We start from the raw sequence: 44,883 nt of genomic DNA, 5'->3' as shown, positions 1-44,883 counted from the left end.
CCCACTCCTCATTATACCCACCCCCACCCCCCCCCCGCGGGCGCCGGCCCGCCCCCCCCCCCCCCCCCCCCCCCCACCTCTGTTCCCTCAGCGAGTGCCGACCGCCGCGCGGACGGCCCGGCGGGCCAGCTGGCAGTCGTCGTGCAGCCGCCGCAGCAGCAGGCGCTGTTCCTCGCCGGACGGCGCGGCGCCCGGGTGGGCCGCGGCCGGGGCCGTGTCGTGCATCGAACGCTGCACGGCCGTCTCGTAGGTGCGGATCTCGCGGGTCAGGACCAGCATCAGGTTCACCAGGAAGGCGTCCCGCGAGGCCGGGCCCGCCGACTGGGCGATCTGGCTGATCTGACGGCGCGCCACCGGTGCGTCACCCAGCGCCGACCACAGCGTCGCCAGGTCGTAGCCCGGCAGATACCAGCCCGCGTGCTCCCAGTCCACCAGCACTGGACCGGCCGGTGAGAGAAGGATGTTCGACAGGAGGGCATCGCCGTGGCAGAACTGACCCATGCCCTGCCGGCCCGCGGTGGCCGCGATGCCGTGCAGCAGCTTCTGCAGGTCGCCGAGGTCGCGGTCGGTCAGCAGACCCAGCTCGTGGTAGCGGGAGATACGGGCCGCGTAGTCGAGCGGCGCGTCGAACGTCCCTGCCGGCGGCCGCCAGGCGTTCAGCCGGCAGATCGCGCCGAGTGCCGCCCTGATGTCCGCCCGCGGCGGGGCCTCGGTGGGATGCCGCTGCAGTGCCGCCACGCGCCCCGGCATCCGCTCGATCACCAGTGTGCAGTTGTCCGGGTCCGCCGCGATCAGTCTCGGCACGCGCACCGGGGGGCGCTGCCGGACGAACGTGCGGTACGCGGCTATTTCGTGCCGGATCCGCTCCGCCCACACGGGGGAGTGGTCCAGTAAACACTTGGCGACGGCCGTACTGCGTCCTGTCGTACCGACCAGGAGCACCGAGCGTCCACTGCGGCGCAGCACCTGGACCGGCGCGAACTCCGGGCAGATGCGGTGCACCGACGAGATCGCCGTGCGCAGTTGCGCGCCCTGGGGGCCGGACAAGTCGAGTCTTCCGCTGAGCGGTTGCGTGCCGAGCCCCGCGGGGCGCCGGGTCAGACCCGCGCCGAGCGCGGGCGCCGCCGACCGCGCGGGATCGAGGTAGGGGCCGCCGCCGCCCGGGCGGGGGTGCAGCGACCGGGGCGGGGCGGACACGGAGGACGATGCTGCGTACATGGGCGAAACAGATCCCTTCGTGTGCCGGACGTCAAAGCGCTGCCCCGACCGGTCCTTTCGGGTGCACCCTGGGGAATGTCCCTCGGCGACCGGGTCGGGGTGGCGCTTTCCTACCCGACACCCATGGCCCACTGGCACACCATGTGGCGAACCCTGGCGAAACCCTGGCGAATAGTCCCCCGGCAACTTTCCCGGGGCTACTGTCAACTCAGCCGAGAACCTGGGGGCTTGACGTGAGCGGACAACCCAACACCCGTCTCTCGGATCTGTTCGGCCTGGCCGGCTGGTCCAAGGGTGAACTCGCGAGGCTGGTCAACCGGCAGGCGGCGGCCATGGGCCACCCCCAGCTGTCGACCGACACCTCCCGGGTGCGGCGGTGGATCGACATGGGAGAGATCCCGCGCGATCCGGTGCCGCGGGTGCTGGCGGCTCTGTTCACCGAGCGTCTCGGCCGTGTCGTGACCATCGAGGACCTCGGTCTGGTCCGGCACGGGCGTACAGGGAAACGGCCCGGCGGCGGGAGTGTGGAACATCCCGACGGTGTGCCGTGGGCGCCCGGACGGACTGCTGCGGTCCTCACCGAATTCACGGGAATGGACCTCATGCTCAACCGACGCGGCTTGGTGAGCGCAGGTGTCGCGCTCACGACGGGATCCGCACTCAGCAGCGCCATGTACGAATGGCTGCACACCGACCCGACCCTCTCCGCCGACGCTCCCGTCATCGACCACCCCCTCCTCCACCATGGCGAACCCGCCGGCTTCGACCGCTACGAGGCCGCCCCCATCGGAGCGGAGGAGGTCGACGAACTGGAACGCTCGGTCGAAGTGTTCCGGGCCTGGGACGCGGCCCGCGGGGGCGGCCTGCAACGCAAGGCCGTCGTGGGCCAGCTCAACGAGGTCGGTGGCATCCTCGCCTACCATCACCCCTCTCATCTCCAGCGCCGTCTGTGGGGGGTCGCGGCCAACCTCGCCGTCCTCGCGGGCTGGATGTCGCACGACGTCGGCCTGGAGCCCACGGCCCAGAAGTACTTCGTCATCGCCGCGCATGCCGCGCGGGAGGGCGGCGACCGGCCACGGGCCGGCGAGGCGCTCTCCCGCGCGGCCCGTCAGATGGTGCACCTCGGCCGGCCCGACGAGGCCCTCGACCTGATGAAGCTCGCCCAGTCCGGCGCCGGCGACAACGTACTGCCGCGCACCCGGGCGATGTTCCACACCATCGAGGCCTGGGCGCAGGCGTCCATGGGCAAGGGTCAGGCCATGCGCCGCACCCTCGGTCGGGCGGAGGACCTCTTCGTCGCCGACAAGGGCGACGTCACCCCGCCGCCCTGGATGCAGACCTTCAAGGACGAGGACCTGTACGGCATGCAGGCCCTGGCCTACCGCACGCTGGCCGAGTTCGAGCCGCAGGCGGCCGTGCACGCCCAGTACTACGCGGAGAAGGCCCTGGCGCTGCGCGTCGACGGGCGGGAGCGGTCGAAGATCTTCGACCATCTGTCCATGGCCTCCGCCTGCTTCATCGCCGACGACCCCGAACAGGCGGACCGGTTCGCGCGGTTGGCGCTGGTGTCGATGGGGTCGAACTCCTCACGGCGCACCTGGGACCGGCTGAGCCAGATGTACCGGCTCACCGCGCAGTACGCCAACTACCCCGGGATCAGCGAGCTCCGCGAGGAGATCAGGCTGGCGCTGCCGAAGCAGAAGGGAGGCAGGGGCGGCAACAGCGCCCAGGCGTGAGCGAGTTGGCGTGAAACACGAACCTGTTGTCACCGGGTGACGCGGGCGACGAGTGCACAGGCGTCGTCCTCGCGCGCGGTCCCACCGCACTCCTCCACGATCAGCCGTACGCAGTCGTGTGCGGTGCGCGTCCCGTCCAGGCGGGGGGCGAGGTCGAGGAGACGGGGGGCGGGGGCCAGTCCGTCGGTGTGCAGCACGAGCAGATCGCCTTCTTCGAGGGTCGCCTCGGCCTGCCCGTAGGCGGCGCGCGAGGTGGCTCCGAGGAGGACGCCCTGCGGCGAGGTGAGCCGGCGCCCCGTCCCGTCGCGGAACAGCAGCGGGGCGGGGTGTCCGGCCTGGGCCCACATCAGGGTGCGGGTGTCCGGCCGGTAGCGGCAGCAGACGGCGCTGCCCAGGGCCGGCTGGTCGGTGGCGTCCAGTAACTGGTTGAGCCAGGACATCAGTTGGGCCGGCTCGGTGCCCGCCATGGCCATGCCGCGCAGGGCGCCGAGCAGCATCGCCGTGTTCGAGGCGACGGCCGGGCCGTGTCCGGTGAGATCGCCGACGCCGAGCAGCGTCTGGCCGTCGGAGAGTTCGAGCGCGTCGTACCAGTCGCCGCCGATGAGCGAGGTCGTCGCGGCGGGCACGTAGTGGGCGGCGATGTCGAGGGAGCGGGGGCCCTGGCTCGGGAGGCGCAGGGAGTCACGCCACGGTGGCAGCACGGCCTCCTGCAGTTCGACCGCGAGCCGATGCTCGGTCTGGGCGCGGTGTCGCTGCTGCTGGAGCGACTCACGGCTCTCGCGCACCGCCCGCTGGCTGCGGCGCAGTTCGCTGACGTCCCTCAGAACGGCCCACATCGAGGCGGTGGCGCCCTCGCCGTCGAGCACGGGTTCGCCCATCATGTGCACGGTCCGGACCTCGCCGCCCGGCCGGACGACGCGGAACTCCCCGTCGATGGGCCTGGCGTCGACCAGACAGTCCGTGACCATCGCGGTGAGTTTGGGCCGGTCCTCATCGAGGACGAGCGAGGGCAGTTCGTCGAGGGTGAGCGGGGGAGCGGTGAGGTCGCGGCCGAGGATCCGGTAGAGCTCCTCGGACCAGACGGCGTCGTCCGTCAGCAGGTTCCACTCGGCGCTGCCGACCCGGCTGAGCAGCGCCGCGCGCCGGGAGACCGCCGGTGCGGCGGATCCGGGCTCGGCGGCCGGCACCGGCGGCGGGCCGTCCCGCAGCTGGGCCAGGTGCGCGTCCAGGTCGTTGAGTTGGTGCAGCGCCAGGTCGTAGAGCGCGCGCTGCCAGCGCCCCTGCGGGTCCGTCGCGTCGCCCTGTGTGTCCTGCCGTACGGCGTCCATGTCGCCCTTGAGCCGTCGTGTCTGCGTGATCAGCGCGTCGACCGAGCCACGCCCTGGCGGCTGGGCGGCTGAGCGGTCCGCAGAGACATGGGACGGCATGAAGCACTCCGATGCGGAAACGGTACGACGAAAGCTGGCACAGGGGCCGTTACGACTGTGGCACAGCCCGCGACGGCGTGTAAGGGATTTGGCAACACACGATTCGGTGGTGCTTCTGGCATATGCCAGAGTCTTCGCGGTGGGGTGGGGGAATGCGGTTGGCGCCTCGTGCGGAGGGGTCAAGTCGTAGGTGACGTACGTGACTTGAGGGACAGGTGAGGGGGTCGGAATGGCTGTCGGGTACATGTTCGACGGCCTGATGTTCCAGGGTGTGGCACCTGTGATGCAGGTCACAGGAATTGGAGACCGCTTTCCCGTAATGCGAAGGGCCTCTGCGAGGTCGTACATGCATGGACATCACTCTTGAACAACCCGTCCGCGCCCGCTTGATCACCGCGGAGGATCAGGAGCTGCCCGTGCCCGCCACGCTCCGCTACGACTCCACCGACCCGTTTGCGGTGCACGTCGACTTCCCGTCGGAGGTGTCGCTGGCGGGCGAGGCGGTCACCTGGACCTTCGGCCGGGCTCTGCTGGAGCAGGGCGTGAGCGGTCCGGCGGGCAGCGGTGATGTGCACATCTGGCCCTGCGGGCGGGCCCGTACGGTGATGGAGTTCCACTCCCCGCTCGGACTGGCCCTGCTCCAGTTCGACACCGGCGCCCTGCGCCGGTTCCTGCTGCGCAGTTACGCCGTGGTCGCGGCAGGCCAGGAGGACGTCGACGCCGCGGTGGACCAGGGCCTGCAGGCCCTGCTCGGCAACGTCTGAGTCCCGCCCGGTGTCAGCGACCGCCCCCGGCGTACAGGCCGGGGCGCGGGGCGAGTTCGACGGGGACGCGCGCGCCGACCTCCAGCGCCCGGACCCCGGCCTCGGCGACGACGGAGGCCGCGTAGCCGTCCCAGGCTGTCGGCCCCGTGACCCGGCCCCGCCGGGTGGCGTCGACCCATGCCTGCACCTCGCGGTCGTAGGCGTCCGCGAACCGCACGAGGTAGTCCTGGGGCACGTCCGCACCGGCGGCGCCCCGCGTGGTGACGAGCATCCCGTTCTCGTCGCCGACGCGCGCGCTGCCCGCCTCGCACACGGCCTCGCAGCGCACCTGGTACCCGAAGCCGCAGTTGACGAAGACCTCCACGTCGACCAGCGCGCCCTGCGCGGTCTCGAAGACCACGAACTGGGGGTCGAGCAGGCCCCGCGGGGCACCGGACGAAGGCCGCGGGCGCAGCACGGCGACCGAGGTCAGCTCCTGTCCGAGCAGCCAGCGGGCCGCGTCGATCTCGTGCGACACCGAGCTGTCGATCAGCATCGCGCTGGTGAAGTCGGGCGGCGAGGAGACATTGCGGTGGACGCAGTGCAGCATCAGCGGCCGCCCGAGCCGGCCCTCGTCCAGCAGGGCCTTGAGCCTGCGGTACTCGGCGTCGTAGCGCCGCATGAACCCGATCTGCGCCAGCCGCCGCCCCAGCCCGGCCTCCGCCTCCAGCACCCGCAGCGCCCCGGCGGAATCCGGCACCATCGGCTTCTCGCACAGCACCGGAAGCCCGCGGGCGAAGGCCTCGAGCAGTGCCTCCTCGTGCGCGGGACCCGGCGAGGCGATCAGCACGGCCTCCACTCCGGGAGCGTCGAGCGCGGCCGCCGCCTCCGTGTGGACCGTCGCCCCCTCGATCCCGGTCGTGGCCTCCTTCGCCCGTGAGGCGTCGGGATCGGCCACGGCGGCGACCCTCGCTCCGCTCACCACCCGATCGAGGCGGCGTATGTGGTCGGCGCCCATGTGCCCGGCACCCAGTACGGCCACGCCCAGCAGGTCACCCACGAACGCTCTCCCTCCCGGTCGACGATCACGCCGTAGCGTACGCGGGGGAGGGGAGCGGTTCAGTAGCGCAGTACGGCCGCGATCCCGGCGGCGTCGCCCAGCGCGCCGTCCGGTACGAAGCGCACGTCGGCGCCCGTCTCCAGGCACTGTTCGACGATCTCGTCCACGATGTCCTCGCGGGCGTCCAGGTCGCCGCTCTCGGCCGGGACCAGATGGGCGCCGTCGTCGCGCACCGTCACCTGGTAGTTCTCCTCGACGGCCAGCAGCCGGACCCGGCCCTCCCGGGCGTTCTGCCAGAGCTCGTCGACGCCGGCCGCGAACATGCGGTGGCCGCGGGCCGAGTCGAGCACCCTGGCCAGCGCCGCGGTGTCCCGGCGCGCCTCCGCGTCGTGCAGCGGACGCACCGCCTGCCAGACGGCGTCGGGCGTGCCGTGGGACAGTCCGCCGTGCGGGACGTGCACCGCGTCCCGGGTGACTCCGCCCACCTCGTCGATGCAGGACAGCGCCGCCTGCTCGCCGGTGACGTACAACGGCCGTGGCTCCTCGCGCAGCAGCCTGCCCACGGCGGTGTCGGCTTCGCGCAGGAAGTGACGGGTGTCCTCGTCGCGGAAGGTGCTGGGCAGGTCGCCGATCCGCTCCTGGCGCTCCGCGTCGAAGTTCTCCCGGTTCCTGATGAGCGGGAAGCCGCCGGTGTGCTCCTCGGTGACCCGGTCGGCGCCGCCGTTCCACAGCGTCACGCGGTCGGCGGAGACCGACAGGACCCAGAACGGTCGTTCGGCGGCCTGCGCGGAGACGAGGTTGCGGGTCAGGAAGGTGTCGGAGAGCACGACGCGCTCGGGGACGGCGCGGGCCAGGGACCACACCTGGTGCTCGCCCGGCGCGGCGTAGATGACCAGGCCGTCCTCGGTGTGCGCCAGGTCGACCTCGGCGAGGGCCCGGTCGAGCTGGTCGGCGACGTCGGCGCGCCGCTCCCGGGTGACCGCCGGGTCGGTCTCCAGCTGCTTCTTCGCCTCGGCCACGACATTGCGCAACCGGACCCGGTCCTGGGTGTTCTCGGGTTCCCGGCGGTGGGTCGGCGTCAGCACGGACACCGCGGGATAGGGCCGCGGGCGGCGCAGTTCGGAGAGGGTCGCGGGGCTGAGTGCGTTCTCCATAACAGCACGATAGGTCCGAATCGTCCGTCGGGCATTTCCCGGTTTCCCCACAGGACCGGTGGCGGACGACCGTGACGGCGGGCCCGGCGGCCCGTTACCGTACGCGTCAGTAACCGGGATCGCACCGCAGGAGGCACTCATGCCGCAGCTCGAGGTCGACGGCGCAGCACTGACGTACGACGACGAGGGCCCGCGCGACGGCGACGGCGTGCCCCTGGTGTTCGTGCACGGCTGGACGGCGAACCGGCACCGCTGGGACCACCAGGTGGCGCACTTCGCCCGGAAGCGCCGGGTGATCCGCTTCGACCTGCGCGGCCACGGCGAGAGCAGCGGGGCGGGCGTGAAGACCGTCGCGGAACTGGCGAAGGACCTCCTGGCTCTCCTCGACCACCTGGAGATCGAGCGCTTCGTGCTCGTCGGCCACTCGATGGGCGGGATGATCTCGCAGACCGTCGCGCTCTCCCACCCCCGGCGCGTGGAGCGCATGGTGCTGGTGAACTCCATCGGCCGCATGACGTACAGCAGGGGCCGCGGCCTGCTGATGGGGGCCTCCACCCTCGTCCCCTTCAAACTGTTCGTCGCCGCCAACATCCAGCGCGCCTTCGCCCCCGGCTACCCCCGCGACGAGATCCGCGCATACGTCAAGGCCTCCGCGGACACCCCGCGCGAGGTCGTCATGACGCTGTACGGCGCCATGCGGGCCTTCGACGTCCTGGACCGGGTCGGGGAGATCCAGGCCCCCACGCTGATGATCCACGGCTACCACGACATCCAGCTCCCGGTGCGGCAGATGCTACGGATGGCCAAGGCCTATCCGGACGCCGTCGTCCGCATCCTCGACGCCGGTCATGAACTCCCCGTCGAGAAGCCGGCCGAACTGACCGCGGCGATCGACGCCTTCGTGAGCGTCGAGCCCGCATAGTCGTCGGCGCGACCGGAAGTCGTTGCCGGCGCTACCGGAAGCTGTCCGGGTCGGCCGCCTTCCAGTCCGCCGCCCACGACTGCGGGGGCCCGGCGAGCAGTTCTCCCGGCGCGAGCCACTCGTACAACTCCGCGTACGAGCGCGCCGTGCCGGGGCCCGCTCGCCGGACCAGGTGGGCGGGGGTGAGGCCGCCCGGCTCGCGAACCCCCATCGCCGCCATGACCGAGACGGCCTCGCGCACCGTCTCCCGCTGATAGCGCCGGACCTGCTCGGCCTGGGCGGCCACGTTCAAGGACCGCGCCCGCAGCGGGTCCTGCGTGGCGACGCCGGCTGGACAGGCGCCGGTGTGGCAGCGCCCGGCCCGGACGCAGCCGACGGCGAGCATCATCGCGCGGGCCGCGTTGGTGTAGTCGGCGCCCTGGACCAGGCGCCTGACGATGTCGCAGCCGGTGGCCACCCGGCCGCTCGCCCCGATCCGGACCCGGTCCCGCAGCCCGACGCCGACCAGCGCGTTGTGCACGGTGATCAAGCCCTCGGTGAGCGGCATGCCGAGGCGTCCCGCGAATCCCGTCGGCGCGGCCCCCGTGCCGCCTTCCGACCCGTCCACCACCACGAAGTCGGGGGCCACCCCCTCCGCCACCATCGCCCTGCACACCGCGAGGAACTCCCGCCGCGCCCCCACGCACAGCTTGAACCCGATCGGCTTGCCGCCCGCCGACTCCCGCAGCCGGGCCAGGAACAGCACCAGTTCCCGAGGCGTCGAGAACACCCGGTGGCAGGGCGGCGACACCACCGGCTCGCCCACCGGCGCCTTCCGCTCCCGAGCGATCTCGGCGCTCACCTTCACCCCCGGCAGCACCCCGCCGCCGCCCGGCGCCGCCCCCTGGGACAGCTTCAGCGACACGCACTTCACCTCGGGCAGCGCCGCCTTGTCCGCGAACTCCCGTACGTCGAAACCCCCGTCGGCGCCGCGACAGCCGAAGTACCCCGTCCCGATCTCCCAGACGAGGTCGCCGCCGCCGCGCAGGTGGTACTCCGACAGCCCGCCCTCCCCGGTGTCCTGCGCGAAACGGCCCAGTGCCGCACCCCGGTTGAGGGCGAGGACCGCGTGCGACGACAGCGCCCCGAAACTCATCGCGGACACGTTGAGCAGCGCCATGTCGTACGGCTGGGCGCAGTCGGGCCCGCCCACCCGCACCACCGGCGCCTCCTCGGGCGCCTCGACCGGCCACAGCGACGGCACCAGGAACTCCCGCCCGTCCGGCCGGGCCCCGCCCGGTGGCGCCTGCTCTCCCCGACGGCGCAGCCGCCCGACCAGCGGGTGGTTGCGCAGCACGGTGCGGCGCCGTTGCAGCAGGTCCCGGCCGCCCAGGCAGGTCAGCGCCAGCGCAGGCCCGGCCGCGAGCCACCAGCGGACGGACAGGGTGGCGGCGGCGAGCGTCGTCCCGGCGGCGACCAGGGCGACGAGCAGCAGCGGCAGGAAACGGCGCACTCAGTCGTCGTCCTCGTCGGGCCCGCAGGAGCTGCCGTCGGGCGGCAGGGAGCCGTACAGCAGGAAGTCGTCGACCTTGCGGTGCACGCATTTGGACGAGCCGTAACCGGTGTGGCCCTCGCCCTTGTTGTCGAGCACCACGGCCGACGACCCGAGCCGCTGCGCGGTCTCCACGGTCCATCGGTACGGCGTCGCGGGGTCGCCGCGCGTGCCGACCAGGAGCATCTTCGGGGTGCTGAGGTCCTTCACCTTCTCGCGGATGAAGTCGGTGCCCTTGGGGCGGCCGTAGCACATCAGGACCTCGGTGAGGCGGTACTGCCCGAACACCGGTGACGCGTCCTCGTAGGCGGCGCGCAGCCGTCCGAGGTCCTCGGTGAACTGCTCGGCGGTGGCCCGGTCCGGGTCGTCCGCGCAGTTGATCGCCATCAGCGCCGCCGGCAGGTTGTCGAGGGGGACGTCGTCCTCGTCGACGAGCGCCCCGGGCGAGGGCGCGACGCTGCTGCCCGGAGCCCGGAGCTGGTCGGGCAGCCGGAGCGGGACGGGCAGCGGCAGCGGGAAGGCGAAACCGCCGGTCACGAACCCCATGACCCCGCTGGCGTCCCCGTTCTCGACGAGCTGGGCCAGCGCCCGCTCCAGCAGCGGCCACAGCTGCTTGCTGTACAGCCCCTGCCCGAGAGCGCCGACCAGGTCCTGGCCGGAGAAGTCGTCGCCGAAGTCCGTCGGCACCGGATCCTCGTCGAGTGAGCGCACGAGCCGGAGGACCTCCTCGCGGGCCAGCCGCGCATCCTGCCCGAACGGGCAGGCGATGTCCTTCACGCACCAGCCGACGAAGTCGTCCAGGGCCACCTGCTGCCCCCGGGCGCCCGCGATCCCCTGCTCCGTCAGCGGTTCGGTCAGCGTGTCGACGCCGTCGAGGACGAACCGGCCCACCCGGTCGGGGAACCGGGCGGCGTACACCGAGCCGAGCCGGGTGCCGTACGAGAAGCCGAGGTAGTTGAGCTTCTTGTCGCCGAGCGCCCGGCGCAGCACGTCCAGGTCCTGCGCCGCGACGACGGTGCCGATGTGCGGCAGCACCGGACCGGAGTGTTTCGCGCAGTCGGCGGCGGTCTGTTTCAACCGGGCGAGGAGGGCTCGTGGATCGGCGGGTGCCGAGTCCTCGTCCAGGGAGTTCAGCGCGCTGTCCTGGCCGTCCCCGCAGCTCACGGGGGAGGAGCGGCCGACGCCCCGGGGGTCGAAGGTGACCACGTCGTAGCCGTCGGTCAGATCCATGAAATCCTTGCCGCTGTAGGCGAGTTCGGGGACGCCCGCGCCGCCGGGGCCGCCGAAGTTGAGCACCACCGAGCCGCGCTTCTTGCCCGTGGCCCGGTAACGGGCGAGCGCGAGGTCGAGCGCGCCGGCCCTGGGGCGGGCGTAGTCGAGGGGGACGGTCAGCTTGGCGCACTGCAGGTCGTTCGGCATGCCGTCGCCCTCGCACGCCGACCAGGTGACCTTCTGGCCGTAGAACCGGGCCAGGTCGGGTCGGTCGTCGCCGTCGTCGCTCCGGCTCGCGGTGGCCGTCGGCAGGCCCGCGCCCAGCAGGGTCAGTGCGGCGGTTGCGGCGAGCGCGCAGTGTCGCAGCCCGGGCCGCCTCGGCAGCTTGGCCAGCATCAGTGCCTCCAGGGACGCCCGCAGCGGTCCGGGAACGGCGCCCTCGATCACGATAAGCGGCCCGAGGACGACGCGCCTGTGGGCGACCGCCCCCCGCCTGGGAGCCGCGTCGGCACCCCTATGGCGTTCCTACGGCGGCCCGTGCGGCGGTTTGTCATTAGTTCGACAAAGATGGCACCCAATGGGGTGAAAGAGTGTTTAGGCATAACCCGGATGGTTCGGCGCCGTTCTACCGGGTGCGGGCGAGTGCCCGCGATTTCATGTCTGGAAGGCAGGGACCCCATGAGACGGGTTACCCGAACCGGTGTGTTGGCCGTCGCCGCAGTCTCCGGCGCGATGGCTGTGACGCTGCCCGCACTCGCCGACTCCACGGCGAACGGCTCCATGGCCGGCTCGCCCGGGCTGATCTCCGGCAACGGTGTGCAGTTGCCGGTGAACCTCCCGGTGAACCTGTGCGGGAACACGGTGAACGTGGTGGGCGTGCTGAACCCCGCAGCGGGCAACACCTGCGGAAACAAGGGCGAGGCCGCCGCTTCCGGCGCGTCCGGCGCGTCCTCGGACGGCGGCGCCACCGCCAACGGCGGCACGAAGGACTCCCCGGGCGTCGTCTCCGGCAACGGGGTCCAGTTGCCGGTCCACCTCCCGGTGAACGCAAGCGGCAACAGCGTGAACGTCGTCGGCATCGCGAACCCGGGGTTCGGTAACGAGTCCGTCAACGCCTCCAGCGAGGAACCTGCGCAGCCCGTCGAGCCCGACGGGCCCGGGTCGCAGCCGCCGATCCGGCACAACCCGCCCTCCGAGCCCCAGCATCCGGGCCCGAGGCACAGCCCCGTCCCGCGGACCCCCGCCCTCGCCCCCCGAGCCGCGGTGCCCGAGGCCGTGTCCTCGCTGGCCCGCACCGGAGCCGACGCCACTTTGCCCGCCCTGGCCGGCAGTACGGCGATGGTGCTCGGCGGAGCGGCCCTCTACCGGAGGTTCCGCCCGCGCAGGGAACGCTGAGCGCCCCCCGCACCGGCAGGTCCGCAGGCCCCGGCCGAGCAGGGGGCCTGCGGCCGCGCCCCACCGCCCCGTCCGCACCACGGCGTCCAATTCCGTTGTCAGGGGCGCGCCGGGATGTTGGAGTGGGCGTATGGATCATGCCGCGGTACTTGCCCTGTACGACCGGGAGATGCGCGAAGGCGCGCGCCCCGAGACCTCCGACGCCCGCGTCGAACGGGCCGGGGGCGTGGTCCGGCACATCGGCGGCGAGGGCGGCTGGAGCGGGGTCCTCTGGTCGGACCTGGACTCCGCCGGCGCCGACGCGGCGATCGCGGAACAGATCGCCCACTTCACCGGGCTCGGCCACGAGTTCGAGTGGAAGCTGTACGAGCACGACCGTCCGGCCGACCTCGGGCGACGCCTCACGGCGGCCGGATTCTCGGCCGATCCCACGGAGACCTTGATGATCGGCGAGACGAGCGGCCAACTCGTCGACGTCGAACCGCCCGAGGGCGTCCGCATCGAACCCGTGACCGACCGGGCAGGCGTCGAGCTCATGGTCGAGGCGAACGAGCAGGCCTTCGGCCGCGACGGCTCCTGGCTGCGAGACCTCATGCGCGCCCGCCTCGCCGCCGAGCCGGACGCGATCGTCGCCCTCCTCGCCATGGCCGGGGACGTGCCGGTGAGCTCGGCGCGGATGGAACTCATCCCCGGCACGAGCTTCGCGGGCCTCTGGGGCGGCGGCACCGTCGAGGCCTGGCGGGGCCGCGGCATCTACCGTGCGCTGATCGCCCACCGTGCCCGCGTCGCCGCCGACCGCGGCTACCGCTACCTCCAGGTCGACGCCTCCGACCAGAGCCGCCCCATCCTCCAGCGCCTCGGCTTCGCGCCACTGAGCACGACGACGCCCTACGTGTACGCGCGGTAGGCCGGTGGGGCGGTAGGGAAGCCGGGTGGTCGAGGTACAGGAAATCCCGGTGAGATCGATCTTGCTCGGCTCTCCTACCGGTTGTCTCCGTTCCGGGCCTGCGCGAGCAACTGGGCTACCACGTCGTCGGAGCCGCGTTTGACCTGGCCGGCCAGGTCATCCAGCACGGTGTCTCCATCGAGGACCCGCGCGGTGAGCTGTTCCATCAGTGCCGGGTCGGCGCCACCGCCAGGCCCTGCACTGCGGGCGCGGACCGAGCTGCGGGGGCCGATGACTTGTGCATTGTCGGATCCGACGGCTCCTTCGGCCTCGGCGAGCGCCCGGTACAGGGAGGCGACCGAGGGCCGCTTGCCCGCGTTCTTGCCCCTCCTGGTGGTGAGCTTCTTCGCGATGTCAGGGACGTCCGGATCGGCTTGGCCGCCGCGGCGGCCCGCACCGCCTCGACCGGTGGGCCCGGCTTCCCCGGCCGCCCGGGCCCCCGGTCCTCAAGCACGGGGAGGTCGAGTTCCTCGCGGAGCGCGGGGAGGGACTCAGAATCGTCTCGCACAACGCCCCGGTATCGAGAGGGCTTCTGCGAGTCGCGACCTGCGCAGACGTGACCGGCTCTGGGGCGCTCGCGGATCTCTCGCAACCGGTCATTCACGAGAAGGCGCTGCGGTGGTCGCCGAGGCAGGCGAGGCCGTCCAGGATCCGCTGCAGTCCGAAAGCGAAGGCGTGGTCGGGGTTGTACATGCCTTGATGGGCCTCACCCGCGGCGCTTCCGATCCGCACTGCGAGGGGGAACCGGGCGGGATCGAAGACCTTGGCCAGCAGGGGTTCGTTGGCGGCCCACCACTGCTGGTCGGACATCGCGCTGTCGCGGGCGGCGGCCTGGGTGTCGAGGGCCGCGCGGGCGACGGAGCGGACGAGGTCGAGGATGAGGGTGAGGGCCGCGTCCCTCTCCACGTCGTCGAGGCCTGAGCCCTCGAACGCGGCCAGCTCGTGTTCGTACTTGGTCATGAGGCCGGGCCCCAGCGGTGGGCGCGCCGTGGACATGGTCGCCACCCAGGGGTGGCGGCCGTAAAGGTCGCGGTTCTCCTGCGCGACGGCCTCCACCCTGCTGCGCCACGAGGCCGCCGGGCGGGTGCTGCGCGGCATCCCTAGGTACACGGCGTCCAGCATGAGGTCGAGCAATTCCGCCTTGCCCGGGACGTAGGTGTAGAGCGTCATCGGCGTGACCCCCAGTCGACGGGCGATGCCGCGCATGGTCAGGGCTTCCAGGCTGTCGGAGTCGGCGAGCTCGACGGCGACCCGAACGACGGCGTCGACCGACAGGCCCTGCCGGGGGCCGCGGCGGGTCTGCTCGGTTCTGGGCTCGCGCCACAGCAGTTCCAGGATGTGCGCCGGGTCGCTCGTGCCCCCGTGTTCTTTGGCCATGGCCTCATTCTTCCTGTTACAGCCCTCCGCCCCTCCATGACTATCTCTATATGCAGTATAATGTACATCGTATAGAGATACTCTCGTGCGAAGGACGGACCATGAACATCACCTCCACCGCCGTCTCCCTGACCGTTGACGACGTCCCCTCCTCGGCCGCATTCCTGGCCAAGCACTTCGGCTTCCGCGAGGCCGTGGCCGCCGAGGGCTTCGCCTCGCTGGTCCGCGAGGACGCGGCCGACGTGATCTTTCTGCGGCGCGGCATTGAGATCCTGCCCGAAGGCTTCCGGGACCAGCGCGCCGCAGGCGTGATCATCGCCTTCACGGTGGACGATCTGGACGCCGAGTACCACCGACTGGAAAGCGAGGGCGCCCCCATCACCATGCCGCTGCGTGAGGAACCCTGGGGTGAGCGCCTCTTCCAGGTCACCGACCCCAACGGCGTCATCATCCAGCTCGTCGCCTGGGCCGCCCCCGAGCGCGCGTGACAACCACGGGTCGGCCGCTGGCGACCTGAGTCGGACATTCGTCGTTGGTTCGGTCCGAGTCGTCCGGGTCCGAAGATTCCGCCGTTGTCGGTGACCGATGCCCAGTGGGCCGTGCTGGAGGGCTGGGTGCGTCGCCGAACGACGGCCCATGATCGTTCTCACCGGGATTTCCTGTGCTTTGCTTCAACCACTCACACCCGCAAGCGGCAGGGCGGTAGGGAAGCAGCAGGGCCGACGCCGCTGGAGACGCGGTACAGGTGTGGCCTCCGTCGGCGTCGCCCCTTCTGTCAGCGCCGCGCCTTCGCCCGGTCCAGTGCCGCCACGCCGAACGCGGCGAGGCCGATCTGGATGAGCCACTCGATCCAGTCGACGCCCTTGGTGTCGTCCACGCCGAGCCCCGTGGCGAGCGCCGAACCGATCAGCGCGGCCACGATGCCGACGGCGATCGTCCACAGCACGCCGATGCGTTGGCGGCCCGGGACGACGAGTCGTCCCAGTACGCCGATGATGATGCCGATGAAGATGGCACTGATGATGCCGTCGATCTCCATCTCCGCCCCTCCGCTTCTGAGTGGGACCCCGATGCAGTGCTTGTGCCCGCTGCACGGTGGGGCAGTCCGTTCCGCTTGGCGGTGCTCGGAGCGAAGCCCTTGAGCGTTGACGTTTTTTGCTCGCGTCATTGCCCGGCTTTGATGTTCACCGCTCAGTCATGCCATGTACCTTTCAATCGTTCCACGCGTGTAGAACCCTTCGATGCGGGGTCTACGCGCGCAGATTTGGCGCCCGCACCCGCCTCGTGTCCCCCCATCCCCACGGAGGTTCGCCGGATGCTCGGATCACAGAGATCCCGCCGCAACGTCACCGCCTTCCTGGCCGGCCTCGGGCTGCTCGTCACCGGAGCCGCCCTTCAGCTCGGCACCAGCGCCACGCCCGCCGCGGCGGCCACCCCCCACCGCATCCTGTTCGACGACGGCCACGCGGAGGAGGCGGGCAACGCCGACTGGATCATCTCGACCAGCAAGCCCGACCCGCTCTCCCAGGACCCCTCCCCGTCCTCGGAGACCGACTGGACCGGCGCGCTGTCGTCGTGGGGCGTCGCCCTGCAGAAGACCGGCGACTACAGCCTGAGGACCGCCACGAGCGCCCTCACCTACGGCGGCTCGTCGGCCAACGACCTGTCGAACTTCGACACCCTGGTCCTGCCGGAGCCCAACACGCTGTTCACCGCCGCCGAGAAGACGGCGATCATGAACTTCGTGAAGAACGGCGGCGGTCTGTTCATGATCTCCGACCACACCGGCGCCGACCGCAACAGCGACGGTGAGGACGCTGTCGAGATCCTCAACGACCTGATGACCAACAACAGCGTCGACTCCACCGACCCGTTCGGCTTCTCCATCGACTCCCTCTCCATCAGCTCCGGCTATCCGGCCGCGATCAGCGACAGCACCGACCCCGTCCTGCACGGTTCCTTCGGCACCGTCACCAAGAGCCTGATCGCCTCCGGCACCACGGCCACCCTCAAGCCCGCCGACAACTCCTCGGTCAAGGGCCTGCTGTACCGCAGCGGCTACTCCGGGAACACCGGCGCCTTCTTCGCCACCAGCACCTTCGGCAGCGGCCCCGTCGCCTTCTGGGGCGACAGCTCGCCCATCGACGACGGCACCGGTCAGTCCGGCAACACCCTCTACGACGGCTGGAACGACACCGGCGCCACCAACGCCGCCCTCGCGCTGAACGCCACCGAGTGGCTCTCCGGCGCGAGCGGAGGCGGGGGCGGAGGCGGGGGCATCGACTGCGCCGACACCCAGTTGCTCGGCAACACCGGCTTCGAGTCCGGCGCCACCACCTGGAGCGCCACCGGCGGCGTCATCACCAACTCCACCGGCGAGACCGCCCGTACGGGTTCGTACTACGCCTGGCTGGGCGGCAACGGCACCGCCGGGACCGAGACCCTCGCCCAGTCGGCGGCCATCCCGTCCGGCTGCTCGGCGACTCTCGGTTTCTACCTGCACATCGACACCGCGGAGACCACCGCCAGCACCGCCTACGACACGCTGCAGGTGCAGGTCCTCAACAGCTCCGGCACGGTCCTGGGCACCCTGGCCACGTACTCCAACCTCAACGCGGCCGCCGGCTACACCCAGCGCAGCTTCAGCCTGAGCGCCTACGCAGGGCAGACGGTCACGCTCAGGTTCACCGGCACGGAGGGCTCCAAGCTCCAGACGTCGTTCGTCATCGACGACACCGCGCTCAACGTCACCTGACCTCGTCACCCGGCGTCACGCCGGTCCGGGCGCCCCGCAGGAGTCCTGCGGGGCGCCCGCGTGTCGTCGCCCGAGGGACGGTCGGGGGCGGGCGATTGACATGCAGGTAATTGCCTGCATAACGTGGAGTGTGCGATCAGGAGAGGACCCGGGAACGGACCCGGGCATGGGCAAGGTCTTCAAGGCGCTGGCCGACGACACGCGCAGGCGGCTTCTGGACCGGCTGCGCGAACACAGCGGCCAGACGCTCGGTGAGCTGTGCGAGCACATCGACATGACCCGCCAGTCCGTGACGCAGCACCTGGCCGTCCTGGAGGCCGCCCAGCTGGTCGCCACGGTGCGGCGGGGGCGGGAGAAGCTGCACTACCTCAATCCGGTCCCGCTCCACGAGATCCAGGAGCGGTGGATCGACAGGTTCGAGCGCCCGCGGCTGCGCGTGCTCTCCGACGTCAGACGACGAGCCGAGGAAGCCATGACCGACAAGCCCACCTTCGTCTATGTCACCTACATCGCCAGCACCCCGGAGAAGGTCTGGGACGCGCTCACCGACGCCGACCTGACCGCGGCCTACTGGGGGCACAGCAACGTCTCGGACTGGCGGCCGGGCTCCCGCTGGGAACACCGGCGCACGGACGGCACCGGGATCGCGGACGTCGTCGGCACGGTCGTCGAGAGCGAGCGTCCGACGCGGCTGGTCACCACCTGGGCCTCGCCCGACGAGGAGGGGCGAGCGGACCGGCACTCGCGGGTCACCTTCGACATCCGGCCGCACGCGGACATCGTCCGCCTCACCGTCACCCACGAGGACCTCAACGACGAGGGTGAGCTCGCCGCCGTCTCGGGCGGCTGGCCGGCGGTGCTGTCCAACCTCAAGTCGCTCCTGGAGACCGGCAGGACGCTGCCGCAGGAGCCGTGGTCGGTGCCCGCCCACTGAACGGCGAACGCGGCCAGGCCGGCCCGCGGGTGCGGGCCGGCCTGGCCGCCTTCCTGGTCGTGGGGTTCAGGGTGGTGGGCTCTACGGCTTCGGGGCGCTCCTCGCTGCCGTGAAGGCGCACATCGCCCCCAGGATCACTGCCAGAGCGCCGATGATGATGTTGTTCACTGCGACACCGGCGTCCGGGCTGTCGCCGACGACCCACGGTGCGATGATCATCCACACGCCCAGCGCGCACATGGCCCAGCTCAGGCCGTACATGCGGGCGGGAGCCGCGGTGAACCCGAGGGCCAGCAGGCCGATCGCGATGCCGACGATCAGGTTGTGGGTCACGAGTGCCGGCTGGCTGGCGGTGTAGTGGAGTATCCACGGGGATACGGCGCAGTACAGACCGAGCAGGAACACCGGTCCGTCGACGAGCGCCACATCACGGCCACCGAGCATCCGGTCGTAGCGTGCCTGCATCTCGGATACGTCGGGGTGGGTCGATATGTCACTTCTGCCGGGCGAGACGTTGGCCATGACTCGTCTCCTTTGACTTGGCTGGCCTGACCGCGTCTGGTGCGGTGTGCGGTAAGCGCCGCGCAAGTTCATTCTGCCCTTATTTGGCCCTTATGTGTAGTGGTCGGAGGCGTCAGCCCAGTTTCTTGAGCAGTTCGACGGCGAGCGGGGCGGAGGAGGCCGGGTTCTGGCCGGTGACCAGGTTGCGGTCCACGACCACCTTGGGCGCCCACGGCTCGCCGACCTCGACGTCCACACCCGCCTCGGTCAGCCGGTCCTGGAGCAGCCATTTGGCCTTCTCGCCGAAACCGGCCTGGATCTCCTCGGCGTTGGTGAAGGCGGCGATCCGGTAGCCCGCGAAGGCGTTGGCGCCGTCCTCCCGCACGGCGGCCAGGAGCGCGGCCGGGGCGTGGCAGACGACGCCCAGGGGCCTGCCCGACGCGAGCGCGTCGATCAGGAGGCGGCCGGAGACCGCGTCGACGGCCAGGTCCTCCATCGGGCCGTGACCGCCGGGGTAGAAGACGGCCGCGTAGTCGCCGAGATCCACGTCCTCCAGGGGAATCGGCTGCCGCAGCTCGGTCATGGCGGCGAGCGTGGCGGCGATCCGGTCGGCGCCCTCCTGCCCGCCGTTGACCTCGGCGGCGAGGCTGCCCTTGTCCACCGTGGGGACGACACCGCCGGGTGTGGCGACGACGATCTCGTGCCCGGCCGCGCGGAACGCCTCGTAGGGCGCGACGGCCTCCTCGGCCCAGAAGCCGGTGGGGTGCTCGGTGCCGTCGGCGAGCGTCCAGTGGTCGGCGCCGGTCATCACGAAGAGGATCTTGGCCATGGGGGTGCTCCCGGTGTGTGAGGGGTGGGGCGTACGGGTGTTGTACGAAGTACCGCGTCTTCGAACCTAAGCCCTCCCGAGCCCGCGCGATGCACGGGGTCGGGTCGGGCCACTTCATCGGTGCGCCGGATGTACCGAGATCCGCGAGACGGCAATGGGCGCGCTTCAGGGACTCCGGGGCTTCGCACATGATCGCGCCGATCCGGGGCAGGCGCACCTCCGACGACAGGTGTCCATCGGATGGAGGTGTCTGCCGCTATGCGCGCGAAGGTGTTGGAGCGGTTTCCAGCGGGAGCTCCGCGCGGATCGTGGCCGGCGGAGGAGTACGCGGCGCGTCGGAGGGCGGAGGGGGAGCCCGCGACCGTGGTCATGGACCTGAAGTCGGACGCGTTCCTCGTCGTGGTCCCGGCATCCGAGGAGGACTGACCGGGCCGGGGCAGGATCCCGTCCGGACCCCGGACCCCGGACCCCGGCCCCCGGACGCCGACAGCATCTTCCGGGCGCCGCTCCCGTCCGGCCCCCGGCGCCCGGCCCCGCACCGTCCCACTGACCCGGTGCTGCTCGCCCGCCGCCGTGCGCGGTCGGTCCACCGCGGCCGACACCCCGATGGTGTGCGGCAGTAGGTCCCGGCCCGAGGCGCTCATCGTGGCGCCAGTTCGCCTGCGCTCCGGCAACTCCGGCCCGAGTTCGCGCTTCAGATGCCGTTTCAATGGTTCGCGATGCGAGACCGGTTGGGTTTTCCTTGACCGCCGTCGCCGACGGCTGCCACGATCGATCGCATGACGATGCGACTGGACCTCACGCGGCGACGCCATGTCGACCTCGCGCGGGTCTCCAGCGCCTCCTGTTGCGCCGCGTCCTGATCCCTTCCCCACGATCCGCCGCGCTCTTCGCTTTCCCCGCCTGAATTCACCGCGCCGGCGCTCCGTCGCGTCTCAACGTCCCCCGGCCCTGCGCACCCCTTGAATTCGGCGTGCCCGAAAACATTCCGCACCGTCACCGGTGAGATCGCCGCCGTGCCGCGGCCTGCTCCAGGACCTTTTGATCGGAGACCCCACATGTCCCTCGTCTTCCACTGGTTCCTCCCCACCAACGGCGACAGCCGCCATGTGGTCGGCGGCGGCCACGGCACCCCCGCCACCGCCTCCGGACGGGACCGGCCGCCGACGGTCGCCTATCTGAGCCAGATCGCTCGCGCCGCGGAGGACCTCGGCTTCGTGGGCGCGCTCACCCCGACCGGAGCCTGGTGCGAGGACGCGTGGCTGACGACCGCCATGGTCAGCCGGCACACCGAGCGGCTGAAGTTCCTGGTCGCGTTCCGGCCCGGCTTCGTCTCACCGACGCTCGCCGCCCAGATGGCGTCCACCTTCCAGCGGCAGACCGGCGGACGGCTCCTGCTCAACGTGGTCACCGGCGGCGAGAGCCACGAGCAGCGGGCCTACGGCGACTTCCTGGACAAGGACGACCGCTATCGCCGTACCGGTGAATTCCTGGAGATCGTAAGGGAGCTGTGGGAGGGCGAGACCGTCGACCTGAAGGGCGAGCACCTCCGGGTGGAGGACGCGAAGCTGGCGCGGGTGCCGGACCCGGTGCCCGAGGTGTACTTCGGGGGGTCCTCGCCGATCGCCGGTGAGGTGGCCGCGCAGCACGTCGACGTCTACCTCACCTGGGGCGAGCCGCCGGCGCAGGTCGCCGAGAAGATCGCCTGGATCCGGGGGCTCGCTGCGAAGCGGGGGCGGACCCTACGGTTCGGGATCCGGCTGCACGTCATCACCCGCGACACCTCGCAGGAGGCCTGGGCGGAGGCGGACCGGCTGCTCGCCGGGTTCGACGCGGAGACCGTGCGGTCCGTCCAGGCCGGGTTGGCGCGCAGTGAGTCCGAGGGGCAGCAGCGGATGCTCGCGATGCACGGCGGGGGCCGGGACGGGCTGGAGATCCATCCCAACCTGTGGGCCGGGATCGGGCTGGTACGGGGTGGCGCGGGGACCGCGCTGGTGGGGAGCCACGAGGAGGTGGCCGAGCGGATCAAGGAGTATGCGGCGCTGGGGATTTCGGAGTTCGTGCTGTCCGGGTATCCGCACCTTGAGGAGGCCTACTGGTTCGGGGAGGGAGTGCTGCCGCGGCTCGCTGCACTGGGCCTGTGGCGGCACCCCGCTCGCTCCTAGAGGCCGACGGCCAGGGCGTTCAGGTGTGCCCGCCGTGACTCCTGGGTCTGGGCCTGCACCAGGAGGAACAGCGATTCCCTTGCCAGGCGTTGGGCCTTGTGCGTCAGGAGCATGGAGCGGCCGCCGCCCGTCACCACCGCCGCGGTGGTCGCCGCCTGCATCACCTTGTAGGCCATTGTCCTCAGGGCCAGGCGTTCCGTCAGGTGTTCGTGGGGTGCCGCGTCGTCGGCCAGGGCGTAGGCGCGGCGGCGCACGTCCGTGAGGCGGGCGCGCAGCGGGGGCGCCGTGTCCTCGTCCAGGAGGGTCAGGGCCGCCTCCGCGATGCCGAAGACCGCGGGGTTGGCGTTCACCGTCTTGAGACGGTCCGTCGCCGTCCAGCGCTCGTGCGGGGTGCGCAGGGCCACCGCCTCCTCCGGGAGCCAGAGGCCCTCCAGCTCCAGGGAGACCGTGCGGGCCGCGGTGAGGGCGGCCAGGCGCATCGGGGCCGACGCCCGCAGACCCGGCTGCTCCCGCGCCCGCGTGAAGGCGAACAGGGCCTCGTCGGTGTCGGTGACCCCGGCGAGGAGCATCACGTCGTTCAGGCCCCATCCCGTGTACCAGGGGACGGTGCCGTCGAACCGCCAGCCGCCCCGCTCCCGGGTGACCCGGACGGGAACGCGCGGGTAGGCCCGCAGGTGCGCGTATGCCACCCCGGACAGCAGTTCACCGCTCGCCAGCCGGCCCAGCAGGCGCTCGCGCAGCGGACCCGCGCTTCTGGCCAGGGTGAGCACCGGAGTGTGGTGCTGCGTTTGCACGAACCACGTCGAACAGCACGCGCCGGACAGGATCTCCGCCGTCTCGCGCACGACCGCGCCGGGTGCCGCGGCCCCGCCGTACTCCGTCGGCGCGTTCAGTCCGAGCAGACCCGAGCCCCTGATCTCCGTCAGATGGCCGACCGGTACCGCCCCCTGGTCGACCTGTTCCGCGTGCGGCGCGAGGAGGTCGTCGGCGAGGCTGCGGGCGCGGGCGACGAGGGGGTGCGGTGCGGTCATGGGGAAGATTCTTTCCCGTTTCGCGGTGTGGGGTGTCGATCCGGGGGACCGCCGTTCGTGTAGGAGGTGAGAGAACGGCACGAAGCCAAGGAGGACGTCATGCAGTACTACCTGCTCAGCGTGGTCCAGCCGACCGGCGGTCAGCCGCCCGCCCCCGACGAGATGGCCGAGATCGTGCGCCGCGTGGAGGCCCACAACGACGAACTGCGGGCCGCCGGGGCCTGGGTCTTCGCCGGTGGTCTGCACGGACCGGAGACGGCCACCGTGCTGCGCCCCAAGGACGGCGACGTGCTCGTCACCGACGGGCCGTACGCCGAGGGAAAGGAGTACCTGGGGGGCCTGTCCGTGATCCGGGCCGCCGACCTGGACGAGGCCCTGGAATGGGGCCGGAAGGCCGCCCTGGCCATCACCCTCCCCGTCGAGGTCCGCCCGTTCGTGGACACGCACTGAAGCCGGACCCGCCGTGATGAGCGATCCCGTCGACGTCGAGGCCGTATTCCGCGCGGAGTACGGTCGCGCCGTCGCCGTCCTCGTCCGTTTCCTCGGCGACATCGACCTCGCCGAGGAAGCGGTCCAGGACGCCTTCACCACGGCCGTGGTGCGCTGGCCGCAGACCGGTGTGCCGCCGAGCCCGGCCGGCTGGATCATCACCACCGCCCGCAACCGGGCCGTCGACCGGCTGCGCCGTGAGTCCACCCGGGACGCCCGACACACCGAGGCCGCCCTGCTGTACGCCGCCGATCCGCCCGTGGAGGAGGGCCCCGTGCGCGACGACCGGCTCCGCCTGATCTTCACCTGCTGCCACCCCGCGCTCGCCGCGCAGGCGCAGGTCGCCCTCACCCTGCGCCTCCTCGGCGGACTCGACACCGCGCAGATCGCCCGCGCCTTCCTCGTCCCCGAGCCGACCATGGCCCAGCGCCTGGTTCGCGCCAAGGCGAAGATCCGGGACGCGCGGATCCCGTACCGCGTGCCGCGCGACGCCGATCTGCCCGACCGTCTCCAGGGGGTGCTCGCCGTCGTCTACCTGATCTTCAACCAGGGGTACGAGGGTGACGACGGCCTGTGTGCGGAAGCCGTACGGCTTGGGCGGCTCCTCGTCGCGTTGATGCCGGACGAGCCCGAGGCCGTCGGCCTGCTGGCGCTGATGCTGCTCGTCGAGTCCCGCCGGACGGCACGCGAGGACGCCGACGGCACGCTCGTACCGCTGCCCGAGCAGGACCGCGGGCGGTGGGACCGGGAGCTGATCGCCGAGGGGCAGTCGCTCGTCCGCCGATGCCTGCGCCGCAACCGTCCCGGGCCGTATCAGATCCAGGCCGCCGTCCAGGCCGTCCACAGCGACGCGCCGACCGCCGACGCCACCGACTGGCGGCAGATCCTGCACCTGTACGACCAGCTCATGCAACTCGCCCCGAGCCCGGTCGTGGCCCTGAACCGGGCGGTCGCCGTGGCCGAGACGGAGGGACCGCGCCGGGCCCTCGAGCTCGTCGACGCGCTGGACCTCGACGGCTACCACGTCTGGCACGCCGTCCGCGCCGACCTGCTACGCCGCCTCGGCCGCCGCACCGAGGCCGCCCAGGCCTACGAGGCGGCCCTCGCGCTGAGCGAGAGCCCGGCGGAACGCGCCTTCCTCGACCGGCGCGGACACGAACTCGGGGCCGGTGGACGGGCCGAGTGAGAGTGGTCGCCGCCTCGGGAATGTATTTTGGTACATGAATGGTTGGCATATACACCGAGCTGACCGCTCGCCCCGAGAACCCAGGGCCGCAAGGCCCGCGCACCCCAGCGAGGCACCGTGACCACCGCCGCCACCCCCGAACAGCCCGCCGACGTCGTCGCCCGACTGCGCCGCACGTTCCGCACCGGCCGCACCAAGCCCCTCGCCTGGCGCACCGACCAGCTGCGCCGGCTGCGCGCGCTGCTCACGGAGCAGGGCGCCGACCTGGCCGCCGCCCTCCACGCCGACCTGGGCAAGAGCTCCACCGAGGCCTACCGCACCGAGATCGACTTCACGGTCCGGGAGATCGACCACACCCTCGATCACCTCCAGGAGTGGCTGCGCCCCGAGTCCGCCCCCGTCCCGGCCCACCTCGGAGCCGACGCCACCGCCTGGACCCAGTACGACCCGCTCGGCGTCGTCCTCGTCATCGCGCCCTGGAACTACCCCGCCCAGCTGCTGCTCGCGCCGCTGGTCGGCGCCCTCGCCGCCGGCAACGCGGTGGTCGTCAAGCCCAGCGAGCTGGCGCCCGCCACCTCCGCCGCCCTGGCCCGACTGCTGCCGGCCCACCTCGACACCGACGCCGTCGCCGTCGTCGAGGGCGGCGTCCCGGAGACCACCGCCCTGCTGGCCGAGCGCTTCGACCACATCTTCTACACCGGCAACGGCGCCGTGGGCCGTATCGTCCTGCGCGCCGCCGCCGAGCACCTCACCCCGGTCACCCTCGAACTCGGCGGCAAGTCCCCGGCGTTCGTCGACCGGGACGCCGATCTCCCCGTCGTCGCCGACCGGTTGGCCCGCGGGAAGTTCCTCAATGCGGGGCAGACCTGCGTCGCCCCCGACTACGTCCTCACCGACCCGGAGACGGCGGCCGCCCTCGAACCCCTGCTGACGCGCGCGGTCGAGGCGGCCTACGGGACCGACCCGCAGACCTCCGCCGAGTACGGCCGCATCATCAACGAACGCCACTTCGACCGGCTCGCCGGCCTGCTCGGCTCCGGCCGCGTCGTCGTCGGCGGCGGCAACGACCGTACGGACAAGTACATCGCGCCGACCGTGCTCGCCGACGTCGACCCCAAGTCGCCGGTCATGCGCGAGGAGATCTTCGGCCCGATCCTGCCGATCGTGACCGTCGACGGTCTGGACGAGGCGATCGCCTTCATCAACGACCGCGACAAGCCCCTCGCCCTGTACGTCTTCACCGGCTCCGACGACACCCGCGGCCGCATCGCCGCCGAAACCTCCTCCGGCGGCCTCGGCTACGGGCTGCCCCTCGCTCATCTCACCGTCTCCGACCTGCCGTTCGGCGGCGTCGGCGAGAGCGGTATGGGCAACTACCACGGGCGCTACTCCATCGAGACGTTCAGCCACCGCAAGGCGGTGCTGGACAAGCCGCTGGGCTGAGCGGGCTCACAGCGGTGGCGGGCGGCGACGACGGGCGGCAGCCCGCAGCGGACAGGAGCGGACGCGAGCGGGCGGAAGTAGCCCGCCAAGTGGCAACGGGGGAACGGGAATTAGCCCGGAACGGCACGGTCCGTAGTTCGAAACGGCCAATTCCAGCGGACTTTCGAAGCAGGCATGCACGAAACGCCTCCGCCGGACGCCGTGGAGGCAGAAGGTGTAACCGTCGCCTTCCGGGGCTCCTGAGTCCCGTACAGCCAGCGGAAGGACCGAAGGGTCCGTGAACGACCAGTTCGAACAGTTCGCCCGCGACGTGGCGATGTCCCTGCTCGCCCTCCGGGTCTTCGGACCCGGCGTCGTCACCCTCGCGCGCCGGTTCGTCGCCGCTCTCGTGCGGGTCGGCGTCCGTGAGATGGACCACCGGCTCCCGGGGGGAGATCGGTGACCCAGGAGGAGCTGCGCCCCGCGGGAAACCCACGGGCGCCGGAGAAGCTGCCGTTGGACTTCACCGCCTTCCACCAGATGCACCGCCCCCTCTACGTCCGCGAGGCCGAGCGCTCGCTGCGCTGCCGCGCCGACGCCGAGGAGGCCGTGGACGAGGCATTCGTCCAACTCGCCCGGGAGTGGCCGCAGATACTGCGCGCCGAGAACCCCGCCGCCTACGCCTGGCGGGTGATGAAGAACCGCATCATCGACCACGCACGGGCCCGTGGCAGGCGCGCCACGCTCATGGACACCGCCGTCTTCGAGACGGTCACCCTGCAGGGCGCCGAGGACGCCTTCGAGGTGATCGAGCAGAACCTGCGGATGTTCCACGCGATCTCCACCCTCCCCGAGCGCCAGCGGGACGTCATCCGGCTGCGCTACTGCGAGGGCTACAGCACCGCCGACGTCGCCTTCCACCTGGGCATCACCGAGGCCGGGGTGCGCTCCAGCGAACGGTATGCCAAACGCCGGCTCCGGGAGATCTACACATCGTGCGCCGAGGAGGAGGCGGAGCGGTCATGACCTTCGACACCGCGAGCGACATCGACACCCTGCTGTCCAGAGCGCGCCTCGTGCCCACGGCGCCCTACAGCCGCGCGGACATCGAGGCCGCCGAGGCCCGCATAGCCGCCCGGGTCGCGGCCGGCGGCGCCGACGGACCTGTGGCGGGGGACTGCCCACAGCGCGCCGTGGCGGGCCGCCGTCCCCCGCGGGCCCACCCCGCGGCCCGGGACCTCAAAGCGCTGTGCGAGGCGCTGCTGACCCGCCCCGGCGCCCTGCAGGGCCTCGGCAACTTCCTCGGCAGCGCCCTCCCCGAGCCCTCCGGGGCGCGCATCCTCGGCAGCCTCCTGTACCTGGCCGGCTGCGAGGACAGCGCCCGCTTCTGGTGGCAGTACGGCGCCGGCGCCTCCGACACCGTCTCCTCGTACTGCCTCTACCTCCACCACCGGTCGATGGGGGAGGACGAGGAAGCCGACTGGTGGCTGCGGCACACCGAGATCACCCCCGCCACGCTGAGCAGGGAGGCCACCGAACGGGAGATCGCCACGGCGCTGCATGTGCTCAGCGGACTGCGGCGCGGCCGTCGCGGACTGCCCAGGGCCCTGCGCGCCCTGGTCGAGTACGTGCCGGCCGTGGTCGGCTTCGTCGACGACGACCTCGAACTCCCCCTCCCCGACGGCGATCTGGCCGAGATCGTGGAGGAGGCCGTCGCTCATGGCACGCCGCCCGCCAAGGAGCGCCGGCGCGCCAGGTCGGGCGCACTGCCCGAACGCCGGGGGCCCGCCGTGCACACCGTGTCCTCGGCCACCCCCCGCACGTCCCGGCGTTGGAGCCGTGACGTCCAGGAGGCGCTGCGCCGGTGCGAGGAGACCGTGGCCTGTTGAGAGGAGACCGTGGCCTGTTGAGGGGCCGCTGCAGGCACCGGGGCGTGTCCGTGGTGCGTGCGGGGCTCCCCGACCGACCACCGCAACGGTCCCCGCGCAGGCTGCCGGCGTCCGGCACCCCGGCCACCTGCCCGTCAACCGCGCCGGCTTCGGAGCGACGCGGCTGACGGGCAGCGCCGCCTGCTGCCCCGGTACGCCCGGCGATCGAGCTCGGCGTTCATTGCACCGACACCGCCGCCTGCTGCTTCTCCGTCCTGCGCGGGCCGCGCGACCCGCATCCGACCCGTACCGGATGCGGCCGGGGCGGCGCCGGCTCCTCGCGGCGGGCCTGCACCGCCACCAGCACCGGAGGCGACTGGCGCGAAGTAAGTTTTACGTATAACCTCTCCCGTCAATCGCCCCTCCCACAAGCCTCCCGTACCTCCCCGAAAGGCCCCGATGAGTCGTATCGCCCTGGTCACCCTCGTCGTCGACGACTACGACGAGGCGATCCGCTTCTACAGCGAGGCGCTCGGCTTCCGGCTCGTCGAGGACGAGCCGCGCCCCGACGGCTCGCGCTGGGTCGTCGTACGGCCGGGTGCCGGCCAGGACGGCACCGGGCTGCTGCTCGCCCGGGCCAAGGGCGACGCCCAGCGCGCCCGGATCGGCGACCAGAGCGGCGGCCGCGTCGGGTTCTTCCTGCACACCGACGACTTCGCCGACGACCACGCCCGGATGCTCGCCGCCGGCGTGACCTTCCTGGAGGAACCACGCCACGAGCCGTACGGCTCCGTCGCCGTCTTCGAGGACCTGTACGGAAACCGCTGGGACCTGCTCCAGCCCGCCACCACCGCCTGAGAACCACCTGCCGAGGAACACGCTCATGACCGCGCCCCACATCGACACCGACACCCTGCGCCGGCTCCCCAAGGCCGTACTGCACGACCACCTCGACGGCGGCCTGCGCCCCGCCACCGTCGTCGAACTCGCGCAGGAGGTCGGCCACACGCTGCCCACCACCGACCCCGACGAGCTCGCCGCCTGGTACTTCGAGGCCGCCAACTCGGGTGACCTGGTGCGCTACATAGCCACTTTCGAGCACACCCTCGCCGTCATGCAGACCCGCGAGGGCCTGCTGCGCACCGCCGAGGAGTACGTCCTCGACCTGGCCGCCGACGGTGTCGTCTACGGCGAGGTGCGGTACGCGCCCGAGCTGAACGTCAACGGCGGGCTGAGCCTCGCCGAGGTCGTGCAGACCGTCCAGGAGGGCCTCGCCGCCGGTATGGCGAAGGCTGCCGCCGCGGGCACGCCGGTCCGGGTCGGCACGCTGCTGTGCGGCATGCGGATGTTCGACCGCGTGCGCGAGGCCGCCGACCTGGCCGTCGCCTTCAGGGACGCGGGCGTCGTCGGCTTCGACATCGCCGGCGCCGAGGACGGCTTCCCGCCCGCCGACCACCTCGAGGCCTTCGAGCACCTGCGCCGCAGATGCGTCCCCTTCACCATCCACGCCGGCGAGGCCCACGGCCTGCCCAGCATCCACCAGGCCCTCCAGGTGTGCGGCGCCCAGCGCATCGGGCACGGGGTGCGCATCACCGACGACATCGTCGACGGCAAGCTCGGCCGCCTCGCCGGATGGGTGCGCGACCGCCGGGTCGCCCTGGAGATGTGCCCGACGTCCAACCTGCAGACCGGGGCGGCGACCTCCATCGCCGAGCACCCGATCACCGCGCTGAAGGACCTCGGCTTCCGCGTCACCCTCAACACCGACAACCGTCTGGTCTCGGGCACGACGATGACCCGTGAGATGGCGCTGCTCGTCGAGGAGGCGGGCTGGGGCGTCGAGGACCTGCGCACGGTGACGGTGAACGCCCTCAAGAGCGCGTTCATCCCGTTCGACGAGCGCAAGGCCCTCATCGAGGACGTCGTCCTTCCGGGTTACGCGTCCGCGCTCTGAAGCAGCCCGCGCAGATAGGCGGCCTGGCCGACGTGCTCCAGATCGTCGGCCAGGACGCTGACCAGCCGGACGCCCAGCGTGACCGGCGGATCCCAGCGCTCGTCCACGATGCGCTCCAGGTCCGCCGCCGTCAGCGCGCGCAGCGCCGTCAGGCTCTGCTCGTGCACGGCGTCGTAGTACCCCGTCAGCAGGTCACCGTCGGGAACCCGTACCTTCGCGACCTTCGCGGCGCTGTGCCCGTACCCGATGTCCTGGCGCGGCAGGTCGAGGCCGAACCGTTTCTCCCAGTCCTGGGTCAGCCACACCTGGTCGAGCTCGAAGGCGTCGGCGAGATGGTCGTCCTGGACCCGTGTGAGGTGCCAGATAAGCCAGGCGATCGAGTTGGCGTCGGGGGAGGGCCGGGTGTTGAGGACGCCGGGGTCCAGGCCGTCCACAGCGGCATGGACTTCTTCCTGGACGCGGTTGTACCCGTCGATGAGGATGTCCTTGGCATGCATGCATCCACCATCTCGCAGCCCGCGCTCACCCGCCGCCCGTTTCCAGCAGTGCCATGAGCGCCCGGGCCGCCGGACTGGTCGCCTGCCGGGGCGGCAACAGCGCGACCGTCTCGTACACCGCCTCGCCCGTGCCCTTGAGGGGCAGTGCGGTGAGCGCCTCGCGCTTGTGCCGGAAGTGGCGCGGTACGACGGCGACGCCGAGGTTCTCGTCCACCAGGTCCAGCAGACTGTGCACGTCGTTGACCTCCAGGGCGACCGTGCGCCGCACTCCCGCCTTGGTGAACGCGGCGTCGGTGGCGCGCCGCGGGCCCCAGTCCGGGTGGAAGTCGACGAACACCTCGCCGGCGACGTCCTGCGGCAGCAGCGCCGCCGACGCCGCGGCGAACCGGTGGTCGGGATGGCACAGCACATACATCGGCTCGGTCGCCAGCGGCACGCAGCGCAGCTGGTCGGTGTCCGTCTGGGTGCGGTAGGCGAAGGCCAGGTCGAGCCGGCCGGCCGCCACCTCCTCGCCCAGCGCGCCCGAGCCGCTCTGCCGCAGCCGGATCTCCACGTCCGGGTGCTGCCGCCGGAACGCCGCCAGCAGCCCCGCCACATGCACCCCGGCGATGCACTGCTCGGTGCCCACGGAGAGGGGGCCGCGGACCACGCCCTGCACGGCGGCCACGGCCTCGTGGGCCGCCCGCACCTGCGCCAGGATCCGCTCCGCCTCGGCCAGCAGCGCCCGGCCCGCCTCCGTCAGCGTCACCCGCCGCGTGGTCCGTACGAACAGCGGGGCGCGCAGCTCCCGCTCCAGGGCGCGGATCGACGCCGACAGACCCGACTGGGAGACCATCAGGCGTTCGGCGGCCCGGGTGAAGTGCTGGTCCTCGGCGACGGCGACGAAGTGCTGGAGGTGACGCAGTTCCATGATTGAGAAGCCTAGCCGCACAATTCCATCGGATTCTTCTGTTGGACCACTACCCGCAGGTCGGGCCAGAGTGGGTAGCGGTTCCCGAAACCGATCTTCTTGGAGTCGCGTTGTACACCGCACACCCCGACCGTTACGCGGACATGCCCTACCGGCGCACCGGACGCAGCGGCCTGAAGCTCCCCGCGCTGTCGCTCGGACTGTGGCACAACTTCGGCCCCGACCGCCCGGTGGAGACCCAGCGGGCCATCCTGCGCCGCGCCTTCGACCTCGGCATCACCCACTTCGACCTGGCCAACAACTACGGCCCGCCGCCCGGCGCCGCCGAGTCCGCGCTGGGGCAGTTCCTCAAGGCCGACTTCGCGCCCTACCGCGACGAGCTGGTCATCTCCACCAAGGCCGGCTACCTGATGTGGCCCGGCCCCTACGGCGAGTGGGGCTCGCGCAAGTACCTGCTGTCCTCGCTCGACCAGAGCCTGACCCGGATGGGCCTGGACTACGTCGACGTCTTCTACTCGCACCGCCCCGACCCGGAGACTCCCCTGGAGGAGACGATGGGCGCCCTGCACACCGCGGTCCAGCAGGGCAAGGCGCTCTACGCCGGCGTCTCCAACTACTCCGCCGAGCAGACCCGTGAGGCCGCCCGCATCCTCGGGGAGCTGGGCACCCCGCTGCTCATCCACCAGCCGCGCTACTCGATGCTCGACCGGCGCCCCGAGAGCGAGGGCCTGCTCGACGCCCTGGACGAGCTCCAGGTCGGGTCCATCGTCTTCTCGCCGCTGGAGCAGGGCCTGCTGACCGGCCGCTACCTGGACGGCATCCCGGAGGACTCGCGCGCGGCGAGCGACAGCCCGTTTTTGAACTCCGACGCGCTGACCGAGGAGCTCGTCGGCAAGCTGCGCGCCCTCGACGACCTCGCCAAGTCCCGCGGCCAGTCCCTGGCCCAGCTCGCCCTGGCCTGGGTGCTGCGCGGCGGCCGGGTGACCTCCGCGCTGGTCGGCGCGAGCAGCGCCCGGCAGATCGAGGACAGCGTCGGCGCCCTGGCCAACCTGGACTTCGACGCCGAGGAGCTGGCCCGGATCGACGCGGTGATCAACGGCTGAGCCGCTCCGTCATGCGGACGGTCACGCAGTCGCCCTCCTGCTTTCCGATGCCGGTTCGCGGGTGCCGAAGAATGGCGACGGACTCCGGCCGGACGACATAGGTCCAACCGCCGAATGCCGGACCCCTGCGCGGGACGGCCGTGAATTCGGCATTGCGTATTCCGTTTCCGGTCCCGTTCGTGATGTTCCTCCGCTCGCGGTGATCCCTTTACGGGTGGACCGCCGCGAGCGGAGGAATTCATCCTGGCCCGGTCCTCAGGCTTCCGCGGGCACCCGGTCGAGGAATCCGAGGACGGAGGTGATCCGGTCCTGCGCATCCAGGGTGATGACGTCGGATCCGGCCACCGGCGCCGAGCCGTCGGCCTCGCTCACCAGCTCCCAGGAGAAGCGAGCCGTGTCGTGGTGCCCGTCGACTGTGCCGGTGAGCCGGAAGAAGAAGCCCGGGAACTGCGCGTGTGCCGCCGTGACCACGGCCGCGATCTGCTCGTGGCCGCTGACGTCGGCGAGGGGGTCGGTGTACCCGCCGTTCACCGCCCACGCTGCGTCAACAGCCTTGGCCAAGGCCTTGGGCTCCCGTGCGTTCCAAGCCTCGAAGTAGCGGGCGACGGCGTTCTCGTAACGGTCGGTGTTCGCGGACATGGGAAATCAGCCCCCAATGAGGTCATCGATACTGGTCAGAACCCGGATCCAGGTCTTCGCCGATCCGGTGTGACCACCTTGCCCGTCCCCGTCGCCCGGGTCGATTACCCGCCGGGTAATGACGGCATGGCCCGAGGCCTGCCGCATTTCGGCCATGAACGGCCTTGAATATGCCAAGAGACTGGCCAAAAAGTCATGGTGACAGTGTTTCAACAGTGAACATACTCGAACGTCAGGGGCAGTTCACTCACAGGAGCCGCACGGAAAGCGAGGCACTACCAGCAGGCGAGCACCGGGGGAGAGGGACGTGCACGACGAATTCCTGTGCCATGTCACCGCGTACGGCGTCTGCGCCGGCCGGCGCATCGGCGTACCGCTCGGCACCTACCGTGCGCCGACGCTGGCGCTGGCCCTGTGGTGGCTGCGGGACCGGGCCTCCTGGATGGCCGAACGGCTGGATCCCCGGCCCGAGGACGAGCACATCCCGCCGGGCGCCCTGGTCCCGGTCGCCGACAACGTGCCGGACGTGCCTGCACTGCTGCGGGCCTGGTGCGCCGACATCGACCGGCAGGAGCTGGTCGCCGACGAGTTGGCGGGCGGCCGGCTGGTGCGGATCGCGGTGAGCGACGAGACCACCGAGTACGAGCTGCTCGCCGAGTCCGTCGACGCGCTGCGCATGCAGCGGACCCTCCCGGCCCTCTTCGTCCCCGTCGGCTGACGCCCACCGGACAACGCCACCGGGACACGGCCGGCGCGCGCAGCCCAGCACGGCACCGTCACGCTCACGTCACCCTCGCGCCCGCCCGTCGGGCGCACAGGGGTGCGAATCGATAGAATTCGGTCATGGTTGAGCGGCCGGTCTCCTCGACTGCGCCCGAACTCGTGCTGGAGACCGAGACGGGCACCACCGTGCTGATCCCGGGCCACGACTATCACGTCGGCCGGGACCCGCGCAGCGACATCGTCATCGACGACATCCGCGTCTCCTGGCACCACGCGGTCCTGCGGCCCGACGGCGGCCACTGGACCATCGAGGACGAGCACAGCACCAACGGCACCTATGCCGACGGCCGCCGCGTCCACGAGTGGGGCGTCGGTCCCGGCACCGTGATCCGCTTCGGCAGCCCCGCCGACGGGCCGTGCGTCGTCCTGTCCGGCCGGCCCACGCCCCCGGCCGAGCGCCCCTCGTCCGTCTCCATGCCCGCCCTGACCGGCACCTTCCGCCGGCCGACCTCCGTACGGCCGCTGTCCTCGCGTACCGTCCGCATCGGCCGCGCCACCGACAACGACCTGATCGTCGACGACCTGGTCGTCTCGCGCCGGCACGCCGAGCTACGGGGGCTGCCCGACGGCGGCCACGAGATCGTCGACCTCGGCAGCCACAACGGGACCTACCTCAACGGGCTGCCCGTCAGCAGCGCCCCGATCGGCCCCGGCGACATCGTCGGCATCGGCCACTCGGCGTTCTGCCTGGTCGGCGACGAGCTCCAGGAGTACGTCGACATCGGCGAGATCTCCCTCGACGTACAGGACCTGACGGTCGCCGTCGACCGCGGCCGCAAGGTCCTCCTCGACCATGTCTCGTTCCCGGTGGGGGAGAAGTGCCTGCTCGCGGTCGTCGGACCCAGCGGCGCAGGCAAGTCCACCCTCCTCGGCGCCCTCACCGGCCAGCGTCCCGCCGGCCACGGCACGGTCGTCTACGACGGCCGCGACCTCTACCGCGACTACGCCGAGCTGCGCCAACGCATCGGACTGGTCCCGCAGGACGACATCCTGCACGCGCAGCTGACCGTGCGCAGCGCCCTCCTCTACGCAGCCGAACTGCGCTTCCCGCAGGACACCGCCAGGGCCGAGCGCCGCGAACGGGTCGAGGAGGTCATCCGCGAACTGGGCCTCGAACAGCGCGCCGGCCAGCCCGTGCACAGCCTCTCCGGCGGCCAGCGCAAACGGGTCAGCGTGGCCCTGGAGCTGCTGACCAAGCCGTCGCTGCTCTTCCTGGACGAGCCGACCTCCGGCCTCGACCCCGGCATGGACCGCTCGGTGATGCACATGCTGCGCGGACTCGCCGACGACGGCCGCACCGTCATCGTCGTCACCCACAGCGTCCTCAGCCTCGACGTCTGCGACCGGCTCCTGGTGCTCGCGCCGGGCGGCAAGGTCGCCTACTACGGGCCGCCCGAGGACGCCCTCGCCTTCTTCGGCTTCGAACAGTGGCCCGAGGCCTTCGAGGCCTTCGAACGCGATCAGGACCGGGACTGGGCGGGGGAGTACGACGACTCGCCGTTCCGCCGGCAGTACGTCGTCAAATCCAGCGAGCAGCCCCGACTGCCCCGCTCCGGCCCGGTGATCATGCTGCCGCCGCCCCGGCCCCGCAGCAGGGGCGCCCAGCTCGGCACCCTGGTCCGCCGCTACACGGCCGCGCTCGCCGCCGACCGCACCTTCCTCGCGATCATGATCGCCCTGCCGTTCGTGATGGGAGCGATGGCCCGCGCCCTGGCCGGCGGCAGGCTCGACCAGGAGCATGTGATGGACGCGCTGCTGATCCTGTGCGTGGGCGGCGTCCTGACCGGGGCGGCCAACGCCGTGCGCGAACTCGTCAAGGAGCGCGTGATCTACCAGCGGGAGCGGGCCGTCGGCCTCTCCAGATCGGCGTACCTGCTGTCCAAAGTCGTCGTCCTCGGCGCGATCACCGTCGTACAGGCGGTGGTGCTGACCCTCGTCGCCCTGCTCGGCGTCGACCTCAACGCGCCGGACGGCAAAGGGGTATTGATGCCACCGCTGATCGAGATCACCGTAGCCGTCGCCCTGTTGGCCTTCACGGCGATGATGCTCGGGCTGCTGGTCTCCGCGCTGGTGAGCAAGGAGGAGGTGACGATGCCGCTGCTCGTGCTGCTCGCCATCGTCCAAGTGGTGTTCTGCGGCGCGCTGCTGAAACTGCACGACGTGGCCGTTCTGGACCAGCTGTCCTGGCTCGTGCCGTCGCGATGGGCGTTCGGCGCGATGGCCGCCACCCTCGGGCTGTCCCGGATCGTGCCCGGGGACAAGACGAGCGATCCGCTGTTCGAGCACTCGGCGGGGGTGTGGCTGCTGAACATCGGGATGCTCGTCGTGCTCTCGCTGGTCTGCGGGTTCGCCGTCTCCCGGCTGCTGCGCCGGCACGAGCCCGCCGTGATGCGGAAGTAGGGGAGGCCGATGACGACTTCCGGATTCCGGCCCACACATGTCGTCCCGCAGCACGGCATGCCCGCCTGGGAGGCCCCCGACCCGGACCGCCCCACCGTGTCCCTCGACCCGCTGCTGCCCGTCCGGCTCACGGAGCGGCGCGGCGACTGGGGGCGTGTGGTGTGCTCCAACGGCTGGTCGGCCTGGGTGGACGGCCGCCACCTGGTCGCCGTCCCCCAGGACCCGCCCCGCTCCGACGGCCCCCTCGCGAGCGCCGCCGACCCGCGCCCCCTGCTCGGCCGCACCGAACAGGCCCTCGCCCGCTACCGGGCGGCGGTGGAGGAACTGGCCGACGGCGGCCTCGACGGCGAGTCCTTCCGCCGCCGTACCCGCGGGCTGCGGATCGGCGTGGTCGTCGACGGCGAGAACATGTGGCTGTACGACAGCGCGCACAGCCGCTGGGTGTACGGCGACGGCACCCGCCTGAGCACCTACGCGACGGACGAGGTGCCCGAACTGCCCGAGCCGGCCGAGGACCGGGACTACACCGCCACCCGGATCGTGGACCTCGACGGGGGCTCCTGATGGCGCCCGGCACGAGTCCCTTCTCCGGCCGCCCCTCCGAACTGATCGGCCGCCAGCTCGCCGGCTACCGCATCGAGTGCGAGATCGGACGCGGCGGCATGGCCGTCGTCTACCGGGCCCATGACCTGCGTCTGGACCGGACCGTCGCGCTCAAACTGCTCGCCCCCGAGCTGGCCCGCAACGACACCTTCCGCAAGCGCTTCACCCACGAATCGCGGGTCGCGGCGGCGATCGACCACCCGCACATCGTGCCCGTCTTCGAGGCGGACGAGACCGAAGGGGTGCTCTACATCGCCATGCGGTACGTCGACGGGAGCGACCTGCGCCATCTCCTGGACCGCGAGGGCCCGCTGCCCCTGCCGACGGTGGTCCGCATCGCCGCGCAGGTCGCCTCCGCGCTCGACGCAGCCCATGACCACGGACTGGTCCACCGGGACGTCAAGCCCGGCAACATCCTGGTCTCCCGGGGCACCGACAGCGACCATCCCGAGCACGTCTACCTCACCGACTTCGGCCTGACGAAGAAGTCGCTGTCCCTGACCGGGTTCACGACGGTCGGACAGTTCGTCGGCACCCTGGACTACGTCGCCCCCGAGCAGATCTCCGGCCGCCCCGTCGACGGCCGCTGCGACGTCTACGGCCTGGCCTGCGTGGTCTACGAATGCCTCGCGGCCCGACCGCCGTTCCTCCGTGACGACGACATGGCCCTGCTCTGGGCCCACCAGAACGCCGACCCGACCCCGCTGACGGAGGTCCGGCCCCAGCTCCCGTCGTACCTCGACACGGTGTTCGCCCGGGCCCTCGCCAAGAATCCCGAGGCCCGCCACCCCACCTGCGGCGCCTTCGTCGCCGAGCTGAGGGAGCGAGGCGGCGGCGCGCGCCGGCCGGTCCACTCACCGACGGAGTTGGTCGACACGCCGGAGCCGACGCGGCGACCCCCTCGCTGGGCACGGCCGGTCCTGCCCGACCGCCAGTCCTGAACCACCGCCGTCAGTCCTGAACGACCGTCGTCAGTTCTGAACCACCGGGTCAGCGGAGTGTCAGCACGCCCCGGTGGCGGACCAGCCCCGCCAGCAGCCCGCCCAGAAACCCGGTGACCAGCCCCCACAGCGCGGCGAGACCGAGAGCGGACCACACCTCGGCGTGCAGGAACAGCTTTCCGGCCAGATTTCCGCCGAGATCGCCGATGCCGAGCACGGAGAGGCCGTAGTGCGCGGAGATCCGGCCGACCAGACAGACCATCAGCACGGTGAGCACCAGCGCGACCGCCATGTGCACGGCGTGCCGCCAGGCACGCATCCGGGCCGGTGAGTGGGCGGCCAGCCCGAACGCCGCCGCCAGCAGCAGAAGCCCGTCGACGACGACCAGCCACCACACGCGGCCGTCGTACTCGGCGAGCGTGCTCAGGTTCAGCGCGGCGGTGTCCCGGCCGCGCAGCACCTCGTCCAGCACATGGGGCATCGGCAGCCCGAACGGGCCCTCCACGCGGCCGCTCCAGGTGGCACCCAGCCCGATCGTGAACGTCAGCCACATCAGATTCGGCATGCCGAGCAACACCACCGCGAGGGTCTCGGCCGCGTGCCCCCGGGTTGCCGCGACGACCAGCGCGATGACGACGCCCAGGGCCACGCAGGCGAGCAGCAGCACGACCATCGCGTGCGCGGCAGGCCGCACCGACTCCTGAAAGCGCAGCAGCCGGCCCGGCAGCGGAGCCCCACGCGCGACCAGCAGCGCCAGCACCAGCACACCGGCCAGCCACAGCAGCCCGATCGCGAGCGTCGGCGGCACGTTGGTGGTGAAGCCGACCTCGGGGCTGACGCCGAACAGTTCACCCAGGTCGCTCAGCGTCTCGTCACCGAGGGAGAGCTTGAAGGTCTGGCGTGCGCCGAGGGCCAGCCCGAGCAGACCGAGCAGCCAGACCACGGCGATCCGGGCCGCCCACCCGGCCAGCTCGGCGGCGCCGGCCACCGCCCGGTGCCGCAGCGGCCGCAGGAATCCGGCGCCGACGACGAGCGCCCCCACGAGCGTCACCGACAGCGGAGTCACCGTCAGACCGGCCTCGGTGCCGGCGAGTCCACCGGCGTTCCCCGAGAGCTCGACCGTGCCGCCGACCGCCGTGACGACGGTCGCCGCGACGACCCGGGGGAAGGCGCCCTGAGGCAGGTCCGAGGCCCCGGCCGCCCACAGTCCCAGCCCGGCCACCACCCCCATGGCGAGCAGCCCGGCCAGCGCCGCGGCGACCGCCTGCACCCATCCGTGGCGGGAGACTGCCTGGTCATACGGGGTGTACGAGCTCACCCTGCCCACGCTAAGCAGCACCGGGAGAGCGCGCCTGTCGAGAGGGCCGTCCGCGTCCGGCTTGCGAGCCGCGCCCGATCGGGGCACACAATAGGTCCGTTGTGGAAGAAAACGGCGCATATCGAATGGATCGCAGGGATCGCACCGGACGCACCGGACGAAGCGCCGCGGGAAACCCACGTCGGGAGTGCTCGTGAGCGTCGAACCTCCGTCTTCCGGCCGCCCCTCGGAACCGCCCACGGAACCCACGGGGCAGCCCACCGGGCGACCGACCGGCCCGCCCTCCGGACCACTGTCGGGCTCCCCCCGGCCGCCCTCGGGCCCGCCCCCGCCTTCCGAGCCGACCGGAGGCGACTCGGGGGGCGGCGGGTGGGAACCGCGCCGGCCCTGGTGGAGGTCCGCGCCCCGGGTCGCACTGATCACCACCGCAGTCGTGGCCGCGACGGCCCTCGCCCTGGTCCTCACCCGGCCCAACGGCGGCGGCTCGAACCAGGCGGGCGAGCTCTTCATGCAGCCGGCCGCCGAAGAGGGTCCGAACAGCTTCACGCCGAAGACCAACAACCCGGGTACCGCCTCCGTCCCGCCCGCGACCGTCGCCCCGTCCGCCTCCTCCCCGCCGGAGAACACCGTCCCCGGTGTCAGGGGCGGGCAGGAGGGGCTGTACGGCGGCACCCTCAAGGTCGCCAGCTGCGATGTGGAGCTGCAGATCAAGTACCTCCAGGAGGTCCCCGCCAAGAACAGGGCGTTCGCCTCCGTCCTCGGCATCGACCCCTCCCAGGTCCCCGGTTATCTGCGCTCCCTCACCCCCGTGCAACTGCGCCTGGACACCCGCGTCACCAACCACGGATACCGTGACGGATCAGCCACCGGCTACCAGGCCGTCCTACAGGCCGGCACGGCGGTCATGGTCGACAGGTACGGCGTCCCCCGGGTGCGCTGCGCCTGCGGCAACCCGCTGACCCCGCCCGTCGCCCAGCAGTCCGGGTACAAGCGGACCGGCACCACCTGGCCCTCGTACAGCCCCTCGACCACGGTCGTGGTCAACCCCTCCGTGACGGTGGTCAACGTCTTCGTCCTCTACGACCCCCACTCCGCCCACCACTGGATCGCCCGCAAGCCGGGCGCCGGCGTCCACCAGGACCGGCCCACCCGTCCGCCGGTGAGGCCGACGCCGGTCATAGGCGTCAGCACCCCGACGGTCCCCGGCTCGCGTACGCCGCCGTCGTGCGTCTCCCCGCCCACCGGTGCGGCGACCGGCTGCGTGCTGCCGCCGTCCGGGTCGTCCTCGAAGCCCCCGTCCTCGCCGTCGTCGTCGAAGTCGAAGGGCTCCGAGCCCTCGAGCTCCCAGCCCTCCTCCAAGCCCCCGAGCTCCAAGCCCCCGAGCTCCGAGCCCCCCTCTTCGGAGCCCCCGAGCTCCGAGCCCCCCTCTTCGGAGCCCCCGGGTTCCGGTTCCTCCTCGTCCGAGCCCCCCGGCTTCGCGCCCCCGTCCTCGGCACCGGGGTCCCTGGAGCCGCCGAGCACGCTCTCCGAACTCACGGGCCAGCCGGTGAGCTCCCTCTCCTCGCTCCCGCAGTCCCCGCCGTCGGTGGCCGTCACCAGCCAGTCGCCGCCTCTCTCGGCCGGGTCCTCACCCGCCGTGTGAGGCGCCCCACGGTCGTCACGCGCACAGGGTGACGACGGACGGGGACTGTGCGGCGCGGCACGGGGTACGAGCACAGGTGCACAGCAGCGTCCGGCCAGTCCGGCTTCCGAGAGAGAAACGCATGTTCGAGCACCTGGGCGGGGCAGTGATACCGACTGGCTTCGACGTACCCGTGGAACCGCTACGGCGGGCGGCGCACTACACCGGCGAACCCGGCTGCATAGCCGAGGCCCGGTCCTTCGCCGCCCATTTCGTCGACCAGCTCAGGACGGAGTGGTGTGCCACGATCGGCGACCGCGCGAGCGGCGAGGTGCTGCTGGTGGTGAGTGAGCTGGTCACCAACGCCGACCGGCACAGCAACGGGCCCTACATCCTCGAACTCGAAGGCACGGACGCCTCGGTGGCGGTGTGCGTGTACGACAGCAGCGACGCGCTTCCCCTGCGGTTCCCCAAGGACCCCGAACGGATCGGCCGGCACGGTCTGGAGATCGTGCACGCGCTGGCGGCGGAGATCACCGCGGAGCGGGTGCCGGTCGGCAAGCGGGTCCGTGCCCTGCTGCGGTTGGGCGGCTGAGCCCCAGGACCGCCATCGGGGAAGGCCTCAGGCGCAGCCCAGCTCGCCCAGCATCCCGCGGCGCAGCCGCACGATGATCCGCTTGATCAGCCGGGACACGTGCATCTGCGAGCAGCCGAGCCGTTCGCCGATCTCCGCCTGGGTGGCCTCCTCCACGAACCGCAGGTGGATGATCTGCCGGTCGCGTTCGCTGAGTTCGGCCATGAGCGGCGCGAGCGAGTGGAAGTCCTCGACGAGCCGCAGCCCCTCCTCCTCCACACCGATGAAGTCCGCGAGGACCGCCTCCCCGTGCTCCGGACCGTCACCGGTGAGCGCCGCGTCCAGCGAGGAGGAGTTGTAGCCGTTGGCGGCGATCTGCGCCTCGACCACCTGGCTCTCCGAGAGGTTCATCAGCGTGGCCAACTCCGCCACCGTCGGCTCCCGGTCCAGTCGGCCGGCGAGCTCGTCGCGGGCCTTGGCCAACTCCACGCGCAGCTCCTGCAACCGCCGCGGCACATGCACCGCCCAGGTCGTGTCCCGGAAGAAGCGCTTGATCTCACCGACGATGTACGGCAGCGCGAACGACGTGAACTCCACCTCGCGCGAGACCTCGAACCGGTCGATGGCCTTGATCAGGCCGATCATCCCGGTCTGGACGATATCCTCCATGTCGTCCCCGCGACCACGGAACCGGCCGGCGGCGAACCGCACCAGGGACATGTTCATCTCGATGAGCGTGTTGCGGGCGTACTGGTAGTCGTGCGTGCCCTCTTCGAGCACGGTCAGCCGCCGGAAGAACTGGCGGGACAGTTCGCGGGCGTCGCGCGGTGCCACACTGCGCGGCGTCTCGATCCCCGGCAGCGGTGCGCCGTCCGTGCTGGTCCCGGCGGTGTCGTCGACGACCTTGGCCTCCGACCGGATCACGGCGGTCTGCATGGCCTCTCCCTCGAACGTCACGGTTCGGCGTCTGCTGTTCTCGGTCCGTGAGCGGACCCGCACATGCGAAACCCGCTCAGGAGGCGGGTACCCGGTCCGTGACGACCCATGCGTGCGGGATCCGGGCACACTCACGCCCACCGATTCCACCGAGGGCGCAACCCCGGACTCCTCCCCGCGGACGCCCGCGGCTTCTAGGCTGGTGAGGTGAGCAACCAAGCGCCGAACCAAGCCCGCGTGATCCCGCTGCGCCCGCCCGCCGTGCGCCCGGAGACCGTCGCCCCCGCCCCCGCCCCCGCCCCCGCCTCCACACCCAGCTCCGCGCCGCGCGAGCCTCTGTGGCGCGACCTCGTCGGAGACGTCCTGCGTCGCGAACGCCAGGCCCAGGAGCGCACGCTCAAGGACGTCGCCGACTCGGCCCGGATCTCCATGCCGTACCTGTCGGAGGTGGAGCGCGGCCGCAAGGAGGCCTCCTCGGAGGTCCTCGCGGCCGCCGCCCACGCCCTCGGCCTGGGCCTGGGCGACCTGCTGGCCCGGGCCCAGGGAGAGCTGGTGCGGCTCAGCAGCCGGCACTCCGACAGGAACCGCGCGACGACGAGTTCGTCGTACAACGCGCTCTGCCTGGCCGCCTGACGAGCCGCGCGGGCCGGCGTCTCACCACGTCACGAGACGCCGGCTCACCACCTCGTCGGCCAGCCCGTACGCCACCGCCTCCGGCGCGGTGAACACCTTGTCGCGGTCCATGTCCGCGCGCAGGGTCGCGAGGTCGTGGCGGGTGTGGCGGGCCAGCACCTCCTCGACCTGGCCGCGGATGCGGACCATCTCCTTGGCCTGCAGCGTGAGGTCGGAGACCGTGCCCTGCCGGCCGCCGCTGGCGGGCTGCCCGAGCAGCACGCGCGCGTGCTCCAGCACGAACCGCCGCCCCGGGTCGCCGCCGGCCAGCAGCACCGCCGCCGTGGACGCCGCCTGCCCGACGCAGAACGTCGAGATCGGCGACTGCACGTACGTCATCGAGTCGTAGATCGCCATCAGTGAAGTGAACGATCCGCCGGGGGAGTTGAGGTAGATCGAGATCTCGGTCTCCGGGGCCGCCGACTCCAGGTGGAGGAGTTGTGCGATGACGACGTTCGCGACCCCGTCGTCGATCTCGGTGCCGAGGAAGATGATCCGCTCGGACAGCAGCCGGCTGAACACGTCGTAGGACCGCTCCCCCTGCGGGGTGCGCTCGACGACGTTCGGAATCGTGTAGCTGCCCATGTCACAGCCCCATCCGCCGCTTGGCGGCGGCCGGGCGGACGTCCGCGAGGGACTCCACGACCCGGTCCACCATGCCGTACGCCCTGGCCTCCTCGGCCGTGAACCAGCGGTCGCGGTCGCCGTCCCGGGAGATGGTCTCCGGCGTCTGGCCGGTGTGCTCGGCGGTGATGCGCTCGATGGTCCGCTTGGTGAACTCCAGGTTCTCCGCCTGGATCTCGACGTCCGCCGTGGTGCCGCCGATCCCGGCCGACGGCTGGTGCATCATGACGCGCGCGTTCGGCAGCGCGTACCGCTTGCCGGCCGCGCCGACGCTGAGCAGGAACTGGCCCATGCTGGCCGCGAAGCCCATGGCGAGCGTCGAGACGTCGTTGGGGATCAGCCGCATCGTGTCGTAGATGGCGAGCCCCGCGTGCACCGACCCGCCCGGGCTGTTGATGCACAGCGCGATGTCGGTGCGCGGATCCTCCGCCGACAGGATCAGCAACTGCGCGCAGACACGGTTCGCGGACACCTCGTCGACCTGGGTGCCGAGGAACACGATGCGCTGGGCGAGCAGTTGGGCGGCGAGGTGGTCGTCGAAGCGGGTGGGCGGCGTGTCGCCCTCCTGGGCACGGGGAGCGAGCGTGGTGAGTGGAGTCATCGGTTCTCCTCGTCGTGGCGTGGCTGCCGTCGACTCCACTGTTGACCTCGGGCGACGCCCGCACGCGGTTTCTCTGCCCGCCGCAGATTCGCCCAGGGCAGAGCACGATCCGGGCGGCAGCACGGCACGCCAACGGGGGAAGCGGCCGCGGCCGTCCGGATGAACGCACGGCCCGAGCGATGAGTTCCGGCGCGGACCGCGGTCGACACTGATGACCGCGTTCCACGCCCAGGAGGTACTCATGACCACCGACGGATTCACCACGTGTCTCTGGTTCGACGGCCAGGCCGAGGAGGCCGCCCATTACTACGTGTCGATCTTCAAGAACTCCAGCATCGGAAAGATCGGCCGCTACAACGAGGCCGGCCCCGGTCCGGCCGGCTCCGTGGTGGCCGTGGAGTTCACTGCCAACGGGCAGAAGTTCGTCGGAATCAACGGCGGCCCGGAGTTCACCTTCAGCGAGGCGATCTCCTTCCAGATCTTCTGCGCGGACCAGGAGGAGGTCGATTACTACTGGAACAAACTCACCGAGAACGGCGGCGAGCCCGGCCCGTGCGGGTGGCTCAAGGACAAGTACGGCCTGTCCTGGCAGGTCATCCCGGACGGGCTGATCGAGATGATCGGCGACCCCGACGCCGAGAAGGCCGTCCGCACCACCAAGGCCATGTACGCCATGGGCAAGCTCGACATCGCCGCCCTGAAGAAGGCCTACGACGGAGCCTAGGAGCCGGCCACGGAGGCGTCGGCGGGCCGGGTCTCGGCCAGGATCTCCCTGATCACATGCCGGGAGTTCTCCGCCAGCGGCG

47 protein-coding genes and 2 pseudogenes (1 of these 49 cut by a window edge) are annotated in these 44,883 nt (G+C 71.6%); 28 read left to right on the top strand and 21 right to left on the bottom strand.

From position 1 onward, the window contains the following. Window positions 1–87: 87 nt before the first annotated feature. Window positions 88–1,218 (bottom strand): aminoglycoside phosphotransferase family protein, encoded by a 1,131-nt coding sequence (locus ACIBTS_RS32680; RefSeq protein ID WP_399324207.1) that lies wholly within the window; start codon window positions 1,216–1,218, stop codon window positions 88–90. A gap of 233 nt (window positions 1,219–1,451) precedes the next feature. Between ACIBTS_RS32680 and ACIBTS_RS32675 the strand changes: the two genes are divergently transcribed. After that, complete coding sequence (locus ACIBTS_RS32675; RefSeq protein ID WP_399324205.1) at window positions 1,452–2,954, top strand: hypothetical protein; 1,503 nt, start codon at window positions 1,452–1,454, stop codon at window positions 2,952–2,954. A gap of 29 nt (window positions 2,955–2,983) precedes the next feature. Here the strand turns inward: ACIBTS_RS32675 and ACIBTS_RS32670 are convergent, their stop codons facing one another. After that, window positions 2,984–4,381 (bottom strand): PP2C family protein-serine/threonine phosphatase, encoded by a 1,398-nt coding sequence (locus ACIBTS_RS32670; protein ID WP_399324203.1) that lies wholly within the window; start codon window positions 4,379–4,381, stop codon window positions 2,984–2,986. 350 nt (window positions 4,382–4,731) lie between these two features. Here ACIBTS_RS32670 and ACIBTS_RS32665 point away from each other — a divergent pair, with 350 nt between their 5' ends. Next, a complete protein-coding gene (locus tag ACIBTS_RS32665; RefSeq protein ID WP_399324201.1) occupies window positions 4,732–5,145 on the top strand; it encodes an SsgA family sporulation/cell division regulator in 414 nt (137 codons plus the stop codon). A 13-nt stretch (window positions 5,146–5,158) separates the two neighbouring features. Here ACIBTS_RS32665 and ACIBTS_RS32660 read toward each other — a convergent pair whose 3' ends face one another. Both ACIBTS_RS32660 and ACIBTS_RS32655 read right to left on the bottom strand, forming a co-directional pair. Continuing rightward, the gene (locus ACIBTS_RS32660; RefSeq protein ID WP_399324199.1) at window positions 5,159–6,184 is read right to left on the bottom strand and encodes a Gfo/Idh/MocA family protein; all 1,026 of its coding nucleotides are present in this window, start codon (window positions 6,182–6,184) and stop codon (window positions 5,159–5,161) included. 59 nt (window positions 6,185–6,243) lie between these two features. After that, window positions 6,244–7,338 (bottom strand): chemotaxis protein, encoded by a 1,095-nt coding sequence (locus ACIBTS_RS32655; RefSeq protein WP_399324197.1) that lies wholly within the window; start codon window positions 7,336–7,338, stop codon window positions 6,244–6,246. A gap of 139 nt (window positions 7,339–7,477) precedes the next feature. On the opposite strand from ACIBTS_RS32655, the gene ACIBTS_RS32650 reads away from it, so the two are divergent. Then, on the top strand, window positions 7,478–8,260 hold the full coding sequence (locus ACIBTS_RS32650; RefSeq protein WP_399324195.1) for an alpha/beta fold hydrolase: 783 nt from the start codon (window positions 7,478–7,480) through the stop codon (window positions 8,258–8,260). A gap of 31 nt (window positions 8,261–8,291) precedes the next feature. On the opposite strand, the gene ACIBTS_RS32645 is transcribed toward ACIBTS_RS32650, so the two are convergent. Then, the gene (locus ACIBTS_RS32645) at window positions 8,292–9,752 is read right to left on the bottom strand and encodes a glutamate synthase-related protein (protein WP_399324193.1); all 1,461 of its coding nucleotides are present in this window, start codon (window positions 9,750–9,752) and stop codon (window positions 8,292–8,294) included. Next, entirely contained in the window at window positions 9,753–11,399 is a 1,647-nt protein-coding gene (locus ACIBTS_RS32640) for an alpha/beta hydrolase (protein ID WP_399324263.1), read from the bottom strand. Between the two features lie 282 nt (window positions 11,400–11,681). On the opposite strand from ACIBTS_RS32640, the gene ACIBTS_RS32635 reads away from it, so the two are divergent. Both ACIBTS_RS32635 and ACIBTS_RS32630 read left to right on the top strand, forming a co-directional pair. Further along, window positions 11,682–12,398 (top strand): chaplin family protein, encoded by a 717-nt coding sequence (locus ACIBTS_RS32635; protein ID WP_399324191.1) that lies wholly within the window; start codon window positions 11,682–11,684, stop codon window positions 12,396–12,398. Window positions 12,399–12,528: 130 nt separating this feature from the next. Continuing rightward, window positions 12,529–13,305, top strand: a complete 777-nt coding sequence (locus ACIBTS_RS32630) for a GNAT family N-acetyltransferase (protein WP_399324189.1) — start codon at window positions 12,529–12,531, stop codon at window positions 13,303–13,305. A 74-nt stretch (window positions 13,306–13,379) separates the two neighbouring features. Here the strand turns inward: ACIBTS_RS32630 and ACIBTS_RS32625 are convergent, their stop codons facing one another. After that, window positions 13,380–13,511, bottom strand: coding sequence for a hypothetical protein (locus ACIBTS_RS32625; protein ID WP_399324187.1), 132 nt, complete (start codon window positions 13,509–13,511; stop codon window positions 13,380–13,382). A gap of 433 nt (window positions 13,512–13,944) precedes the next feature. Next, complete coding sequence (locus ACIBTS_RS32620) at window positions 13,945–14,721, bottom strand: TetR/AcrR family transcriptional regulator (RefSeq protein WP_399324185.1); 777 nt, start codon at window positions 14,719–14,721, stop codon at window positions 13,945–13,947. 101 nt (window positions 14,722–14,822) lie between these two features. On the opposite strand from ACIBTS_RS32620, the gene ACIBTS_RS32615 reads away from it, so the two are divergent. Further along, entirely contained in the window at window positions 14,823–15,209 is a 387-nt protein-coding gene (locus tag ACIBTS_RS32615; RefSeq protein ID WP_399324183.1) for a VOC family protein, read from the top strand. 287 nt (window positions 15,210–15,496) lie between these two features. On the opposite strand, the gene ACIBTS_RS32610 is transcribed toward ACIBTS_RS32615, so the two are convergent. Further along, window positions 15,497–15,760 (bottom strand): GlsB/YeaQ/YmgE family stress response membrane protein, encoded by a 264-nt coding sequence (locus ACIBTS_RS32610; RefSeq protein WP_079657686.1) that lies wholly within the window; start codon window positions 15,758–15,760, stop codon window positions 15,497–15,499. Window positions 15,761–16,036: 276 nt separating this feature from the next. Between ACIBTS_RS32610 and ACIBTS_RS32605 the strand changes: the two genes are divergently transcribed. Both ACIBTS_RS32605 and ACIBTS_RS32600 read left to right on the top strand, forming a co-directional pair. Further along, window positions 16,037–17,476 carry a hydrolase gene (locus tag ACIBTS_RS32605; protein WP_399324181.1) on the top strand — a complete coding sequence of 480 codons (1,440 nt, stop codon included), beginning with the start codon at window positions 16,037–16,039 and terminating at the stop codon, window positions 17,474–17,476. Between the two features lie 166 nt (window positions 17,477–17,642). Continuing rightward, window positions 17,643–18,410 carry an ArsR/SmtB family transcription factor gene (locus ACIBTS_RS32600; RefSeq protein ID WP_399324260.1) on the top strand — a complete coding sequence of 256 codons (768 nt, stop codon included), beginning with the start codon at window positions 17,643–17,645 and terminating at the stop codon, window positions 18,408–18,410. A gap of 81 nt (window positions 18,411–18,491) precedes the next feature. Here the strand turns inward: ACIBTS_RS32600 and ACIBTS_RS32595 are convergent, their stop codons facing one another. Both ACIBTS_RS32595 and ACIBTS_RS32590 read right to left on the bottom strand, forming a co-directional pair. Then, window positions 18,492–18,932 carry an SPW repeat protein gene (locus ACIBTS_RS32595; RefSeq protein WP_319676904.1) on the bottom strand — a complete coding sequence of 147 codons (441 nt, stop codon included), beginning with the start codon at window positions 18,930–18,932 and terminating at the stop codon, window positions 18,492–18,494. A gap of 112 nt (window positions 18,933–19,044) precedes the next feature. Beyond that, window positions 19,045–19,740, bottom strand: coding sequence for a type 1 glutamine amidotransferase domain-containing protein (locus ACIBTS_RS32590; protein ID WP_399324179.1), 696 nt, complete (start codon window positions 19,738–19,740; stop codon window positions 19,045–19,047). Window positions 19,741–19,998: 258 nt separating this feature from the next. On the opposite strand from ACIBTS_RS32590, the gene ACIBTS_RS32585 reads away from it, so the two are divergent. Beyond that, entirely contained in the window at window positions 19,999–20,166 is a 168-nt protein-coding gene (locus tag ACIBTS_RS32585) for a hypothetical protein (protein WP_319676906.1), read from the top strand. A gap of 107 nt (window positions 20,167–20,273) precedes the next feature. Here the strand turns inward: ACIBTS_RS32585 and ACIBTS_RS32580 are convergent. Further along, window positions 20,274–20,444, bottom strand: a pseudogene (locus tag ACIBTS_RS32580) (LysR family transcriptional regulator); the annotation flags it as partial. A 75-nt stretch (window positions 20,445–20,519) separates the two neighbouring features. Here ACIBTS_RS32580 and ACIBTS_RS32575 point away from each other — a divergent pair. After that, the gene (locus ACIBTS_RS32575; protein ID WP_361707062.1) at window positions 20,520–20,603 is read left to right on the top strand and encodes a putative leader peptide; all 84 of its coding nucleotides are present in this window, start codon (window positions 20,520–20,522) and stop codon (window positions 20,601–20,603) included. Between the two features lie 195 nt (window positions 20,604–20,798). Next, on the top strand, window positions 20,799–21,905 hold the full coding sequence (locus ACIBTS_RS32570; RefSeq protein ID WP_399324177.1) for an LLM class flavin-dependent oxidoreductase: 1,107 nt from the start codon (window positions 20,799–20,801) through the stop codon (window positions 21,903–21,905). On the opposite strand, the gene ACIBTS_RS32565 is transcribed toward ACIBTS_RS32570, so the two are convergent. Then, entirely contained in the window at window positions 21,902–22,936 is a 1,035-nt protein-coding gene (locus tag ACIBTS_RS32565) for an acyl-CoA dehydrogenase family protein (protein WP_399324175.1), read from the bottom strand. The two genes, ACIBTS_RS32570 and ACIBTS_RS32565, sit on opposite strands and share 4 nt — an antisense overlap. 99 nt (window positions 22,937–23,035) lie before the next feature. On the opposite strand from ACIBTS_RS32565, the gene ACIBTS_RS32560 reads away from it, so the two are divergent. The 8 genes from ACIBTS_RS32560 (at window position 23,036) to ACIBTS_RS32525 (ending at window position 29,855) form a co-directional block, all read left to right on the top strand. Next, a complete protein-coding gene (locus ACIBTS_RS32560) occupies window positions 23,036–23,386 on the top strand; it encodes a YciI family protein (RefSeq protein WP_319675374.1) in 351 nt (116 codons plus the stop codon). A 16-nt stretch (window positions 23,387–23,402) separates the two neighbouring features. After that, a complete protein-coding gene (locus ACIBTS_RS32555) occupies window positions 23,403–24,611 on the top strand; it encodes an RNA polymerase sigma factor (RefSeq protein WP_399324173.1) in 1,209 nt (402 codons plus the stop codon). Window positions 24,612–24,728: 117 nt separating this feature from the next. Further along, window positions 24,729–26,054: an aldehyde dehydrogenase family protein gene (locus ACIBTS_RS32550; protein ID WP_399324171.1), complete on the top strand. Its 1,326-nt coding sequence runs from the start codon at window positions 24,729–24,731 to the stop codon at window positions 26,052–26,054. A gap of 277 nt (window positions 26,055–26,331) precedes the next feature. After that, window positions 26,332–26,496 carry a hypothetical protein gene (locus tag ACIBTS_RS32545; RefSeq protein ID WP_319675371.1) on the top strand — a complete coding sequence of 55 codons (165 nt, stop codon included), beginning with the start codon at window positions 26,332–26,334 and terminating at the stop codon, window positions 26,494–26,496. Further along, on the top strand, window positions 26,493–27,059 hold the full coding sequence (locus ACIBTS_RS32540) for a sigma-70 family RNA polymerase sigma factor (protein ID WP_231976238.1): 567 nt from the start codon (window positions 26,493–26,495) through the stop codon (window positions 27,057–27,059). Before ACIBTS_RS32545 ends, ACIBTS_RS32540 begins: the two co-directional genes overlap by 4 nt. Continuing rightward, the gene (locus ACIBTS_RS32535; RefSeq protein ID WP_319675370.1) at window positions 27,056–27,922 is read left to right on the top strand and encodes a hypothetical protein; all 867 of its coding nucleotides are present in this window, start codon (window positions 27,056–27,058) and stop codon (window positions 27,920–27,922) included. The genes ACIBTS_RS32540 and ACIBTS_RS32535 overlap by 4 nt, the downstream gene beginning before the upstream one ends. Window positions 27,923–28,360: 438 nt before the next feature. Beyond that, on the top strand, window positions 28,361–28,759 hold the full coding sequence (locus ACIBTS_RS32530) for a VOC family protein (protein WP_399324168.1): 399 nt from the start codon (window positions 28,361–28,363) through the stop codon (window positions 28,757–28,759). Window positions 28,760–28,784: 25 nt separating this feature from the next. After that, entirely contained in the window at window positions 28,785–29,855 is a 1,071-nt protein-coding gene (locus ACIBTS_RS32525; RefSeq protein WP_399324166.1) for an adenosine deaminase, read from the top strand. On the opposite strand, the gene ACIBTS_RS32520 is transcribed toward ACIBTS_RS32525, so the two are convergent. Both ACIBTS_RS32520 and ACIBTS_RS32515 read right to left on the bottom strand, forming a co-directional pair. After that, the gene (locus ACIBTS_RS32520) at window positions 29,837–30,352 is read right to left on the bottom strand and encodes a DinB family protein (protein WP_399324164.1); all 516 of its coding nucleotides are present in this window, start codon (window positions 30,350–30,352) and stop codon (window positions 29,837–29,839) included. The genes ACIBTS_RS32525 and ACIBTS_RS32520 overlap by 19 nt on opposite strands. 25 nt (window positions 30,353–30,377) lie before the next feature. After that, on the bottom strand, window positions 30,378–31,262 hold the full coding sequence (locus tag ACIBTS_RS32515) for a LysR family transcriptional regulator (protein WP_399324162.1): 885 nt from the start codon (window positions 31,260–31,262) through the stop codon (window positions 30,378–30,380). A gap of 110 nt (window positions 31,263–31,372) precedes the next feature. Between ACIBTS_RS32515 and mgrA the strand changes: the two genes are divergently transcribed. Further along, the gene (gene mgrA, locus ACIBTS_RS32510) at window positions 31,373–32,365 is read left to right on the top strand and encodes an L-glyceraldehyde 3-phosphate reductase (protein ID WP_099938123.1); all 993 of its coding nucleotides are present in this window, start codon (window positions 31,373–31,375) and stop codon (window positions 32,363–32,365) included. 255 nt (window positions 32,366–32,620) lie between these two features. Here the strand turns inward: mgrA and ACIBTS_RS32505 are convergent, their stop codons facing one another. After that, window positions 32,621–33,004 carry a nuclear transport factor 2 family protein gene (locus ACIBTS_RS32505; protein ID WP_399324159.1) on the bottom strand — a complete coding sequence of 128 codons (384 nt, stop codon included), beginning with the start codon at window positions 33,002–33,004 and terminating at the stop codon, window positions 32,621–32,623. Between the two features lie 307 nt (window positions 33,005–33,311). Here ACIBTS_RS32505 and ACIBTS_RS32500 point away from each other — a divergent pair, with 307 nt between their 5' ends. From ACIBTS_RS32500 to ACIBTS_RS32485, 4 genes are all read left to right on the top strand, one after another. Next, window positions 33,312–33,722 (top strand): hypothetical protein, encoded by a 411-nt coding sequence (locus tag ACIBTS_RS32500; protein WP_399324157.1) that lies wholly within the window; start codon window positions 33,312–33,314, stop codon window positions 33,720–33,722. 125 nt (window positions 33,723–33,847) lie between these two features. Next, window positions 33,848–36,187, top strand: a complete 2,340-nt coding sequence (locus ACIBTS_RS32495; protein ID WP_399324155.1) for an FHA domain-containing protein — start codon at window positions 33,848–33,850, stop codon at window positions 36,185–36,187. A gap of 9 nt (window positions 36,188–36,196) precedes the next feature. Beyond that, complete coding sequence (locus ACIBTS_RS32490; protein WP_399324152.1) at window positions 36,197–36,751, top strand: hypothetical protein; 555 nt, start codon at window positions 36,197–36,199, stop codon at window positions 36,749–36,751. Then, a complete protein-coding gene (locus tag ACIBTS_RS32485) occupies window positions 36,751–37,731 on the top strand; it encodes a serine/threonine-protein kinase (protein ID WP_399324150.1) in 981 nt (326 codons plus the stop codon). The genes ACIBTS_RS32490 and ACIBTS_RS32485 overlap by 1 nt, the downstream gene beginning before the upstream one ends. 49 nt (window positions 37,732–37,780) lie before the next feature. Here ACIBTS_RS32485 and ACIBTS_RS32480 read toward each other — a convergent pair whose 3' ends face one another. After that, the gene (locus tag ACIBTS_RS32480; protein ID WP_399324148.1) at window positions 37,781–39,049 is read right to left on the bottom strand and encodes a streptophobe family protein; all 1,269 of its coding nucleotides are present in this window, start codon (window positions 39,047–39,049) and stop codon (window positions 37,781–37,783) included. Window positions 39,050–39,242: 193 nt separating this feature from the next. Here ACIBTS_RS32480 and ACIBTS_RS32475 point away from each other — a divergent pair. Beyond that, a pseudogene (locus ACIBTS_RS32475) lies at window positions 39,243–40,520 on the top strand (DUF6777 domain-containing protein); the annotation flags it as partial. Between the two features lie 292 nt (window positions 40,521–40,812). After that, window positions 40,813–41,265, top strand: a complete 453-nt coding sequence (locus tag ACIBTS_RS32470) for an ATP-binding protein (protein WP_399324146.1) — start codon at window positions 40,813–40,815, stop codon at window positions 41,263–41,265. A gap of 27 nt (window positions 41,266–41,292) precedes the next feature. Here the strand turns inward: ACIBTS_RS32470 and ACIBTS_RS32465 are convergent, their stop codons facing one another. Then, complete coding sequence (locus tag ACIBTS_RS32465) at window positions 41,293–42,180, bottom strand: RNA polymerase sigma factor SigF (protein WP_399324144.1); 888 nt, start codon at window positions 42,178–42,180, stop codon at window positions 41,293–41,295. Between the two features lie 207 nt (window positions 42,181–42,387). On the opposite strand from ACIBTS_RS32465, the gene ACIBTS_RS32460 reads away from it, so the two are divergent. After that, window positions 42,388–42,813 carry a helix-turn-helix domain-containing protein gene (locus ACIBTS_RS32460; RefSeq protein ID WP_399324142.1) on the top strand — a complete coding sequence of 142 codons (426 nt, stop codon included), beginning with the start codon at window positions 42,388–42,390 and terminating at the stop codon, window positions 42,811–42,813. Window positions 42,814–42,834: 21 nt separating this feature from the next. Here the strand turns inward: ACIBTS_RS32460 and ACIBTS_RS32455 are convergent, their stop codons facing one another. Both ACIBTS_RS32455 and ACIBTS_RS32450 read right to left on the bottom strand, forming a co-directional pair. Further along, a complete protein-coding gene (locus ACIBTS_RS32455) occupies window positions 42,835–43,437 on the bottom strand; it encodes a ClpP family protease (protein WP_399324140.1) in 603 nt (200 codons plus the stop codon). 1 nt (window position 43,438) lies between these two features. Then, window positions 43,439–44,077 carry an ATP-dependent Clp protease proteolytic subunit gene (locus tag ACIBTS_RS32450; protein ID WP_399324138.1) on the bottom strand — a complete coding sequence of 213 codons (639 nt, stop codon included), beginning with the start codon at window positions 44,075–44,077 and terminating at the stop codon, window positions 43,439–43,441. 241 nt (window positions 44,078–44,318) lie between these two features. Here ACIBTS_RS32450 and ACIBTS_RS32445 point away from each other — a divergent pair, with 241 nt between their 5' ends. Further along, window positions 44,319–44,801 carry a VOC family protein gene (locus ACIBTS_RS32445; protein ID WP_319675344.1) on the top strand — a complete coding sequence of 161 codons (483 nt, stop codon included), beginning with the start codon at window positions 44,319–44,321 and terminating at the stop codon, window positions 44,799–44,801. Here ACIBTS_RS32445 and ACIBTS_RS32440 read toward each other — a convergent pair. Continuing rightward, window positions 44,798–44,883, bottom strand: partial view of an aminoglycoside phosphotransferase family protein gene (locus tag ACIBTS_RS32440; protein ID WP_319675343.1) — the final stretch only. It continues 832 nt past the right edge of the window; the window shows 86 of its 918 coding nt (coding positions 833–918); its start codon lies beyond the right edge, outside the window; its stop codon occupies window positions 44,798–44,800. The genes ACIBTS_RS32445 and ACIBTS_RS32440 overlap by 4 nt on opposite strands.

Source organism: Streptomyces sp. NPDC050121 (assembly GCF_044460385.1).
In the GTDB taxonomy this organism is placed as follows: Bacteria; Actinomycetota; Actinomycetes; order Streptomycetales; family Streptomycetaceae; genus Streptomyces; species Streptomyces soliscabiei.
Note: the sequence above shows the minus strand (reverse complement) of the source record. Positions and strands in the feature narration are given on the sequence as shown.

Coding starts and splice junctions, on each gene's coding strand:
- ACIBTS_RS32560 (WP_319675374.1), top strand. CDS start 23,036: ATGCAGTACTACCTGCTCAGCGTGGTCCAGCCGACCGGCGGTCAGCCG.
- ACIBTS_RS32670 (WP_399324203.1), bottom strand. CDS start 4,381: ATGCCGTCCCATGTCTCTGCGGACCGCTCAGCCGCCCAGCCGCCAGGG.
- ACIBTS_RS32555 (WP_399324173.1), top strand. CDS start 23,403: ATGAGCGATCCCGTCGACGTCGAGGCCGTATTCCGCGCGGAGTACGGT.
- ACIBTS_RS32630 (WP_399324189.1), top strand. CDS start 12,529: ATGGATCATGCCGCGGTACTTGCCCTGTACGACCGGGAGATGCGCGAA.
- ACIBTS_RS32470 (WP_399324146.1), top strand. CDS start 40,813: ATGTTCGAGCACCTGGGCGGGGCAGTGATACCGACTGGCTTCGACGTA.
- ACIBTS_RS32655 (WP_399324197.1), bottom strand. CDS start 7,338: ATGGAGAACGCACTCAGCCCCGCGACCCTCTCCGAACTGCGCCGCCCG.
- ACIBTS_RS32600 (WP_399324260.1), top strand. CDS start 17,643: ATGGGCAAGGTCTTCAAGGCGCTGGCCGACGACACGCGCAGGCGGCTT.
- ACIBTS_RS32445 (WP_319675344.1), top strand. CDS start 44,319: ATGACCACCGACGGATTCACCACGTGTCTCTGGTTCGACGGCCAGGCC.
- ACIBTS_RS32525 (WP_399324166.1), top strand. CDS start 28,785: ATGACCGCGCCCCACATCGACACCGACACCCTGCGCCGGCTCCCCAAG.
- ACIBTS_RS32625 (WP_399324187.1), bottom strand. CDS start 13,511: ATGGAACAGCTCACCGCGCGGGTCCTCGATGGAGACACCGTGCTGGAT.
- ACIBTS_RS32570 (WP_399324177.1), top strand. CDS start 20,799: ATGTCCCTCGTCTTCCACTGGTTCCTCCCCACCAACGGCGACAGCCGC.
- ACIBTS_RS32535 (WP_319675370.1), top strand. CDS start 27,056: ATGACCTTCGACACCGCGAGCGACATCGACACCCTGCTGTCCAGAGCG.
- ACIBTS_RS32515 (WP_399324162.1), bottom strand. CDS start 31,262: ATGGAACTGCGTCACCTCCAGCACTTCGTCGCCGTCGCCGAGGACCAG.
- ACIBTS_RS32565 (WP_399324175.1), bottom strand. CDS start 22,936: ATGACCGCACCGCACCCCCTCGTCGCCCGCGCCCGCAGCCTCGCCGAC.
- ACIBTS_RS32505 (WP_399324159.1), bottom strand. CDS start 33,004: ATGTCCGCGAACACCGACCGTTACGAGAACGCCGTCGCCCGCTACTTC.
- ACIBTS_RS32615 (WP_399324183.1), top strand. CDS start 14,823: ATGAACATCACCTCCACCGCCGTCTCCCTGACCGTTGACGACGTCCCC.
- ACIBTS_RS32485 (WP_399324150.1), top strand. CDS start 36,751: ATGGCGCCCGGCACGAGTCCCTTCTCCGGCCGCCCCTCCGAACTGATC.
- ACIBTS_RS32490 (WP_399324152.1), top strand. CDS start 36,197: ATGACGACTTCCGGATTCCGGCCCACACATGTCGTCCCGCAGCACGGC.
- ACIBTS_RS32530 (WP_399324168.1), top strand. CDS start 28,361: ATGAGTCGTATCGCCCTGGTCACCCTCGTCGTCGACGACTACGACGAG.
- ACIBTS_RS32640 (WP_399324263.1), bottom strand. CDS start 11,399: ATGCTGGCCAAGCTGCCGAGGCGGCCCGGGCTGCGACACTGCGCGCTC.
- ACIBTS_RS32650 (WP_399324195.1), top strand. CDS start 7,478: ATGCCGCAGCTCGAGGTCGACGGCGCAGCACTGACGTACGACGACGAG.
- ACIBTS_RS32575 (WP_361707062.1), top strand. CDS start 20,520: ATGACGATGCGACTGGACCTCACGCGGCGACGCCATGTCGACCTCGCG.
- ACIBTS_RS32520 (WP_399324164.1), bottom strand. CDS start 30,352: ATGCATGCCAAGGACATCCTCATCGACGGGTACAACCGCGTCCAGGAA.
- ACIBTS_RS32635 (WP_399324191.1), top strand. CDS start 11,682: ATGAGACGGGTTACCCGAACCGGTGTGTTGGCCGTCGCCGCAGTCTCC.
- ACIBTS_RS32665 (WP_399324201.1), top strand. CDS start 4,732: ATGGACATCACTCTTGAACAACCCGTCCGCGCCCGCTTGATCACCGCG.
- ACIBTS_RS32455 (WP_399324140.1), bottom strand. CDS start 43,437: ATGGGCAGCTACACGATTCCGAACGTCGTCGAGCGCACCCCGCAGGGG.
- ACIBTS_RS32610 (WP_079657686.1), bottom strand. CDS start 15,760: ATGGAGATCGACGGCATCATCAGTGCCATCTTCATCGGCATCATCATC.
- ACIBTS_RS32620 (WP_399324185.1), bottom strand. CDS start 14,721: ATGGCCAAAGAACACGGGGGCACGAGCGACCCGGCGCACATCCTGGAA.
- ACIBTS_RS32605 (WP_399324181.1), top strand. CDS start 16,037: ATGCTCGGATCACAGAGATCCCGCCGCAACGTCACCGCCTTCCTGGCC.
- ACIBTS_RS32465 (WP_399324144.1), bottom strand. CDS start 42,180: ATGCAGACCGCCGTGATCCGGTCGGAGGCCAAGGTCGTCGACGACACC.
- ACIBTS_RS32495 (WP_399324155.1), top strand. CDS start 33,848: ATGGTTGAGCGGCCGGTCTCCTCGACTGCGCCCGAACTCGTGCTGGAG.
- ACIBTS_RS32680 (WP_399324207.1), bottom strand. CDS start 1,218: ATGTACGCAGCATCGTCCTCCGTGTCCGCCCCGCCCCGGTCGCTGCAC.
- ACIBTS_RS32450 (WP_399324138.1), bottom strand. CDS start 44,077: ATGACTCCACTCACCACGCTCGCTCCCCGTGCCCAGGAGGGCGACACG.
- ACIBTS_RS32595 (WP_319676904.1), bottom strand. CDS start 18,932: ATGGCCAACGTCTCGCCCGGCAGAAGTGACATATCGACCCACCCCGAC.
- ACIBTS_RS32590 (WP_399324179.1), bottom strand. CDS start 19,740: ATGGCCAAGATCCTCTTCGTGATGACCGGCGCCGACCACTGGACGCTC.
- ACIBTS_RS32585 (WP_319676906.1), top strand. CDS start 19,999: ATGCGCGCGAAGGTGTTGGAGCGGTTTCCAGCGGGAGCTCCGCGCGGA.